This is a genomic window from Microbacterium sp. NPDC055599 (genome assembly GCF_053618975.1).
The window spans coordinates 76,661-132,846 of record NZ_JBSHIM010000001.1 but is presented as its reverse complement, the minus strand read 5'-3'; the positions used below and the strand labels follow the sequence as shown (position 1 = coordinate 132,846).

Here is a 56,186-nt window from a genome sequence, read left to right as displayed (position 1 = left end):
ACGCTCGTCGGCACGGTGTACGGCATGAACTTCGACGTGATGCCCGAGCTGCACTGGGCGTTCGGGTACCCGATGGCGATCGGGGCGATGGCGGCGTTCGCGGTGGGCCTGTACGGGGTGTTCAAGTACAAGAAGTGGCTGTGACCGCCCCTGGTGGAACGTCCGTGACGGCACGTACGATCCACGGGGACGCGCGAAGGAGATCGACATGACGCAGCACACCCTGGAACTGCCCGACGTGGATCTCGTGTACGACGTGCACGGCCCGTTGCCCACGGCCGACGGGCGGCGTCCGCTGGTCATGATCGGCCAGCCGATGGACGCCAGCGGGTTCCAGGCCCAGGTGGCGCTCTTCCCCGACCGCACCGTCATCACGTACGACCCGCGCGGCCTGGGGCGCAGCGTGCGGCACGACGGGGGCGTCACCAACGAGCCGGAGACGCAGGCGGAAGACGTGCACGCGCTGATCGAGGCGCTCGGCGCCGGACCGGTCGACCTGTTCGCGAGCAGCGGCGGCGCGGTGACGGCGCTCGCCCTGGTCACCGCCCACCCGCACGACGTGGCCACCCTGGTCGCGCACGAGCCGCCGATCGATGCGGTGCTGCCCGACGCCGAGGCCGCCCGCCGCGCCAGGGCCGCCTACACCCGCGCGTATCAGGACTGCGGCTGGGGCGCCGGCATGGCAGGCTTCCTGGCGATGACCTCGTGGGAGGGCGAGTTCACCGAGGAGTTCCTCGCGCAGCCGCTGCCCGACCCCGCCGCGTTCGGGATGCCCGCCGACGACGACGGATCCCGCGACGATCCGCTGCTGTCGGAGCGGTCGTGGGCGGTCGTCGACTACACGCCAGACATCGCGGCGCTACAGGCGGCACCGACGCGGATCGTGGTGGCGGTGGGCGAGGAGTCGCTGACGGGGTACACCGGACGGACCGCGCTCGCGCTGGCCGAACGGCTGGGCCAGCAGGCGACCGTCTTCCCCAGCCACCACGGCGGCTTCCTGGCCGGGGAGTCCGGCTATGCGGGCCAGCCCGAGGCGTTCGCCGCCACGCTCCGTGAGGTGCTCGACGCGGAATGACGGGGGCGCTCAGTCCTCGTCGGAGCGGCTGATCTCGTCGAGGAGGTCGTCGAGGGTGTCGAACTCCACCGTCTCGGAGCCGTCGAGCGCACGCACCTCGACGCCGTCGACCTCCAACTCCTCGTCGAGCTGCACCAGGATGCGCGACTCCGGGAACTGCTTCGGAGCGACGAACGCGAGCAGCACGGCATCGGCGAACACCACGACCGACGTGGCCTCCAGGTCGTCGCGCAGATCGATCTGCTCGACCACGGGCTCGTCGTCCACCGCGTCGTCGATGTCCGACGCGACCTCGTCGACGATCGCCCGCCACCGCGACTCGTTCACCGACAGCACGCGCTCCAGCGTGGCGACCAGCGCGTCATCGTCGACCTCGTCGTGCTCGTCGAGCTCCGGATCGACGTTCACCGAGACCGTGGCGCCCGCCGCGTCGATCCCGGCGCGGCCGTACACCAGGCCGTTCTCCGCGACGGGGTCGTCGAGCAGACCGGAGTCGGCGATGCGGGCGAGGAGACGGTCGAGCGCAGACGAGGTCATCCGTCCAGTCTCCCGCATCCGTGGTCGCCGTGGTCGGCCGATAGGCTCGGAGCCGTGCCGAACGCCGAATCCCCCGCCCCCGCTTCCGCCACCGCCGACCTCCAGCGCCTCACCGCCGCGCTGGCCGATCCGGCGCCGCTGAACTGGCTGATCACGGGCGACTCGATCACCCACGGGCTGGTGCACACGCAGGGCGGACGCAGCTACCCCGAGCACCTGCACGAGCTCATCCGCGGCGAGCTCGCCCGCGTGCGCGACATCGTGATCAACTCGGCGATCAGCGGCAACCGCATCGCCGACATCCTCGACGACTGGGACCGCCGCGTCGCCTCCTGGAACCCCGACGTGGTGACCCTCATGATCGGCACGAACGATGTGTCGACCGGCGGCGAGCGCCCCGTGCTCTCGGCCGCCGAGTATGCGGAGTCGCTGCGGGAGTTCGTGCGGCGTGCGCGCGACCTCGACGCAGTCGTGGTGCTGCAGACGCCGCCCGCGGTGGACGGCCTCAACGCCCCGGAGCGGTCGCGGATCGCCGAGTTCGCCGAGGCCGTGCGGCGCGTCGCCGCGGCGGAGGACGTGCTCCTGGTCGACCAGTACGCCCGCTACGCCGAGCTGGGGAACGGCGGGGTGCCGTGGGGCCTGATGGGCGACCCGTTCCACCCGAACGCGGCCGGGCACGCGGCGCTCGCACTCGAACTCGCGCGCGCCCTCGGCCTGACGCCCGCGGGCAGCCGCACCCTGCCGCTGCTCGAGGCGCAGGTCGGCGCCGCCCGCCTCAACGCCTGACCCCGCCGCGCGGAACCGCCTGAGCCACCGGAACCGCTGGCGCCCCGAGCTGCCCGAGCGCTGACCGCAACCGCGACTCAGCTCCGCGGCGGCAGCGGCTCGATCCAGATCGCGCCGGGCACCCGGGTCTCCGCGGCGACCTCGGCCGTGGGCACCCCGTCGCGCAGGCGCAGCGCCACGACCACGCCGTCGGCGGAGTGCACCGCCAGCAGGTGCCGGCCGGTGAGCACGAGATGTTCCGGCCGGGAGCCGCCGCCGGGCACCTCGGACACGCGCACCAGGCGGTCGCCGTCGATCCGGGCGGTCAGGATCGTGTCGGCGCCGCGGTTCGCGACGTGCACCAGGCCGCGCACGGGATCGTGCACCACCGTGCTGGGCGCGTTCGACCCGCCGGAGCCGTGCGCGGTCGCAGGCAGCACGTCGAGCACGCGGCGCTCGGTGACCGAGGCCAGCACGAGCGTCGAGCCCAGCTCGCCCGAGAGCGCGACCCGTCCGCCGCCGAGGTCGGCCACGTGCCGGGGTCCCGTGCCCGCGGGGAGCTCCAGCGGCGCCCGCTCGGCGAGGGTCGTCGGGTCGAGGATGCGCAGCACGTCCGCGCCGAGGTCGGTCACGCCGATGCCGGCGGCGAGCGCGAGGGCGTCGTGGGCGTGCGGGCCGTCCTGTCGTTCGGGGTCGGGCCCACCGCCGGTGAACGCGGCCACTCGGGCGGGCCCGGCGAAGCCGCCGTCCCGGTCGAGGTCGACCACCCCGAGCGCCCCGTTCCCGTACCCGGGGATCAGCAGGCGCCGCGAAGCCGCGTCGAACCGCACCCGGCACGGCAGCTCCACCCCCGGCAGGGCGAGGCTCTGCCGCACGACCCAGTCGGCCGCGCCGTCGCCGGGCCCGCGCGTGAGCCGATGCACTGCGCCCTCGGGGGTGAGGCCCGCGGCGTACAGGGAGCCGGACGGGTGTGCGGCGAGCGCGAACGGCCGGTCGAGCGCGACCGCGGCGTCGCGCGCCTCCCACCGTTCGGTCTCGGGATGCCAGACCAGCGTCCACAGCGCCGGGCGCTCGGACATCGCGCACACCGCGAACTCGCTCGATGCCACCGTGGGCCCTCCCGCCGTCGTCGACACGTCCCCTCCCACTATGGCGTGCGCCGACGGCCGCACCGTCCCTCACGTCGAGCGGGTGAGGAGTGCTGGACGCGCCGGGTCGCGCACCACTATGTTGACGCCTGAGAGCAGCCGTCGAACCGGGGGGTCACCGATGTCACATGTTGTCGCAACCGGAGCCGGGAAGGCCATGATGGAGCGCCGGAACGATCCGACGCACGACTACATCCTGAGACTCACCGGCAAGGACAGACCGCGGGTGCTGTTCGTCGGCACCGCGACGGGCGACGACACCGCCTACATCGTGAGCTTCTACTCCACGTACGACTCCGACCGGTGCGCGCCGCACCACCTGCCGCTGTTCCACCGTGCGGTCGACGACCTCGCCGGGTTCGTGAAGGGCTTCGACGTGATCCACGTGGGCGGCGGCAACACCGCCAACATGCTCGACGTGTGGAAGCGGCAGGGACTCGACGAGATCATGCGCGAGATGTGGGAGGACCCCGCGTCGAACGTGGTGTTCACCGGCGGCAGCGCGGGCGGGATCTGCTGGTTCGAGGGCGGCACGACCGACAGCTACGGCCCCACACTGCAGGTGCTGCCGGAGGGCCTGGGCTTCCTGCACGGCAGCTTCTGCCCGCACTACGACGCCGAGGACCAGCGCCGGCCGCTGTTCCACGCCTCCCTGCTCAGCGGGGAGCTGTCGACCGGCTACGCGGTGGGCAACCTCCAGTCGCTGCACTTCGAGAACTCCGAGTTCGTGACGGCGATCAGCCCGGTCGACGACCCCCTCGCCCTGCGGGTGGAAGCGGTGGACGGGCGGATCGTCGAGACCGAGCTGCCCGTGCAGGTGCTCACCGGTACCGGGCCCATCGCCACCGGACCCTCCTCCTGACCGGGCCATCCTGATGATCGGGGCATCGTCATGAACGACAACGTCTTCCTCCTCATCGCCCAGCTGATCGTCGTCGTCCTGGCGATCTTCATGGGCACCCGCACCAGCGGGATCGGCCTGGGCGTGTGGGGCCTCGTCGGCGTCGCCGTGCTGGTGTTCGTCTTCGGCGAGGCGCCGGGCAACGCCCCCGTCGACGCGGTGTTCATCGTCATCACCGTGATCACGGCCGCCTCGACCATGCAGGCCGCCGGAGGCATCGACTGGATGGTGTCCGTCGCGGCGAAGGTCATCCGCAAACGCCCCAAGTCGGTGGTGTTCCTCGCCCCCGCGATGTCGTTCCTGTTCACGGTCGGCGCGGGAACGGGCAACATCTTCTATCCGCTGCTGCCGGTGATCTACGACGTGTCGTACCAGCAGAAGATCCGTCCGGAGCGGGCGCTGGCGGTCTCGGCCGTGGCCTCGCAGGTCGGCATCCTGTGCTCCCCCGTGTCGGCTGCGACCGCCTCGATGGTGGTGCTGCTCGCGCCGCAGGGCGTGGACCTCGGCGGGCTGCTGCTCATCATGTGGCCGGCCTCCATCGCGGGACTCCTCGTCGCGGCGCTCGTGATGATGCGCCACGGCAAGGACCTGGAGGACGACCCGGAGTACCAGAAGCGCCTGGCGGACGGGCAGATCAAGCCGCCGGTCGTCGACGCGCACGAGAAGACGCTGCCGAAGACCGCGGTGCTCTCCGCATCGCTGTTCCTCGCGGGCGTCGCGGTGATCGTGTTCTTCGGCCTGTTCGAGAATCTGCGACCGGTGATCGGCACCGATGACGGTGGCGACCCCGTGCGTCTGAGCGTGACCGTCATCATCGAGGTCACCATGGGCATCATCGCCGCCCTCATCTTCGTGTTCTGCAAGGTGAAGGCGGCCGACGTGCCCAAGCAGCCCACGTTCCCCGCCGGCATCGTCGGCGCCATCGCCCTGTTCGGCATCGCGTGGCTGGCGAACACCTTCGTCGCCGCGAACCAGACGCTCATCGTCGACGGACTCGGCTCCGTGGTGTCGGGGTCGTCGGCGTTCCTGGGCGCGCTGCTGTTCGCGCTGGCGCTGTTCGCGGTCGCGATGCTCACCACGAGCCAGTCGAGCGCGACGAACGCGATCGTGCCGATCGGCATCACGATCGGGCTGCCCGCCCCGCTGCTGGTGGGCCTGTGGCCGGCGACCATGGGCATCTACACGCTGCCCGCCAACGGCAGTCAGGTCGCCACGGTCGCGTTCGACCAGACCGGCACGACCAAGATGGGCAAGTTCGTGGTCGACCACTCGTTCCAGCTGCCGAACCTGGTCTACGTCGGCACCGCGATCGTGGTCGGCGTCGCCCTGTCGTTCCTGTTCGCGTGACATGACCGCGGTGGGGTGACATGACCGACGTCGTCGACCGGTCGGCGCTGCGCCAGTTCCTGCTCGGGCTGGCGCAGGGGATGAACGCCTCGGCGGAGTCGGTCGACCGCATCCGCGACACGATCGCCGAGGTGGCGCGCGCGTCCGGCGGCGACGACACCGACTTCGTGGTGCTGCCGACGATCATCATCGTGGAGACGGGCGACGAGGAGGAGGAGCGCGTCGCCATCCGTTCCGCGACCAACGCGTCGTTCCGCTTCGACCAGATCGCGGCACTGTACGAGCTGATCGCGCAGGCCCGCACCGGCGCGGTCGCGCCGCGCGACGGCATCCGGCGGCTCAACGAGATCGGCGCGATGCGACCGCGTCTCGGCTGGTTCACGCGCACGCTCGGGCACGCGATCCTCACCACCGGGCTCGCCCTGCTGCTCGCCCCCACCTGGCAGGGCGCGACCGTCGCGTTCGTGCTCGGTTTCGGGATCGGGCTGCTCAAGCTCGTGCGCTCGCCCACGCTGCAGCTCATCATGCCGATCGCGGCGGCGTTCGTGTGCGCGACCGCGGTGTTCCTGCTCGCGGAGGCCGTGGAGGTCGGCGACCCGATCCGCGTGCTGATCGCCCCGCTGGTCACGTTCCTTCCGGGCGGGGTGCTGACCACCGCGACGGTCGAGCTCGCCGCCGGCCAGATGATCTCCGGGGCGTCGCGGCTGGTCTACGGGTTCGTGCAGCTCGCACTGCTGGCGTTCGGCATCCTCGCCGCGGGTGCCGTGGTGGGGGTGTCGTCCGACTCGTACGAGCCGCTCGACGCCTCCTCGTTCCTGCCGTGGTGGGTGCCGCTGCTGGGGATCCTCGTGTTCGCGCTGGGCAACTACCTCCATTTCTCGGCGCCGCCGTCGACCTTCGGATGGGTGCTGCTCGCGCTCGTGGTCGCCTACGTGGGCCAGTGGGCGGGCACCGAGTTCATCGATCCGGCCGTGGGCGGCTTCGTCGGCGCGCTCGCGGTGACCCCGGTGGTGTTCTGGATCGCGGGGCTGCGGCACGGGGCGCCCTCGCAGCTGACGTTCCTGCCGGCGTTCTGGCTGCTCGTGCCGGGGGCGGCCGGACTGGTCGGACTGACCGAGGCGTTCGCGACCGACAACGGCCTGGCCGACTTCGCCGCCGCCCTCGTGTCGGTCATGTCGATCGCGCTGGGCGTGCTGATCGGCACGGCCCTGTACCGCGTGGTGCACCACGGCGCCGAGGAGTTCGTGCAGTTCGCGGTGGCTCCGCCGCCCGCTCCCGACGACACCCCCGCCCCCACGCTGTGGCAGCGGCTCGCGCACCCGCTGCGACGTGTGGCGCGCCGCGTCGGGAGGGCCGAGCGGACTCCGCCGCGCCCGGATCAGCGATAGCCCTCGCGGCGATGTCCGGCGGCGGGAGAAGGGGTGAGCCCCGCGCCGCGCGAGGGCGACGCGGGGCTCTCGGCGTCAGAGGCTCGCGAGGATGTCCTTCATCTCCGCGATCTCGGCCGTCTGGGCGTCGACGATGTCCTGCGCGAGCGCCACGGCAGCGGCGTTCTCGCCGTCCGCGAGCTGCACCTCGGCCATCTCGACCGCGCCCTCGTGGTGCACGATCATCTGCTCCAGGAACAGCCGCGACGCCTCGGGCCCGGTCGCGGCCTCGAGCGCGGCGAGGTCGTCGTCGCTCATCATGCCGTCGCCGTGGTCCATGGCGCCGGCGTCGGCCGCGTCGACACCCCAGTCGTCGAGCCAGCCCTGGAGCTGCTCGATCTCGGGCCCCTGCGCGGCCGTGATGCGTTCGGCGAGGTCGACCACGCGCGGGTCGACGCCGTCCTTCGCGAGCACGATGTCGGACATCTCGACCGCCTGCTGGTGGTGCACGATCATCATCGACGCGAACATCGCATCCGCGTCGTTCGCCCCGGCGGCCGGGGCGTCACTCGGGGAGTGGTCCATGCCGGAGTGGTCGGCGGGGCCCGCGGGCTCGCTCGACGCGCAGCCGGCGAGCGCGAGCGACCCCGCGATCACGAGGGCGGCCGCGGTACGGGTGGTTCGATTCTTCATGGGTCTCTCTTCTCGGTCTTCTCGATCGGATGGGCGAGCGCGGTCGCGGTCGCCCCGGGCGCACGACGGCGCCTCAGGTCCGGCTGATGCAGAGCACGTGAAGAGACGGAGGTCGCGGGATCGGCAGGGTGCCGCGCGCGCGGAGGACGACCGTGGCCGCCGGTGCCGCGAGGGCCGGGGACGCCCGGTGGCGCAGGAGCAGGAGGAGCCCGCCGAGCAGGGCCAGCACACACGCGGCGGCGCCGTCCGCTCCGCCGGCCGACGGCGCGGCGAGGGCTGCGGCGAGGTCGTGCGACGGCGGGGTGCTGCCCTCGTGGGAGGCGAGCGGCGCGGCGCGGTCGCCGCGGTCGTGGGCCGCGGAGCCCGGGCGGTCGTGGGCGGCGTCGCCCTGGGACGCCGTCGCGACGACCGCGGCGTGACCGGGGCCGTGCGCCCCGGCGGTGCCGTGCAACCCGAGCGCGTGCATGCCGAGCAGCCCGAGCAGCACTCCGCCCGCGAGCACCACCGCGAGCAGTGCCCCGCGCAGCGCCCGTCGATCGGTCATGCCCCGATACTACCCGCAGGGGGTATAGGTATTCGGGGCATGTTCAGCGGACGACGCCCGCGCGGGCCAGCAGCCTCCGCACCGCGATCACGACCCCGGCGACCGCGACCTCCCCGACCACGCGCGCGGCCAGCGTCGCCACGAGCACGGCGGGCACCAGGTGCTCCGGCGAGAACACCGGCAGCGCGACCAGGAACAGCGCGATCCCCGCGACGGCCCCGGCCGCCACGATCCGCCCGGCGCCCACCCGAGCGTCGCGCCGCAGCGGAAGCACGAGGTCGAGCACCAGACCGCCGAGCAGGAGCGGGACCAGCCCGAGTGGTCCGATCGGCGACACCGCGACCGTGAGCGCCCCGGCCACGAACGCCGTCAGCGTGGCGGCGCCCGGCGTGCGCGTGACCACGCGCGCCAGGAACGGCAGGGCCGTGTGCACGGCGGCGACGAGGGCGTAGGCCGGGGGCGAGGCGGCCGCGAGCACTCCGGTGACGGGAACGACCGCGAGGAACACGAGCGCCTGGATCGCACCGAGCGCCGCACTCACCAGCAGGGCGCTGGTCGGCACGCGTCGCACCGTCTTCGCCCGCCCGTCCGTCACGTCTCCGAGCCTAGAGTCCACGGCGGCCGGCCGATCACCGACGTCGCCGCGGCGTCATGTCACCCGCCCGATCGTCATTTCGGAATATTGTGGAGGCGGGGACCTGGGGAGGGGACATGACGGATTCCGTCGCGCGTGAGAGCAGGCATCTGCCGCGCGTCTCGACGAACGTGATCGGGCGACCGCGGCTCAACGCAGCCCTCGAGACGGACACCCCGCTCACGCTGCTCCGCGGGGCATCGGGCTCGGGCAAGACCACCGCGGTGGTCGGCTGGGCGTTCGTCACCTCGTCCCGCGTGGTCTGGCTCACCGTGTCCCCCGGGCGTGAGAGCAGCTCCGACCTCGCGCTGGCCCTGCTGCGCGCCCTTCGCGAACAGGCGCCAGAGGGCAGGGCTTCCGCAGACCCCCCGACGGAGGCACCCGGAGAGCTGTGGGCCGCGGTCACCGAGCATCTGTGCCCGCTCACGGAGCCGCTGGTGATCGTGCTCGACGACGCCGCCGCGCTCGACCGCGAGAGCGTGTTCGACCTGTGTCGCACGATCGCCGCGCTCCCGCTCGTGCGACTCGTCGTCGCGACCAACCGGCCCAGTCCCTTCGACAGCGCCGGGCTTCGCCTGGTGATCGACACCGCGCTTCTCGGCCCGCAGGAGCTCATGTTCGACCACGACGAGATCCGCGCGATGCTCGACCCCGCCGTCGACGATGACACGGTCCAGGCGATCCAGGAGGCGACGGGCGGCTTCCCCGCGGCCGTCCGGGCGGCGGCCCTGCACGGGGGCGGGTCGGCCGTCGTCGAGGCGGCATCCGCGACGATCGAGGACTACCTCCGGGCTCGCATCGAGCGGGACGACTTCGCCGAGCGGACCCTGGACGATCTCGTCCGGCTCAGCATCACCGACGCCGTCGACACCCCCCTCGCTGCCGCACTGACGGGCAACCCCGACATCGTGCACGCCCTCGAGGAATCCGAGGTGTTCGGCTTCGGGCACTGGGAGCCCGGTGAGCCCCGCCTGTTCCGGCTGGCCCCGCACGCCCGCACCCTGCTGCGCCGCGAGCTCCGCCGCACACACCCGGCCGAGATCCCCCGGTTGCGGCGCCTCGCAGTGGAGGGCGCCGTGCGGCGGGGCGCTCCGTTCGAGGGGCTGCGTCTGGCCGTGGAAGAGGACGACCTCGCCCTCGCGGCACACGTGATCATGTCGGGATGGAGCCACCTGCTCGACCACGACGGCAGGGCGGTCGTGCGACTGCTCGGCGACCTCTCGATCGCACGCCTCAAGCAGGAGCCGCTCGTGGCGATGCTCCTCGGCATCTGCCTCAACGCCAACCGGCTGCGCCGCCTGCGCGGACTCCAGCTCCTGCGCCTGGCGGTCTCGGCAGCGAACGGGCGGAAGACCCGCCTCTCGGCGACCGAGCGCCTCTTCATCTGGACGGCCGAGAGCGCGGCCCTGCGGGTCATCGGCATGCCCGACCGGGCGGGACAGGTCGCGGCCCGTGCGCTCGCGCTGTTCACGGAGACCCCCGAGAGCGAGTGGCACCGCTACGCCCGGGAGATGCCGCTGCTGTGCACCCACCTCGCGCTGTCGCTGTACTACGGAGGCCGCCGCGAACAGGCGGTGGGGCTCTTGGAGGAGGCCGCGGCTCTCGCCGGTGCGCAGGGCACCGGCAACGGGTTCCACGCCATGAGCCTGCTCGCCGGGATCCACGCCAGGGCCGGAGACCTCCCCGAGGCACGGCACTTCGTCGGCCTCCTCCGCGACGGCGGTCACAGCCAGGAGCTGCTCGACGGCTACCGCGGCACGTTCTACCGCGTGGCCGAGGCGATGCTCGCGGTCGAGGACGGCGACCTCCACGCCGCGAAACAGCACGTGCGGGCGTTCCTCCCCCACCGGGCGACGAGCGAGCACTGGACGACCATGGCCGCCGTGGAGGCGTGGATCGCGCTGCACGACGGCGACGCCGCGGGCGGGCTCGAACGCCTGGAGTCCTTCGCCAGGATGCGGGGACGCGAGGGCGCAACACCCCACGCACGACAGGCCCTCAGCCGCCCGCGGATCCTGCTGCACCTCGCGCTCGGCGACGTCCGGGCCGCCCGCAGCATCAAGCAGCGCGACGCGCCGGGCGACCGCTTCGCGACGCTGCTGGAACGCGCCAGGGTGGCCCTGGTCGACGGTCGTGCGCCGGAGGCGGTGCGCATGCTGGCGCAGACGCGGCTCCAGCCGACCACGTCTCGCGAGCGCGCGGAGGCCGCGGCCGTGCAGAGCGCCGCCCTGCACCGCGTGACCCCGGCCGCCGCGCAGCCGACCACCGACGCGCTGGCCGCGCAGCTCGCCGACCGGGAGCTGCGGACCCCGATCGCCCTGCTCGGCGCCGAGGACTTCGCGGCCGTGCGCGCCGACCTGGCCCCCCTCGGCGGCGCGCCCCTGCCCACGCGTTCCGCGCTGCCGTCGTTCGCGACGCGGCCGCGACTGTCGTCCCGCGAGCAGGTCGTGCTGCACGCCCTCACCTCGGGGGCGGCGCTGCCGGACATCGCCGCCGAGCTGAGCGTGTCGCCGAACACCCTCAAGACACAGCTGCGCAGCATCTACCGCAAGCTCGACGCGGCCAATCGCACCGAGGCGCTGGAGCAGGCCGCCCGGCACGGACTGCTCCCCGACTGATCCCGAGGGCTCCCGGCCGCGCGTGGGGCGGCGGCCGGGAGCCGGCGGGGGGTCGTCAGGCCTGCATGCGACGCCGGCGCACGATCAGCAGCGCGGCTCCGGCGAGCAGCAGGGCGATCGCGAGCATCAGCACCCAGGGCGCCAGCTGTCCGCCGGTGACGGCGAGCGGCGTCAGCACCCGGTTCTCGGTCGTGCCGGCGGGCGGGGTGATCGTCTCCCCTCCGGGCGGCGTGGCCGAGGCGACGGCCACGTTCCGCAGCGAGGCACCTGCCGCGTCGGCGTGCACGGTCACGGCGTAGGTGATCACGACGCTCTCCCCCTCCGCGAGACTGCCCGTCCAGCGCAGCGCCGTCCCGTCGATCACGGGGGCGGCCACCTCGCGGTCACCCACCGTGGCCGTCGCCGTGCCGCGCAGGTCGGCGTGCCGCAGCACTCCGGCCAGGTCGTCCCGCACGACCACCTCGTCCAGCCCGGTCTCGCCGGTGTTGGTGCCGGTGAGCGTGTAGGTCACGACGCTTCCCGTCGCCACGGCCGTGCCCGAACCGGGGTCCGAGGTCTTCGCGAACGTGAAGCCGGGGGTGCCGACCGGGTTCTCCGTGGTCGTCGGCGGGGGCGTGATCACCGCGCCACCCGGAGGCGTCGCCGTGCCCTCGACCGTGTTGGCGATGGTCGCACCGCCCGCGTCTGCGTGCACGGTCACCGAGTAGGTGATGGTGACGCGCTGGCCGACCGCGAGGTCGCCCGTCCACGTCAGCTCGTCGCCGGCCACGACCGGGGCGGGCGCGACGCCGTCGACCACGGTGGCCGTCGCGTCGCCGTTGAAGTCGGCGTGCGCGAGCACGCCCGACAGGTCGTCGTCGATGCTCACGGGCGCCAGAGCCGTCTCACCCGTGTTCACGCCGGTCACGGTGTACGTGATGACGCTGCCCGGGTCGACGCGGGTGCCGTCCGCGGGGTCGGCGGTCTTGCGCAGCTCGAAGCCGGGCGCGTTGACCGGGTGCTCGGTCGTGGCGGGCGGCGTCTCGATCGGCGGCACGCCCCCGGGCGGGGTCGCGGAGCCGGAGGCCCGGTTCGCCAGCACGGTGCCGCCCGCGTCGGCCGCCACGGTCACGGAGTACGTGAGGGTGACGGTCGCACCCACCGGCAGTGCACCGCTCCACGACAACCGGTCGCCCGCCACGGTGGGAGCCGTGGCCGGGACGCCGTCGATCGTGGCGGTCGCATCGCCGTTGAACGCGGCGTGGGCGAGCACGTCGGACAGGTCGTCCGTGATCGCGACGGGGTCGAGCGCCGTCTCACCCGTGTTCACGCCGGTCACCGTGTAGGTGATGACCGCGCCGGGGTCGACCGCGGTGCCCGTCGCCGGGTCCGCGCTCTTCGACAGCGAGAAGCCCGGACGGTTCACCGGCGTGGTCGTGGTGCCGGGAGGCGGCGTGATGACGGAGCCGCCGGGCGGCGTGGCAGACGCGGTCGCCGCGTTCTCGATCACGGTGCCGACGCCTTCTGCGGTCACAGTCACGGAGTAGGTGACGGTCACGGTCTCCCCGACCGCGAGCGACCCGCTCCAGGCGAGTGTCGCGCCGTCCACGGTCACGGCACCCGCGGACGCGCCGCCGATGGTCGCGACAGCGTCGCCGTTGTACGCCGCCGAGGGCAGCACGCCGGACAGGTCGTCCGTGATCGCGATCGGGTCGAGCACGGTCTCGCCGGTGTTCGCGGCGGTCAGCGTGTAGGTCAGCACGGTGCCGGGGTCGACGGCGGTGCCCGTGGCGGGGTCGACCGTCTTCGCGAACGTGAAGCCGGGCTCGTTCACCGGGTGCTCCGTGGTGGCGGGCGGCGGCGTGATCGGCGTGCCAGGCGTGGTCGGGCTGCCGGGGTCGCTCGGATCCGTGGGGATGAGCGGGGTCGCGGCGCCGGTGGCGGTGTTGGCGATGAGCTCGCCGCCCGCGGTGGCGTCGACGGTGACCGAGTAGGTGATCACCACGTCCTGCCCCGGGAGCAGTCGGCCGCTCCAGTTCAGCGTTCCGTCGGCCACGCGGACGTTGCCGCGGGTCGCGGTCGCATCGTCGTTCGAGCTCGCGTGGGCCAGCACGTCGCGCAGGTCGTCCGTGATCGTCGCCGGGTCGAGCACGGTGTCGCCCGTGTTGGTGCCCGTGACGGTGTACGTGATCACGCTGCCCGGGTCGACGCGGGTGCCCGACGCGGGGTCGGCCGTTTTCGAGATCGTGAAGCCGGAGCCGAGCACGGGGTGCTCCGTGGTGGAGGTCGGCGGGACGATCGGCTCACCGGGCACCAGCGGTCCGGTCGGGTCGCCGGGGTCGGGCGTGACCGGGGTGCCGGAGCCCGCGGCGGTGTTGCGGAGGATCTCGCCCGAGGCGTCCTCTCCCACGGTCACGGAGTAGGTCACGGTCACGGTCTGCCCGGGCTGGAGGGCCCCGGTCCAGGCGAGAGTGCTGCCGGTGAGGGTCGCGCCGCCCGTGGTGAGGGTCGTGCCGTCGATCGCGGTCGCGAGGTCGTCGTTGTACGCGGCGTGGGCGAGCACGCCGGAGAGGTCATCCGTGAGCGAGGCGGGGTCGAGCGGAGTCGCGCCGGTGTTGGTGCCGGTCACGGTGTACTGGATGGTCTGGCCGGGCTCGACCGTGCTGCCCGAGGCTGGCGACGAGGTCTTGACGAGCTCGAAGCCGGCGACCGGGTGCTCGGTCGTGACGGCCGGGGGGACGATCGGGTCGAAGCCGCCGGGGGGCGTGCCCGACGCGGTGACGCTGTTGGCGATGCGCTCGCCCTCCGCGCCCTCGTCGACGATCACCGAGTAGGTCACGGTCAGCACCTGGCCGGGCTCGAGCGCACCGTTCCAGGCGAGCTCGTCGCCCGTGACGGTCGCGGCGCCCGAGGTCACCGGGTCGCCGTCGATCCCGGTCGCCACGTCGCCCTGGTAGGTCGCGACGGCGCGCACGCCGGACAGGTCGTCGCTCACGGTGACCGGGTCGAGGTGCGTGTTGCCGGTGTTCTCCGCCTCGACCGTGTAGGTGACGCGCTGCCCCGCGGTCACGGCGGTGCCGTTCGCGGGATCCGAGGTCTTGCGCAGGGCCAGGCCGGGTGCGAGGCGCAGGTTCGTGTACGTGCAGGTGACGTCGGTGCCCAGCGGACCGGATGGCTGGGTGACCTGGCCGTCGGCGGTCACCGCGACCGGGGTCGTCGAGCCGTCGGGGTTGACCTGCACGCAGACCAGGGACGCGTCGTAGCGGGCCGGGTCGGTCGTGCCGGCGGGCGACTCGGAGAGCTGGAAGGTGTCCCCCTGGTTGGTGAACACCGGACCCGCGTAGTCGGGCTGCAGGCCGGGCTGCGCGCCACGCGTCGTGGCATCGGTCTGCGGCACCTGGTAGCCGGTGGGCGACTGCACGCGCAGCGCGAACTGGTCGGTGTCGGCCTGGCGCCCGTTCGGGAGGTCCTTCTTGAGCGTGAGGGTGTTGGGGAACGTGCAGCTGGCCATGTCGGTGGGCCCGAAGTTCCCCAGCGACGTGGTGTTCACGGTCGCCCCACGGGGCAGGTCCACCTCGATGATGCGGTTGCCGCCGCCGGACACCGACACGAAGATGTGCCCGAGGTTGCCGAACGCGATGCCGTTGCCCTGCACGCCCGCGCCCATGTCGTGCACCTGCTTGGCGTCGATCGTGGCGGTGCTCGGCTGCAGCGTGCTCGGCAGGTCGGACGAGTAGATGTAGTTGTCGGCCACGAGCACGAGCTGACCGGAGGCGCTGAAGGCCATGTCGCCGTTGGCGCCGAACGCGCTGCTGCCGGTGGTCGGGCGCAGCGTGCCGACCTGCACGTAGGTCTGCGGGGTGACGTTCTCGTTCCACGCGTACAGGTTGATGGCGCCGTTGATCGTGCCGCTGGCGAAGTAGTACACGCCGGTGACGGGGTGCACGGCGCCGCGCAGGACCGAGGAGTTGAGCGAGAACGAGGTGCGCGTGGTGGTGTCGGTCACGCGGTCGTGCTTCGCGAGCATCTTGCTGCCGGCGGCGTTCGTGACGGTGTACGCGTAGCGTCCGTTGGACGAGAGACCGAGCGCGTTGTTGGAGTGGTTCGCGCCGAGGTTGATGCTGCTGAGCGTGCCGCCGTCGCCGGGGGCGCCGCCCTGCTCGTTCACCGCGAACTCGCGCACCTCGGAGGTGCTCTGCACGTACACCGCTCCCGGCGTGCAGAGGAACGGCTCGGCTGCTGCGGCCGGCGCCGCGGTGAGCGTGCCGCCCACCACGATCATCGACGAGGCGACGAGCGCGGTGCTCACCACACCGCCGATCAGCTTCCTGGTCCGGCTCCAGCGGCTCGGCCGCTGCTCACGGGCATCACGGAATCCCACGACTTCACTCCCCATCCATCGCTGTCCGCGGCGCGTGCGCGCACACGGAAGCCCCGCCCCCTCAGGCGACCGCCGAGCACCATCGGGTATGGCGTACTCGGTCCGGGCCTCCGCCAGACTGCCCGGGTGCGCAGCTCCGTCCCGGCCGGACCGGGAGAATTCACCCCGCCTTTTCACCCCACCCGGCGGGCGGATCCCCCTCGCCCGATGCGGACGGGGACGCCCGCCGCGCGGACGCCCCCGTCACACCGCACTACTCGCGCGAACCGATCTCCTCGATCGGCCGACGCCGCAGCGCCGCGCCCGTCGCGACGCGGAGGGCGACCAGCGCCAGCGCCCCCATGCCGCCGATGATCGCGAGCGAGCCGAGGACCGGCATCGCGGGGACCGGCTGTCCGGAGATGCCGTAGCTCATCCCCATCAGCGGCGGGATCGCCACGAGCACGCCGAACACCATCGAGATCGCGGCGACGAGGATCGCCTCGACTCGCATGGTGGCGCGCACCTGGCCGCGGGTCGCCCCGACCAGCTGCAGCAGCGCCAGCTCGCGCGAGCGCTCACCGGTCGCCATCACGAGGGTGTTCACCACGGCGATCGCGATGTACCCGAGGATCACCAGCAGCGCGACGAGGTTCACCCAGCCCTGCTGCGAGACGGCATCCGCCCCGCTGGCCTTCTGCCCGGACGCGGGTGCGACGAGCAGCCCGCCCGCCGCGAGGGCATCGGCCGTCTGTGCCGCGTCGCCCTCCACGGACACGAGGGCGAACGCGTCGAGCCCCGCGGAGGTGTGGGCGCGCACGTGCGCGGCGTCCATGGTGAGGGCGCCGAAGCCGAGGCCCCGCTCGTAGACCGCGACGACGGTGGCGTCCAGCGCCGTGCCGTCGCCCATCGTCCCGGTGACCGTGTCGCCCAGGCCGACCCCGAGGGTGTGTGCGGTGTCGACGCTCACGGCGATGGCACGGCCGCCGTCGAGTGCCGCCAGCGCCCCCTCCTGCACCTGCAGGTCGCGCAGCCCGTCCACGGTCGCGGGGTCGACGCCCTGCAGCACGTACTCGGTGCGCTCGAGCTGGCCCTCGATGTCGCGCGAGTCGATCACGGCCGCGCTGAGCGCCACGCCCGAGGCCCCGGTCACCCCCGGTGCCTCCCGCAGCGCCTCGACCGTCGCGGGCGAGAGTCCCGCGGGCGCGGACACCCGCAGTTCCGCGGTGACGCCGTCGCGGGCCTGCTGCGCCGCCTCGTCCGCGACGATCGCCGGTCCGCCGATCTGCACCAGTCCCAGCCCGATGCCGAGCGCGATGGGGAGGATCGCGGCCGCCAGCCGTCGACTGCCCGCCGCCGTGTTGGCGGCGGCGAGGAAGCCCGCCGCCGAGAGCCGACGCAGCAGCGGGCCGACCAGCCGCACGCAGACCGCGACCAGCCACGGGCCGAGCAGCCCCAGCGCGACGATCAGCATCAGGGCGGCACCCGCCGAGGCGCCGACGGCCGCATCCCCGCGCACCACCAGCGGCACGGTCGAGACCGAGACCCCGGCGGCGGCGAACACGATCCCGGCGATGATGCGCGGCAGGCCGATGGGGCCCGGCCCGGTCGACGACTCGCGCAGCGCCTCGATGGGGTCAAGGCGCGCGGGGCGCCGAGCCGCGATCCGCGCCGCACCCCACGCCGCGCCGAGCACCAGCAGCAGAGCACCGGCCGCGGGGATCGGGCTCACGGCGAGCGCAAAGTCGCCCGGGATCACCCCTCCGGCCACGAACGCGGTCTGCAGCACCGTCGAGAGCAGGTAGCCCGGAGCCAGGCCGAGCACCGCGGCGACCGCGGCGACCGCGAGCACCTCGCGGGCGATCAGCGCGTGCACCTGCTGCGGTGTCGCGCCCACCGCCCGGAGCAGCGCATACTCCCGCCGTCGCGCCTGCACCGACAGCGACAGCGTGCCCGCCACGATGAACAGCGCCACGAGGATGCACGTGCCGACGAAGGCGCTGCCGATCGCGACGAGCATCGTGCGGGCGGCGCCGGAGTCGAGGAACTCCACGTCGCCGCGGGCGTCGCCGGTGCGGGCGACCACCCCGGGCAGGGCCTCGCCGATGGCGGTCGCCACGGCCTCCGCGTCCTTGCCCTCCACGAACACGCCGAGCACCTGCGGGGCGCCGCCGTGCGGGTCGAGCTCGGCGATGCGGTCGCCCGTGAGGAACACGGCCGCCCCGCGCTCGGGCGGCGCGGGCGCGGTCACCACGCCCACGACGCGGTAGTCCGCCGGCTCACCGCCGTGCGCGAGCGAGAGGGTGTCGCCCACCGCGTGCCCGGAGTCCGCGGTGACCACGACCTCCTCAGCCTCGGCGGGCTCGCGGCCGTCGCTGAGCGTGAAGCCCGTGAGCGCCGACGCCGCCCAGGGGTGCGCCTCCACGACCGCCGTCGCATCCGGGGCTCCCGAGGCCGCGAGGGGTACGGTCACGTCGGCGACCACGGCCTCGACCCCGGGCAGCTCCGCGATCTCGCGGGCGGCGTCGGCGGGCAGCGGCGCGCGCTCGCGCAGTGCCACGGGCAGGTCCTCCGGCACGTCGACCTGCTGCACGGCGCCCACCACGACCTCGGCTGCCGTGTAGCGCTGCGGGGCGAGGCCGCCGCGGATGCCCGACTCCACGAGCACGCCGAGCCCGGTGACCAGGGCGCTCGCGACGAAGATCGCCACGAACACTCCGGCGAGGCTGCGCCGGTGGTGGCGCAGGTCGGCGCGGACGAGCCGTCCGAGGCCGAGCGACGCGGCGGCCATCACCACTCCCCGAGCGTGCTCATGCGGGCGGTGATCTCCTGCGCGGTGGCGCCGTCGAGGTGTCCCGCGAACGCGCCGTCGGCGAGGAAGACCACCCGGTCCGCGTGCGAGGCGACGACGGGGTCGTGCGTGACGACGACCACGGTCTGGTGCAGTTCCCGCGCGGTGTGGGCGAGCAGGTCGAGCACCTGGGCACCCGTGCGCGAGTCGAGCGCGCCGGTCGGCTCGTCGCCGAACACCACGTGCGGGCGGGTGATGAGCGCGCGGGCGATGGCCACCCGCTGCTGCTGGCCGCCGGAGAGCTCGGCGGGTCGGCGGTGGCGTCGGTCCGCGAGCCCCACCGCGTCGAGCAGTGTCTCGAGCCACCGGTGGTCGATGGCGCGTCCGCCCAGCCGCAGCGGGAGGGTGATGTTGTCCTCCACGGTCAGCGCGGGCAGCAGGTTGTACGCCTGGAACACGAAGCCGACGTGGTCGCGGCGGAACGTCGTGAGCTGGCGCGCCTTCAGGGCGGAGATCTCGGTGCCGCCGAGGTGGACGGTGCCGCTGGTCGGACGATCGAGCCCCGCTGCACTGTGCAGCAGCGTGCTCTTGCCCGAGCCGGACGGCCCCATGATCGCCGTGAAGGAGCCCTTCGCGATGGCCAGGTTCACGCCGCGGAGAGCGGTGACGCGCGCGGCGCCGGAGCCGTACGCCTTGACGAGTCCGGAGAGGCGGAGGGCCTCGGTGGGTGCCGCCTCGACGAGCGGCGCAGGGGGTGTGGTGGTCATGCTTCGACGCTAGGAACACCGAGCGGGCGGCCCCATCCCGCCCGGTCCCCGATCGATGGTGGAGCTGGCTATACCGTGCCGCGCACTCTGCTCCGGCAGACTGGCAGGGTGAAGGACGGATGGGGGCGCCGGTGGCTGCGCGACGCCGGGTATCTGGGGGTCGAGCTCGGGGCGTCGGTCGTCTCCCTCGGGCTGTTCTGCGTGATCCTGGTGCTGTTGCCGCTCATGCTCATCACGGGCGGTGTGCTGCTGATGCCGCAGGCCGTGCAGGTGCTGCACCGGTGGAGCGACGTGAACCGGCGGCGCATCGGGCGGCGGCGGGGTGAGGAGCTTCCGCCGCTCGCGCGCACGCTGCCCCGCGGCTCGACGATCGATGAGCGGCTGCGCTTCGCCTTCTCGCGCGCCACGGCCCGCGACGCCCTGTGGCTCACGGTGCACGCGTTCCCCGTGATGTGGCTGTCGCTGCTCACGCTCGCGCTTCCCGTCTCGGCCGTGAACACCCTCGCCGTCACGTGGTACTGGCAGTTCGCGCCGGCCGACGACCCGGTGGGTTCGCCGTATCCGGTCACGTCGTGGGAGCTCGCGTGGACGATGCCGCTGGTGGCCCTCGGCTACGCGATCGCCGCGGCGTTCCTGGTGCCGGCGGTCGCCCGCCTGGTGGCGTTCGTGTCGGCGAAGCTGCTGGCGACGCCCGCGCGGTCACGGCTGGCGGCCCGGGTGGACGCGCTGACGCTGAGCCGGGCGGCGGCGCTCGACGCGCACGCGGCCGAGCTGCGCCGCATCGAGCGCGACCTGCACGACGGGGCGCAGAACCGGCTGGTGAACGTGGTGATGATGCTGGGGATCGCGGAGCGTGCGCAGGAGACGGGCGGCGACGTCGGAGAACCGCTGCGGCGGGCGCAGGATGCCGCGGCCGACGCCCTCGCCGGTCTGCGGCGCACGGTGCACGACATCTACCCGCCGATCCTCGACGAGCTGGGCCTGGAGGGCGCGCTCGCGTCGCTCGCCGGGCGCAGCGTGGTGCCGTGCGCGCTGGAGACCGCCGGGGTGGGCCGGGTACCGGCGGCGGTGGAGTCGGCGAGCTACTTCGTCGTGGCGGAGGCGCTGACCAACGTGAACAAGTACGCCGCGGCGACGCGCGCCACGGTGCGGGTCGAGCGGGAGGGCGAGCTGCTGCTGATCGCGGTGGAGGACGACGGCGTCGGCGGGGCGGTCGAGCGGCCGGGCGGGGGTCTCGCCGGAATCCGTCGCCGGATCGAGGCCTTCGAGGGCACGCTCGACGTGACGAGCCCGGCCGGCGGGCCGACCGTGCTGAGGACGGAGCTGCCGTGCGGATCGTGATCGCGGAGGACGACACCCTGCTGCGGGAGGGGCTGGCGCTGCTGCTGCGCAGCGAGGGTTTCGACGTGATCGGTGCCGTGCCCGACGCCGAGGGCTTCCTCGCGCTGCTCGACGATGCCGATGCGGCGGTGCTCGACGTGCGGATGCCGCCGACCTTCACGAGCGAGGGCCTCAAGGCGGCCGCCGAGGCGCGGGCCCGCCGTCCCGGCTTCCCGGTGCTGGTGCTGTCCGCCTACGTGGAGGATCGCTACGCGGGGGAACTGCTCGCCGCGGGAGCCGACGGTCTGGGCTACCTGCTGAAGGAGCGGGTGGGCAAGGTCGCGGCGTTCGTCGACGCCCTGCGCCGCGTGGCCGCCGGGGGCACCGTGATGGACCCCGAGGTGATCTCGCAGCTGCTCAGCCGCCGTCGCGCCGACGACCCCGTACAGACCCTCACCCCGCGCGAGCGCGAGGTGCTGGGCCTCATGGCCGAGGGGCTCGACAACACCACGATCGCCGAGCGGCTGTTCGTCACGGAGACCGCCGTGAGCAAGCACATCGGCAACATCTTCGCCAAGCTCGGCCTCTCGTCGAGCGACAGCGGGCATCGCCGCGTCCTCGCCGTGCTCGCCTACCTGCGCAGCTGACGCCGTCGCACCTCTCCGAAGAAGTTCGGTATTCGGTGTTGCTAGGTACCGGTACTCAGTGTTACTTTGTACCGGTACCCAGCAACACTGAGTACTGAACCGAGAAGGAGAGGGGGACCACATGGGCAAGCAGATGACCGAGATGCTCAAGGGCACCCTGGAGGGCATCGTGCTGGCCCTCCTCGCCGAGCAGCCGGCCTACGGCTACGAGATCACCACGCGCCTGCGCGACCACGGCTTCACCGACACCGCCGAGGGCACCGTCTACGCCCTGCTGGTGCGCATCGAGCAGAAGAAGCTCGTCGACGTCGAGAAGGTGCCGAGCGAGAAGGGCCCGCCCCGCAAGGTGTACACCCTGAACGCCGCGGGCCGGCAGGAGCTGGAGGAGTTCTGGACCACCTGGAACTTCCTCACGACGCACATCGAACGACTGAACACCACTCACACGAACACCCCCAGCGAGGAGAACTGACATGGCCGCCAAGTGGATCGAAGCGCTCACCGGATCGCTCGAGCAGAAGAAACAGTACAAGCAGGCGAAGGCGCGGATCGAGGCTCTGCCCGAGCCGTACCGCACGGTCGCCAACGCCCAGCACCGCTACACGATGTACTACGGGGGGATCACCGACGGCGACACGCTCGTGCAGATCTTCCTCGACCTCGCCGACCTGTGGGAGCGCGCCGCGATCGACGGCACCCCGATCGACGACATCATCGGCGCCGACCCGGTCGAGTTCGCCGAGACCTACGCCGAGGCCTACGGGGGCACCCAGTGGGTCGACAAGGAGCGCGCCCGGCTGACCAAGGCCGTCGAGGACGCGAAGAAGAAGGAGCAGTCATGACGAACACCGCCCTCTCGGTGCGAGGCATCGAGAAGTCCTACAAAGACCTGCGCGTGCTGCGCGGCGTCGACTTCGAGGTGGAGCGGGGATCGATCTTCGCCCTCCTCGGGTCGAACGGTGCCGGCAAGACCACGATGGTGCGGATCCTCTCCACGCTGCTGAAGGCCGACGCCGGCACGGCGACCGTGCAGGGCGTCGACGTCGCCGCGAACCCCCTCGGCGTCCGCGAGAAGATCAGCCTCACCGGGCAGTTCGCCGCGGTCGACGAGATCCTCACCGGGCGCGAGAACCTCGTGCTGGTCGCGAAGCTGCGGCACCTGTCCGACCCGGGCGGGGTCGCCGACCGCCTGCTGGCGACCTTCCGCCTGACGGACGCCGGTGGCCGCAAGGTCGGCACCTACTCGGGCGGCATGCGGCGGCGGCTCGACATCGCGATGAGCCTGGTCGGCGACCCCGAGGTGATCTACCTCGACGAGCCGACCACGGGCCTCGACCCCGAGGCGCGCATCGAGGTGTGGGACGTCGTGAAGCAGCTCGCGCACAGCGGCACCACGGTGCTGCTCACCACGCAGTACCTCGACGAGGCGGAGCAGCTGGCCGACCGGATCGCGATCCTGCACGAGGGCCGCATCATCGCGAACGACACCCTCGCCGGGCTGAAGCAGCTGCTCCCGCCCGCGCAGGTCGAGTACGTCGAGAAGCAGCCCACCCTCGAGGAGATCTTCCTCACCCTGATCGGACCCTCACGAAAGGACGCAGCATGAGCACGCACTTCGCCGCCGACACGGCGACCCTCACCGGCCGCTCCATGCGGCACATCTTCCGCAGTCCCGACACGATCATCACCACCGCGGTCACCCCGATCGCGCTGATGCTCCTGTTCGTGTACGTCTTCGGCGGCGCGCTCCAGCAGAGCACCGGCACCGACAACTACGTGAACTACCTGCTGCCGGGCATCCTGCTCATCGCGATCGCGTCGGGCATCGCCTACACCGCGTTCCGGCTGTTCACCGACATGCAGAGCGGCATCTTCGAGCGGTTCCACTCCATGCCGATCGCCCGATCGAGCGTGCTGTGGGCCCACGTGCTGACGTCGCTCACGGCGAACGCGATCACCCTCGCGATCATCTTCGGCGTCGGCTTCCTGATGGGCTTCCGCACCGGGGCGAGCGTGTGGGCCTGGCTCGGAGTGATCGGCATCCTGATGCTGTTCACCCTCGCGCTGACGTGGCTGGCGATCATCGCCGGGCTGAACGCCAAGACGGTCGACGGGGCGAGCGCGTTCTCGTATCCGCTGATCTTCCTGCCGTTCATCAGCTCCGCCTTCGTGCCGACCGACACCATGCCCGCACCCGTGCAGTGGTTCGCCGACAACCAGCCGGTCACCTCGATCGTCAACACCATCCAGGCGCTGTTCGCCGAGCAGCCCGTCGGCGATGACATCTGGATCGCCCTCGCCTGGTGCGTCGGCATCCTGGTGGTCGCCTACGTGTTCGCGATCATCTCCTACCGGAAGAAGGTCAGCTGATCGTCGCCAAGCGGACCGGAACGCTCCGTCCGGGGTCTCGCACCCCGGCCGGGGCGTTTCGCTGCGCTCGGCCGCACGGTATGGCAGGCAGAGATCTCCTTCACATCATGGGGAAACCGGGTACGCGGAGACCATGAGCACGGACGCGACAGTGATCACGGCAAGACTCAGACCGATCGCCACACCACCGATCACATGCGGCGAGGCCCTCTTGATGAGTGCGATGACGAGCATGGCCACCTCGATGAGCGTGATCACGAGGAGAGCCGCCTTCGTGCCGTCGATCACGACGTTGGCGACATCGTCTCTGCATGAGAACGCGCACCCGTCCCCTCGCATCGCAGTGAGAAAGACGAGAAGCACGCCGCCGCCGGCAACCACGATCTGAGCCGCCGCCCAGAGTCCCGCAGCGACGTACCGTCGCCGTGGGACGCGCGGGAACCGCGCCTGACTGCGGGGCTCGGTCACGAGAAGTCCGTCATCATGTGTTGGACGAACGCTCGCGGATCGGACATGTAGCTCTTATAGGAGCTATGGATCCGGCTGTCAATCGGCGCCCCCGCCTGGCATCTGGCGGCTTCGCGACCAGCCCGTCGGCGAGGACATCTGAATCGCCCGACTCCGGCCGCGCGGTCTGCAGGATCTCGCGCCCGGAAGGAGCCGAGCGCGCCGACGCTCGTTCAGGGCGGGAGGTCTCCTTCACGCCCCCGGAACGCGCCGTCCTCAGCGCAGGCCGAGCGGACCGAGGATCACACGGCGACCGCTGCGCACCCACACGGCACCGTCGGCGCGATGCTCCGCGCGGGTCGCGAAACGGTACCGGTACGACACCGCTCGCACCCATCGCGGCCGTTCACCGTGGAACGGGTCGACGCGCAGCATCCGCAGGGTCGGGCCGTCGGCCTCGAGCAGTCGCAGCAGGAACACCGTGAACCAGTCGTCCAGCGAGTGCCCGAGCGGCAGGAACCACATCAGCCAGTCCAGCCGCAGGTGGTATGGGGCGAACTGCCGCGGCACGCGCCGCACGTCTCCTGGTTTGCCGCGGAACCCGTACTCGCGCCAGTGCACCCCCTCCTCGTCGTCCGACCCCTCCACCACGATCTCGATGCGTTCCCGCGTCACCGTGCCGAAGGCGCCGTAGGCGTTGGCGAGCTGCCACCGGTGGAAACTCGCGTTCATCAGCTGCCGCCGCGCGAACAGGTTCCGCACGGCCGGCACGCTCAGCACCACGAACAGCAGGCCGACGGCCGAGGTCACCACGACCCACCACAGCGGCATCCCCGACACGGTCCAGGGCAGCGCCGTCTCGGGTGACCGCTCGGCCGCGCCCACCCCCGGCAGCCCGATCGCCGAGAAGCCGAGCACGATCGTCGCCGCGTTCAGCCACGCGAAGTTGCCGGTGAGCACGAGCCACAGCTGGGTCGCGATCACGACACCGCCGGCGACCGCGCCGACGATCTGCGGCACCGGCCCCGGCACCCACAGCGACAAGACGGGAGCGAACAGGAAGAACGGCACGACCAGCTGCGCGACGTGGTTGCCGATGACCTCCAGCCTGTGGAACCACCGCGGCAGCAGGTGCGCCCGGCGGCTGAGCGGGCCCGGCATCGGCTGCGTCTCGTGGTGGAACGTCATGGCGGTGAGGTCGCGCCACTCGCGCCCGCCGCGGATCTTGATCATCCCGGCACCGAACTCCAGGCGGAACAGCAGCCACCAGAACAGCACGATCACCACGACCGGCGGCGGCTGGTCGTTCGACCCCAGGAACGCCGCCAGGAACCCGGCCTCGAGCAGCAGCATCTCCCACCCGAAGGAGTAGAACGTCTGCCCGATGCTCACGACCGACATGTACCCGAACCACAACGCGAGGAAGCAGACCATCGGCAGCCACGGCGGCCCGAGCTGCGGCACCCCCGCGACCAGCAGCACGCCCACCGCGATCCCGGTCCACGACAGCGCCACGAGCCGCCGGTCAGTGTAGCGCCAGCGCGTGAACAGCGTGGGGTGCAGCAGCTTCCGTCGCTCGCTCTTCTGCGCAACCCAGTCGAGCAGGGCCGGGGCGGGCAGCAGTCCGTGCTCGCCGAGCAGGGCGCGGAACTGGTTGAGCGTGGAGACGAACGCGACCACGTACAGCGCCGCGATGCCCCGCTGCAGGACCTCGCGGGCGAACCCGAAGTCGACCGCCGCGAACCCGTCCACGGCCACAGGCTACGCCGGCCGCCGCACGCCGGTCAGGGGGTTGCGTCCGTCGTTCGAGGGCTGCGCTCCCTGCTCAGGCGCCGGCCGCTGAGCGAGCGCATCGAGACGACGGGCCCGAGGCGCGTCAGTTCTGCATCGCGATCTGCTGCCCCTCGACGAGAGGGTGCACGGCGAGCGCGGTGCCGTCGAGGTCTTCACGGTGCATGTCGACCCCGGTGATCTGACTGTTCTCGTACGTCGTGTAGTAGTAGACGCCCCGGTCGGTGTTGCAGCAGGACGAGTAGATCGTGATCTCATACTTCTCCTCGTCGCCCACCTGCACGCACCCGCGCTGCTGGGCGACGGAGCCGAGGATCTGGAAGAACTGGCTCAGCGACTCCGACTCGGTGGTGCCGCAGACCGAGTTCATGCGGGTGAACACCGCCTTGATGAAGCGCGACGACGACGACAGGTCGCCGGGCAGCCCGACCCCGCCCATGCCGCGGCTGTACAGGTCGAGCGACTGATCCGGCGCGAACGTGTTGTCGGGCTGGCGGCGCGTGAGGTGCCGGTAGTCGTTCAGGCGGAAGCTCTGGATGTCGAACGTGGGGTTGTTCGTGAGCACGCCCCACGGGTTGTCGTACACCTTCAGTCCGTCACGCACGCTCTCCACCACGATCGAGGCGGTCCGGTCGGCGATGATCCAGTGCAGCGGCGACAGCGGGAACTCCGCGCTGAAGGAGATGTCGACGAGGCTCACGGATCGCAGCGCGTCCTTCACCTGGGCGACGGTCTCGAACTGCCCGAGCACCCAGGGGATGAACTCGAACGGGGTGATCTCCGTGCCGCCCGCTCCCTCCGCGGGGTAGAAGGCGTTGTCGGGGAAGTTGAGTCCGGCCATGCTCAGGCCCTTCTCGTTCGTGCCGTCGTAGTACAGCGGGTAGCCGTCGGAGACGGTCGCGATGCCGATGATCGCGTGGTGGGTCGACAGGGGCGGGATCCGTCGGAACTCGAAGGGGAAGTTCCGTGGTGTCACGGTGACGGTCTCGTGGTACGAGAACTCCAGATCGAGATTGCGCCCGAAGTAGTGGTCGGCGGTGGTGAAGCTCAGTCCTGTGCACATGGTTCCCTCTCCCGTTGCCGGGGCCCGGCCGGGTCCGCGAACGGTCATGGTCGCACCTTCCCCCGCGGAGCGTAAGGGGGGTGCCACCCGCGGCGGACGAGTGCTCTACGGTGTCGCGGTGCGCTCGTCGGCGCCGCGGATCACGAACGCGACGCCCACCAGCGCCACCACCACCGCGACGATCTCCAGCACAGGGCCCAGCCCGGCCAGCGGCCCTGCGGCGCCGTGCCCGACCGCGAAGGTCGAGAAGTCCCAGAACCCGTGCAGCACCATGGCCCAGATCAGGCTGCCGGTCACGCGGCGCAGGACGTAGAAGATGGTGCCGGCGCCGAAGGCGAGGAACACCTGCTGCAGCGTGGGGGCGAGGGGCTGCCCGCTGAGCGCGTTGATGAGGTGCATGAGTCCGAATAGCGCGGAGGTCAGCAGCCACACCCACACCTCGGACAGGCGGCTGCGCAGCCCGACGAGCAGCAGTCCGCGCGTGGTCAGCTCCTCGGTGAAGCCGACCAGCAGCAGGACGATCGACGCGGCGAAGAAGGCGCCGTCGTAGGAGGCCCAGTCGGTGGAGGCGAGGTTCACGCCCAGGGCCACCGCCATCAGCACCGGGGCGATGATCGGCCAGCGATGCGCAGCGCGCGTCCGCTCGAACAGGGCGGGACGCCACCACCCGAGCAGGCTCGTCGTGATCGCCAGGAGCACCGCTCCGACGATGAGGGACAGGCCGGCGCCCAGGAAGAGGTCGCGTCCGCTGTCGCCGAGGGACGTGTAGGGAATGCCGGTCGCCTGCTGCACGGTGAAGACGACAGCGACGTACGCCAGGTAGATGACGAGGCCGATCCAGATCCGCGGCCGGACGCGGAGGGGTGTGGTGCTCTCGGTGGCCATCTCGTCCTCGGGTGTCGCGTGCCGGGTGGGGTTCGGGTTCAGTGAAGCGCACGCCGACCCGCCACCGCAATCGCGAAGGCAAGCCCCGCCCGGGGGAGACGTCGAAGGGAGGGCCCCCGGACGGGAGCCCTCCCTTCGTGCAGAGACGGGTCAGCTCAGCTGACGGTCCAGTCGAACTGGTCGCCGTACTTCTCCAGCCACGCGTCGACCGCGTCGGCTTCCTTGCCCTCGCCGTACTCGTTGACCACGAGGTCTTCGAGCGCACCGTACTGCTCGTCGTCGAGCTTGATCTTCTCGATCAGCTCGGCCGCCTCCGGGAACTCCTCGGCGAAGCCCTTGGTGCCGAGGAAGTGCAGGCCCTCGGCCTCGCCCATCGCGCCCTTCGGGTCTTCGAGGTCCTTCACGGGGAAGGCGTCGTTGGCCCAGAACGGACGCCACAGCGTGACGACGATGTCCTCCTGCTTGTCGGTCGCGGTCTTCAGCTCGGTCAGCATCGCCGCGGTCGACGAGGTCACCAGCTCGTACTCGCCGTCGAGCCCGTACTCGGGCATCATCTTCTGCGTCTGCGCGGTGAGGCCGGCGCCCGGCTCGATGCCGTAGATCTCGCCGTCGAAGTCCGCCCCCTTGCCCGCCAGGTCTTCGATGGAGGTGAGATCGGAGTACTCCGGCACCGCGAGGGTGAGCTTGGCGTTGTCGTAGTACGCGCCGAGGTCTTCGATGTCGTCGCCGTACTTCTTCATGTACTCGGCGTGCGTGAGCTCGGGCCAGGCCGACGGATACATGTCGACGTCGCCCTGCGCGAGACCCGTGTAGAGGGGACCCGCCTCGGTGAGCGTCTTCATCTCGACCGTGTAACCGATCTTCTCCAGCTGGTCCTGCAGGAGGTACGCGGTGCTGAGGCCGTCGGTCCAGGAGGGCAGGAAGCCGAGCGTGATGGTGCCCTTGTCGTCGGCGTCGCCGCCGCCCGCGCTGGTGCCACCGGCTCCGTCGCCGCTGCATCCGGCGAGGGTGAGCGCTGCTGCGGCGCCCAGGGCGGTGAGGGTCAGGATCTTCTTCTTCATGTGCTTCTCTCTCTTGCGTTCCGTATGTGATTTCAGGAGTGCGGACGAGCCGCGGGACAGCGGGTGGGCGGCGTGCGGGATGGAGAACGGGCCGGAACCCGCCCCGATCGGGCCCCTTCCCACCCCGCACCCGCGCGTGGGCGGGGGCGGGGCGGGACGTCGCGGTGGGGTGGGGTCAGGCGCGAGTGAGCTCGGGCTCGACGGCGTCGGACGACGCGGGGGTCGCGGCGGTGGAGGTCGCGGCGGCGGCGGGCGCAGCGCCCGGTCCCGCGCCCGACCGGCGGCGCTTCCACAGGCCCCACAGCGACGAGCGGTTCTCGCCCGGGGCCCCCAGCGCGGCGGTGACCCGGTCGAGGAAGACCGCGATCAGCACGACGCCCAGACCGGCCTCGACGCCCTTCGGGATGTTGATCGTCGAGATCGCCTCGACCACCATCTTCCCGAGGCCGTCCGCTCCCGCCATACCGGCGATCACGGCCATCGACAGCGCGAGCATGATCACCTGGTTGACGCCGGCCATGATGGTCGGCATCGCCAGGGGCAGCTGGATGCCGCGGAGGATCTGGCCGGGGGTGGCGCCGAACGCATGCCCGGCCTCCACGGTCTCGGAGTCGACGCCGCGGATGCCCAGCTCGGTCAGGCGCACGCCGGGAGGCAGCGCGAAGATCACGGTCGCCACGAGTCCCGGCACCACGCCGATGCCGAAGAACACGATCGCGGGGATCAGGTACACGAACGCGGGCATGGTCTGCATGAAGTCGAGCACCGGCTTCAGGGCCGCCCGAACCGTGGCGTTGCGCGCCGACCAGATGCCCAGCGGCACCGCGATCAGCACCGCCACGATCGCCGCGACGAGCACCAGGGCGAGGGTCTGCATCGCGGGCACCCACAGGTCCATCGCCACGATCAGCAGGAACGACACGGCCGTGCCGATCGCGAGCTTCCACGACCGCACGACCCAGGCGAGCAGGGCGGCGATCACGATGATCACGGCGAAGTGCGGGGTGAGCAGCAGCCGGGTGAGGCCGTCCACGAGGAAGCTCACCACGAACGACACCACGTCGAGCAGACCGTCGAGGTTCGCGGTGATCCAGTCGACTCCGGCGGCGACCCAGTCGCCCAGGGGGATGCGGAATCCGTCCATCAGCGCACCTCCTCCGTCTCCGGTGTCGTGGGCAGCGGCTCGGCCGTCCACCCGTCGTCGAGCACCGCGTCGATCTCCGCCTGCGGCATGGGCGTCATCGGCAGCAGAATCTCCTCGGTCGAGCCGGGGCCGGGGCCGAGGGCGGCGAGCAGGGTCACGCGGGGGATCACGCCCGCCAGTCGCCCGTCGGCGTCGGTCACGGCCAGGGGCAGCGGCGACTCCACCGCGGGCACGAACAGGTTCATGAGCACGTCGTCCTCGCGCACGCTCTGCAGCACGGGCTTGATCACGGAGTCGAGTCGCGTCACCCCCTGCCGCACGAGCTTCACCGCATCGCGGTCGGTGACCACACCGAGCAGCTGGCGGTCCTTGCCGACCACGTAGGTGGCCGACATGTAGGCGTCGCGCATCTGGCGCAGGGCCGTGCGCGGGCCGGCGGTCTCGGCGACCACGGGGCGCGGGCGCTCCATGACGTTCGCGGCGGTGAGCACGCGGGCACGGTCCACATCCTGCACGAACTGCTCGACGTAGTCGTTCGCGGGGTCCATCAGGATGTCCTCCGGCGTGCCGATCTGCACGATGCGCCCGTCGCGCATCACGGCGATCCGGTCGCCGAGGAACATGGCCTCGTTGAGGTCGTGCGTGATGAAGACGATGGTCTTGTGCAGCTTCTGCTGGAGCTCCAGCAGCTGCTCCTGCATCTCGCGGCGGATCAGCGGGTCGAGCGCGCTGAACGCCTCGTCCATCAGCAGGATGTCGCTGTCGGCGGCGAGCGCGCGGGCGATGCCGACGCGCTGCTGCATGCCGCCGGAGAGCTCGGACGGCAGCTTGTCGCCCTGGCCCTCGAGGCCCACGAGCGCGAGGATCTCCTCGGCCTTCGCCTGCCGCTCGGCCGCCGCGACGCCCTTGAGCTCGAGCGGGTAGGCCACGTTCGCGGCCACCGTGCGGTGCGGCAGCAGGGCGAAGTGCTGGAAGACCATCGAGATGCGGTCGCGGCGGATCTCACGCAGACGACCCGCGGGGATGCCCGTGATGGTGTCGCCGCCGACCGTGACGGTGCCGTCGGTGATGTCGTGCAGGCCGTTGAGCATGCGGATGATGGTGGACTTGCCCGATCCGGACAGGCCCATGATGACGAAGATCTCACCGCGGTTCACGGTGAAGCTGGCGTCGATGACGGCGGCGGTGCCCGCGTCGGCGACGGCCGCGCGGCTCTCACCCGCCTTCAGTCGGCGGACGGCGGCGTTCGGATTCCTCCCGAACACCTTGTACAGATGGCGCGCTTCGAGTGCGATGTCGGACACGTTTCCCCTGCGGCTCGGCCTCGGGTGGCTGAGCCTGCTTCGGTCACGTCCGGGTGATCCTCACGAGGCCGTTCGACATCATCGCTGTGGCGGCGCGGGCGGTGGATTTCGGATCCGCCGCAGAGAGGACCGACCGTACGCCCACGCCTCTTCGCAGCACAGCTCATCGAAAGAAGGACGTGGTCGCGGACTGGTCTTCGGGCCGTCAGGCCCACAGACCAACGTAACGAAATGGCCGGTCAGGGACAAATCCTGGGCCGGGAACGGGCCCGGGTTTCCGGTGCTGACCGGGGGATAGTACGAGCGTCTAGCAATCTCGGCGACGGGGGTTCACGGGCGTCGCACACTGCGCGTCACGGTGAACTTCGGGGTGCGTCGGAGCTGCTCCGTCCGCCCGATCAGTCGCGTCAGCTCGGGGCGGTACGCGAGGCCGGAGTTGTACACCGTGAACAGCTCGCCGCCCGGCCGGAGCAGTCGCGCGGCGGCCTCGAACAGCCGGGTCGCGGCCCCCGTGTGCACGCTGCTGCCGAGGTGGAACGGCGGGTTCAGCAGCACCACGTCGAACGCCCCGTCGGGCAGGTCGGATCCGGCGTCGTCGTGGGTCACGGTGACGCGGTCGGCGACGCCGTTCGCGGCCGCGGTCGCCCGGGTCGAGGCCACGGCCGCGGCCGAGCGATCGGTCGCGGTCACCGCGTCCCCGGGGTGCGCGAGGGCCCAGGACACCGCGAGCGCGCCCGTGCCGCAGCCGAGGTCGAGCACACGGCGCGGATCCTCGGCGTTCACGACTCCGGAGAAACCCTCGTTCTCCGGCAGTTCCGGCGGGGATGCAGCCCCGGGGCGAGCGGTTCTCCGGCGTTGTGAACCGTCGAGCGCGAGCGCCTCGAGCAGCACGCGCGTGCCGATGTCGAGGCGGGGTCCGGCGAACGCGCCGCCGTGCGCGACCAGGGCGAGGCCGTCGTGCGCGGCCCGCACGGGGAAGGGCGGCTGCGCGGGGACGGCCAGCGGCTGCGACGCCACGAGCAGCCGCGACTTGCGCTCGGCCCGCTGCGGCTGCACCTCCCCGAAGCTCCGCCGCAGCACCTCGTTCTGCGCCAGGGTCATGTGCTTGACGCGACCCCCGGCCACGAGCACCGCGTCGGGCGCGGCCCAGCGGGCGACCGCATCCGCGATCTGCTCCAGTTCCGCGAGGACCTTGGGCAGCTGCAGCAGCACGAGCCGTGCCCCGCGCAGCAGCGTCTCGTCGAGCTCGTGCGTCGTGAAGCCGTCGAGTCCCAGCTCCTCCGCGTTGCGGGCGAGGGCGCGGCGCCCGGTCGCGAGGTCCTGGTGCACCCGGATCCCCCGGAGCCCGGACGCCACGAGCGGCAGGGTGATCGCGCCGTAGTCGTCCCCGATCACGGCGATCTCGGCACCGGTGATCCCGCTGTCGAGCGCCCGCGACGCGAGCAGCAGGTCGGTGGCGTCGTGCGCCTGGAGGTTCTCGGCCTCGACGTCGGGCCAGCGGCGCAGGCGGGCGTAGGGGAACTCCGGCACCAGCCCACTGTACGCGGGCGCCGTAAGGATTCCGCATGCGTCCGCTTCACCGGATTCACAAGTTCGTGAAGCGGGCGTACGCTCCCGCGCATGAGCACCGTGATCGCCACCCAGAGCCTCACCAAGCACTACGGGCACGTGCACGCCCTCGACGGTCTCGACCTGAGCGTCGAGTCCGGTCAGGTGCACGGATTCCTCGGGCCGAACGGCGCCGGCAAGTCCACCACGATCCGCATCCTCCTGGGCCTCGCCCGCCGCACCGGGGGCGCGGTGACCGTGTTCGGCGAGGACCCGTGGCGTCGGGCCGTCGAGCTGCACCGGCGCATCGCCTCCGTGCCGGGCGACGTGAGCCTGTGGCCCAACCTCTCCGGGGGCGAGGCCATCGACCTGCTCGCCCGGCTGCGCGGAGCCCGCACGCACGACGCCGCCTACCGGCGCGAGAAGGCCCGGTTGCTGGAGGCCTTCCAGTTCGACCCGCGGAAGAAGGGCCGCGCGTACTCGAAGGGCAACCGCCAGAAGGTGGCGCTGATCGCGGCCTTCGCCGTGCCGGCCGACCTGCTCATCCTCGACGAGCCGACCAGCGGGCTCGACCCCCTCATGGCGGTGATCTTCCAGCGCGAGGTCGCGCGGGCCCACGAGAACGGCGCGACCGTGCTGCTGTCGAGCCACATCATGAGCGAGGTCGAGCAGCTGTGCGACCGCGTGTCGATCATCCGCGCCGGGCGCATCGTCGAGACCGGCACGCTCGCCGACCTGCGGCACCTCACCCGCAGCGACGTGTCGTTCACGGCCCCGGGTGTCCCGCTCGACCGCGTCGCCGCGATCCCCGAGGTGCACGACGCCACGGTGCACGACGACCGCTTCCGCCTCACCGTCGACAGCGACCGCACCGCCGCGGTGCTGCCCGCCCTCGCCACGCTCGGGATCTCCGACCTCCGCGTGGCTCCGCCCTCGCTCGAGGAGCTGTTCCTGCGGCACTACGGCGACGACCTCGCGACGCTCGAGGCGGCGGAGGACGGCGGGTCCGACGGGGAGCCGTCCACCCGGCGCTCCCGCCACGCGAAGGGTCGTGCGTGATGGACCGCTTCGGGGTGCTGCTGCGCCAGCGCATCCGCCGCGACCGGGTGCAGGTGCCGCTGTGGATCCTCGGGACGGCGCTCATGGCGTTCGCGGGGTATGCGGGCGTCACGCAGTCGTACTCGACCCTGGCCGACCGGAAGAACATCCTGGCCGCGGCGCTCGCGAACCCGGTGATCCTGATGTTCCGCGGCCTGCCGTCCGGCACCTCGGAGGGCGCGTTCCTGGCCTTCGAGATCCTGCCGTGGCTGGCGATGCTGGCGGCCCTCATGAGCACGTTCCTCGCGGTGCGGCACACCCGGGGCGACGAGGAGTCGGGGCGCGCCGAGCTCGTGTGGGCGACACCCGCCGGACGACACCTTCCCACCGTCGCGACGATCGTGCACGGCCTCCTCGCCAACGTCGTGCTGGGTGCACTGACCGCGGTCGCCCTGCTCGCGACCGGGCTGCCCGTCGCCGGTTCGCTGCTCTCCGGCGCCGCGGCCGCCTCCTGCGGCGTCGCCTTCCTCGGGATCGCCCTGCTCGCGGCGCAGCTGCTGCGCACGTCGCGCGGCGCGAACTCCGCGGCTGTGTGGGTGCTCGTGGCCGCCTTCCTGCTCCGGGGCATCGGCAACGCCGCCGGGACCCCGAACGACGAGCTGACCGCGATCGCGAGCGCCTGGCCTGCGTGGCTGTCGCCGTTCGGCTGGGCGGAGCAGACGCGCCCGTACGACGTCGATGCGGCCTGGCCCGCGGTCCTGGGACTGGCGCTCGGCCTCGTCCTGGCCGCCGGGGCCCTGGCACTGCAGGGCCTGCGCGATGTGGACGCGGGCTTCGTGGCCGAACGCCCCGGCCGTTCCGCGGCGCGGCCCGCCCTCTCGTCGCCGCACGCGCTGGTGTGGCGACTCACCTCGGGCGCGGTCGTGGGGTGGGCGGTCGGCGGACTGCTCACCGGGCTGCTCGCCACGACCCTGGGCGGCGTGGTCGACCAGATCGCGGGCGAGAATCCCGCCGTGACCGACATCCTGGAGAAGATCGGCGGCGCGACCGGCGGGCTCGACGAGGTCGTGGTGACCGTGTTCTTCACGCTGCTGGGCATCCTCGCGGCCTGCTGCGCGGTGCAGACCGTGGTGCGCGCGCGGCAGGAGGAGGCGCGGAGCACGGTCGAGCTCGTGCTCTCGACCCCCACCGGACGGGTGCGGTGGCTGGCCGACCATGTGATCGTCGGCGTGGGCGCGGTGCTCATCGTGGTCGCCGCCGCCGTGCTGGGTGGCTGGCTCGGCGTGTGGTCGCGCGACGGCGACAGCGAGCTGTATCGCATCGTGGCCGTGGCGGGCGCGGGACAGGCGGTCGCGGCGGTGGTGTTCGTGGCGCTCACGGCCCTCGTGTTCGTGGTGCTGCCGCGCGCAACCATCCCCGTGGCGTGGATCCTGGTCCTGCTCGCGGCGCTGCTCGGCATGTTCGGCCCGCTGTTCGGGCTGCCGGACTGGACCGCGAACCTCTCCCCGTTCGCGGTGACCCCGGTGGTCGACGGCGACGGCGTCGACGTGCGCGGGCTGTGGTGGCTCGTGCTCGTGGTCGCCGGGGCCACGGCGGGCGCCCTGGCCCTCATGCGTCGGCGCGAGCTCGCGACGGGCGGGTAGTGCGATGACGCGGGCACCGGGCGGGGAGGCCGCGAACGCCGACGACGGGTCGGACGCGACGGCGGGCGATGCCGAGCAGCAGCGCGAGCACCGGGGCGTGGAACCGGCGGAGCAGGCGGCGGCGATGCTCACGGCGGCGGGGATGCCGCGGATGCCGGCGCGCGTGATGATGGCCCTGGTCGCGGCGCCCGAGGGCGGGTACACCGCGGCCGAGCTGGCCGAGCGGCTCGGCGTCTCCCCCGCGGCGGTGTCGGGGGCGGTGCGCTACCTGCAGCAGCTGCATTTCATCCAGCGGCGCCCGCGGCCGGGTGAGCGCCGTGACCGGTACGCGTTCGTGCACGATCCCTTCTACCGCTCGATCGTGGGCAACCTTCCCGTGTACGCGCGGCTCGCGGAGTACATCGACGACATCGCGGGCGCACACGGCGACGATCCCGACGCGCAGGCGCGGGCGGTCGAGCTGGCCGCGTTCTTCCGTTTCCTGTCCGCGCGCATGCGGCAGATCGTGGAGGAGTGGCACGAGTCGCGGCACGACCGGAGCTGATCGTCGCGATCCCGAGGGTTGACACGCGCGTGGGTTACACCTCCCGGACTCGACTCCAGCCTGGCCGTTGCACCGGTCAACACACCGTGCGCACTTCGAACCGAAAGGCGCTGGCATACGAAACCATGGTCCGGTGCGCAGTAGAGTGCCCTTCTTCGAGAACCCGCTAACGGGCGCAGTCATCGATCGCGTCTCAGAAGAGGACGCACCTCTTCTCTTGTACTGCGGCGCTGGCGTAACGATTGACAGAACGGGCCATAGCTGGAGCGCGCTTATCCAGTCTTGCTTCCCGGACCGACACTCCAAGAACTACGCAAATGGGCCAAGGCGGGCGGATATTGAAGCTCTTGATTCAATCGCGCCCGAACAACTTGCCTCGAGCCTTATTCACACACTCCGAATGGTCGCCGCTGGGTCAAAGCAATCACTGCAAGACACTCTTCGCAAACGGATAAAGCGATCGCTGTATGGAACCGCTGCTAGCTGGCAAGGCGGACGGCTCTCGCGGAACATTGTGCAGCTCGCAGTCTTTCGCTCGCTTCGCGACCGCCAAACCACGATCTTCACCACTAACTACGACGACTACATCGAGCAGCGCTATCGTGAGACTCGTGAGTCCATCGAGACTCTGACCGAGGTGGGAGTGCCCGGCCTCCGCGTGACGGGCCTCGGACGCGAGGACCCCATCTACGAGATTGAGCCGCTCCGTCTTGAGCGAGACGCTTCTGGCGCGTACATAACGCTTGTCTACCTCCATGGGCGCGTCCCCTCGGCAGGCCCAGTGAGTTGGCCGATTGTGCTTGACGAGAACAGCTATGCGGCGACAGCGACTGCTGTCGGCGCTTCACTCGTGCGTGGCTTCGAGACCCACCCGCTATCCCTCATCGTTGGCAGCAGCTTGCAGGATTTGCCTCTGGTTCGAGCCCTCAGTTCCACCCGTGGAAGTGGTGAGCGGCTGGCGGTTCTTACGAAAGGAAGCCATGCCTCCGACCTCACGGCTGACGGCGATTCCCTGAGCCTGGATCTTCTTCGCGACCGTGCCGCTGAGCTTGCTGTGACTCCCATCTTGGCCGACTTCCATGGCCAAGTCGCGCAGCTAACAGGCGAGATGACTTTGCGAACTGCATTCCGGAAGGGGCGAACCGACGAGCCCCTATCTTGGAGCTACATGGAGCGGCTCGACGGCTGGTGGCAAGAGTGGTCAGCTAACTATGGGCAAGACGACCTTCTGCCCGAGCGACTTCAGGATGCACTGCAAGGCATCCTGCCGCTCTTCGACATTGCGCCGAACACAGATCCGCTGCAAACAGAAGTCGAACGCTACCGACTCGAGATCTGGGTCCGAGCATTTCCGCTCGCCCCCGAGCGGCAACTGGTTCGGTGGGCGTCATCTGACGGACGCACACTCGACGGTGCTAAAGGCAAGTGCGGGCATCTCGGAACACAGAGCTACCTTGCGCCAGTTCGCGCATTCGTCGAAGGCCGTGCGGGCACGTACGACGTCGCAGACCTGGAGAAGGGACGCGAGTCCATCGACAGGTACACGTCCAAATCGTTCCTGGCAGTTCCGATTCGAGCGCGCGACTGCGTAGTCGGAGTACTCACTCTAGCTTCGAGCAATCGACTCGCGACGGCCCGCATGACGAGGTCAAGCGAGACCACCGAAAAAGCCGTTGCCTACCTGTTGGACCTAGGTCAGCGCCTTCTCGATGCGTAGTCAGTGACTGTTCGCGTACGCCACGAAGACCTCACGCAAGTGACTTTGATCTCGGACCCGGACCGATTCTCGGGCCTCGCGAACTCGTTGCTCAGCGACCGACCGAGCAGTGGCGCGAGTCGAGGATTCGGCGGCACGGGAACGAGCCGGAACTCGATCCTGATTGCTGGTCATGCCGATGCCTCCATGCGATAACTCTATCCGCCCACATGCTCGATGTCTTCATCCTGCCTGGAAAATCGGGCGTGTCTTCAGGTCCCTCGCCGGTGAAGTAATCGCTCACCGGGCACGACCGGAGCTGATCGTCGCGATCCGGAGGGTTGACATACGCGTGGGTTACATGGTTACTTAGTCGAGTAAGTAACCCACCAACCCAGCGGAGGACTCGTGATCGAAGAAGGCAAGCCGCTCTTCCTCCAGATCGCCGAGCAGATCGAGGACTCGATCCTCGACGGCTCACTCGCCGAGGAGGCGCAGGCCCCTTCCACGAACGAGCTCGCCGCGTTCTACCGCATCAACCCCGCCACGGCGGCGAAGGGAGTCGCGATGCTCACCGAAAAGGGAGTGCTCCACAAGCGCCGAGGCATCGGCATGTTCGTCTCGGAAGGCGCCAGGGACCTGCTCCTCGGCGAGCGCCGCGCGGCCTTCGCCGACCGCTACATCGACCCGCTCCTCGCGGAGGCCCGCACGCTGGGCCTCGGCGCGGAAGACCTCGCGGACCTGCTCCGGCAGCGCGCCGCACACACCCCCACCCCAGAAGGGAAGAACCCCGCATGACCGCCGTCATCGAGGTGCAGAACCTCACCAAGCGCTACAAGGAGAAGAGGGCGCTCGACAACGTCTCGCTCGCCCTCGAAGCGGGCTCGATCTACGGGCTCCTCGGCCGCAACGGTGCCGGGAAGACGACCCTCATGTCGATCCTCACGGCCCAGAACTTCGAATCGTCCGGCACCGTGAAGGTGTTCGGCGAGCACCCGTACGAGAACGCACACGTGCTCGGCCGCATCTGCTTCGTGCGCGAGAGCCAGAAGTACCCGGACGACGCCTACCCCAAGCACGCGTTCAAGGCCGCGAGCCTGTTCTTCCCGAACTGGGACCAGGCGTTCGCCGACGAGCTGATCGCGGAGTTCCAGCTGCCGATGAAGCAGACCATCAAGAAGCTGTCGCGTGGACAGCTCTCGGCGGTCGGCGTGATCATCGGACTCGCCTCGCGCGCCGAGATCACCTTCTTCGACGAGCCGTACCTCGGGCTCGACGCGGTCGCCCGGCAGATCTTCTACGACCGCCTAGTGGAGGACTATTCGGAGCACCCGCGCACCATCATCCTGTCCTCGCACCTGATCGACGAGGTGTCGAACCTCATCGAGAAGGTCATCGTGATCGACAACGGACGGATCCTGCTGAACGAGGACACCGATGCCGTGCGCGACCGCGCGGTGACCGTGGTGGGCGAGGCCGCGAAGGTCGACGCCTGGGCGGAGGGCCGCGAGATCCTGCACCGCGACGAGCTCGGCCGGGTGGCCTCGGTCACCGTCATGGGCCGGCTCTCGCCCGAGGAGCGCTCCGCGGTCGTCGCCGCGGGCCTCGACCTCACGCCGGTGTCGCTGCAGCAGCTCGTCGTCCGGCTCACCCAGAAGAACGACGCCGCCGCCGACAGAGCCGGTGCGGTGAAGGAGGAGGTCCGCTGATGCGCACGTTCAACGTCATCCGCCTGCAGCTGATCAACAAGGGCACCTTCATTTGGTACCCGCTCATGATCCTCGGCGCGGCCACGATCATCTCGATCCTGATCTACGCGATGATCCCCGTCGACACCCCCAAGTACGGCGGGGGCGGCCAGGCGCCGCTCTGGTACTTCTTCGCGGTGGGCATGTCGGCGATGACCCTCACGTTCCCGTTCTCGCAGGCGATGAGCATCACGCGCCGGGAGTTCTTCTTCGGCACGATGCTGACGGCCATCCTCGGCAGCGCGATCATGGGCGTGCTCTTCCTGATCGGCGGCGGCATCGAGATGCTCACCGACGGCTGGGGGGTCAACGGCTACCTGTTCTACCTGCCGTGGCTGTGGGACGCGGGACCCCTGGGCGCCTTCGTGGTGTTCTTCACGCTCGCCCTGTTCTTCTTCGTGGTCGGCTTCACCGGCGCGACGATCTACAAGAGCTGGGGTCAGCTGGTGCTGCTGATCGTGAGCATCGGCCTGGGGCTCATCCTGGTGGGGCTGGTGTTCCTCGCGACACGGCTCGACCTGTGGAACCACGTCGGCGCGACGATCATGGACCTCGGCGCCCTCGGCCTGGCCGTGTGGGGCCTGGTGATCACCGCCGTCCTGACCGGCGTCTCGTTCCTCGCCTTCCGGCGGACCATCCCCTGATCGGACCACCCGGCACGAGGGATGCCGCGGCCGCGCACTCGGTGCGGGCCGCGGCATCCGTGCGTCCGGGCACTACCCGCAGACCGCAGCGGAGGCAACCCCACTCCTCCGCCGTCCGTTCGCGCGTAACGTCCAGGAGCAGAACCCGCCCGTCCGAGGAGAGAGCATGCCGTGACGCCCGAGGAACGCCGCCTCCGCGACCACCCGCGCCTGCGCCTGCGCGAACGCCGGTCGTACCTCTCGCGCACCCTGCGCGACGCCGTGCGACCGCCGCGGCTGCTGCTCGTGGCGAAGACGGCGCTCGCGGTCGGGCTCGCGTGGGCCGTCGCGCCGCACATGCCGGGCGTCACCGACGAGTATCCGTACTACGCGCCGCTCGGTGCTCTGGTGAGCATGTACCCGACGCTGATGGGCTCGATGCGCTCGAGCCTGCAGACGCTGTTCGGGCTCGCCGCGGGCATCGGCCTGGCTGCCCTGATCGTGCTCACCGTCGGTCCGACGTGGTGGACCATCCCGCTCGTGGTGGGTCTGGGCGTGCTGCTGTCGGGCACGGGGTGGTTCGGCGCCGGGCGCGAGTACGTGCCGATGGCCGCGCTGTTCGTGCTGATCATCGGGGGACAGAACGCCGACGACTACTCGGTGGGGTACCTGGCGCAGATGGCCGTCGGCGTGGTGATCGGGCTCCTGGTGAACCTGCTGATCGCGCCCGCACCGCTCGCCGCGGCGGCTGCGTCGAGGGTGGAGTCCTTCCGCACGCAGCTGGGCGAGCACCTGCACGACATCGGGTACGCGGTGTCGGAGTCGTGGCCGCCGGAGACCGCGCAGTGGGCGGAGGACGCGGCGTCCCTCGCCGAGACCACCGCCGATCTGCGGGCGGCGCTGGCCGAGGCCGACGAGAGCGTGCGGTACAACCCACGCGCGCGACGCCGGCACGTGGGGACAGCGCACATCCACGAGGACCTCTCGACGCTCGACCGGATCGCCCACCTGATCCGCGACATCGCCGATGCGACCGCCGACACCATCTGGGACCGGCCCGCCGCCATCCCGCTCGACCCCGCGCTGCCCGAGCCCCTGTCGGCGGCCTGTCACGCGGTGGCCGACGTGATCGCCGAATCCGATCCCGGCTCCAGCGAGGCGCACCGCCGGCGGGGTGAGGCCGCGCGGGCGATCCGCCTGCTGCTGGAGCGTGTGGACGACCGCACGTTCGACGCGCGCAGCACGATGGGTCCCGGCGTGCTGACGGCGATGCACCTGCGGAGGATCCTGATCCTCAGCGGCGAGCGCCCGGACGGCGACGCGTGAGTCACGGCGATGCGTGAGCCAGGGCGACGGGTGAGTCAGGGCGACGGGTGAGTCAGATGGTGTCGTCGGCGACGACGATGTCGAGCTGCCAGTAGCGACCGTCGGGGTCTGTGGCGTCGTGCGCGTCGTCGGCCGCCGACAGCACGTCGTTGACCTGGCGCATCACGTCTTCGAACTCGGCCTCGGTCAGGCGGATCGTGCGCTGCACGAACGACGCGTGCACCTCGGTCGTGCGGCCGGCGACGTACTCGGGGCTCCAGGCGAGTACGCGGCGCACCAGCTCGCCGTGCTCCTCCGCCAGGGCGGCGACCACCGCGCCGCCGAGCGCCTCATCGGCCACCGGGTTCTGCGGGTCGCCGAGGTTGAGGGCGCGCTTGCGTCCGGTCCAGACCCGGTCGCGGCGGTCGCGCGCGCGGTCGGGAGCCTCCTCGATGAGTCCGGCGTCGGCGAGCACCCGGAGGTGGAAGCTCGCGCTGTTCGCGGGAACGCCGAGCTCGGCGGCGATGTCGGCGGCCCGCAGGTGCTCGCGGCGCGCGATGAGGCGCAGGATCCGGCGGCGCAGCGGATGCGAGTAGGCCTTCAGCATCGCCGAGGTCATGAAGACGGCGTCGTCGCCCGCGCTCGTCCCCGCGTCGTCGGCCATGCCCCGATCCTACCGGCCGCGGTGACCGCCTGGATGCTGCGGCGCCAGACGCGACGGGCGGGGATCGCCGACACCGGAGCCGAGGACGACGACGTGCCGGCGGACGAGCCGGCCCTGCGTCCCCACGCGGGGCGCGAGCTGCGGGAAGGCTTCACGTGGCTGCTCTCCCGCCGCGACCTCGGTGGCGTGATGATCATCCTCACCATCGTGAACCTCGGGTTCAACGCGGCCATCACGACCGTCGTCTACGCGCTGCAGCAGGCGGGGCACTCCGAGCTGCTGATCGGCACCCTGAGCGCGGTGATCGGCGCGGTCATGCTGGTCGGGGCCGTGCTGGCGCCGCTGCTCGTGCCGCGCGTCCCCGCGGGCATCCTCACGGTGGGCGGCCTCGCCGTCGTCGCGCTCGGCGCCGTCGCCCTGACCACGGTGCGCGAGCCCTGGGCGATCGCGGTGGTGCTCGGCGCGTCGGTCCTGCTGCTCCCCGCCCTGAACGCCGCCCTCCTCGGCTACTTCATGGTCGCGACACCCTCGCGGCTGCTCGGCCGCGCGAACAGTGCCATCGGGGTGCTCGCGATGGGAGCGATGCCCCTGGCCCCGCTGATCGCCGGGTTCGGGCTCTCCTGGCTCGGCCGCGAGGGCACGATCCTCGTCTGCGCCGGCCTGTGCCTGGTCGCGGCCGCGCTCGCGCTCGGCAATCGCGCGCTGCGTGCCCTCCCGGTCGAGGCGCGGTGGGCCGAGCACGCGGCCACCTTCGCGGCCGAGTAGCGCGAGGGCGGGCGGGAGTCAGGCGCCGATCAGTCGACTGACGGCCAAGCGGTTGAGCGACACGTGCTGCTCCGCCGCGTCGATCGCCAGCCGACGGTGCGCCTCCGGTGTAAGCCGAACCAGGAACTTGCCGGAGTAGGAGCGGTCGGAGATGGCCACCGGCGGCTCCTCCCCGTTCGCCGTCATGTCGTCGAGCACATCGGCGACGAGCTGTCGGATACCCCGGAACGCGTCGCCCTGGTCCTCAGACACCCAGGACAGCGAAGGCAACTCGGCAACCGTGCCGACATACGCGGCGTCCTCCGGGGACCATCGAACGCGGTATGCGTAGTGGTCAGGCTTCACCGTCGGCATGTCCCGCTCCCTTCAGTCTGTCGATCGCCGCCAAGACCTGCCGGGCCTGGTAGGCCTTCGCCGCTCCGTGATCGCTCTGGATGTTCACCCGCGGGTCTCCTGCCCAAGGCATTCGATACACGCGATGGGAGGTGCCGCGCTGCCGCGGCTCTCCGAAGTGATGATCGCAAACGCTCACAAGGGTCGGCGAATCGCACGCCTTTCGGTTGCGCCCGCATGCGTGCAACGACGTCTTCCATAGAGCCCATGATCGTGGATGGTATCAATAACGATACCATCCACGATCCGCCTGTGGAAAGCCCGCCCTCATGTATCACCGGGCTCTTGCCGTGCTCCTGGTAGGTGTGATCACAATGGGCTTCATGATCGACGGTGCCTCCGGCGCCGCCCCCCTCGATCCTGCATCCGACGACGGCCGGGCACGGTGGGAACGTGCCGCTGACCTGTTCGGCGCATGGCGCGAAGGCGACGGCCGCGCGATGGATGAGCTCGTGCGACTGCTGTCGCCCGTGCTCTGGCACGTCGTCCGCGCCTACGGGCTCGAACGCACCCTCGCGGAAGACGTGGTGCAGACCACGTGGCTGCGGCTCGTCCGCGGTCACGGCTCGATCGCCGACCCGCGCGCCGTGTCGGCCTGGCTCACCACGACCGCCCGCCGCGAGGCGTGGAAGGCCGCGAAGGCCAACGGCCGCATCGACACGACCGAGGCCGACGACCTCGACACCCTCCTGCCCGAACAGGCCTCGGCCGAGGACCACGCGACGCTCGGCGACGAGAACCGCCGACTCTGGCTCGCCGTGCGCCGCCTGACCGAGCGGTGCCAGCGCCTGCTCCGCGTGATCGCCTTCGACGACCGCCCCGACTACGCCCGCCTCGCGACCGACCTCGGCATGCCCGTCGGCAGCATCGGGCCGACCCGCAGCCGGTGCCTCGCCAAGCTGCGCGACCTGCTCGACGCCCCGGCGCCGCACACCGGAGGGGGACGCTCATGAGCGATCACGACGACGCCCGCCTGTTCGCGCGCCTGCGCACCGTGTGGGACGAGATCGACCCGGTGCCGGCCGGACTGATCGACCGCATGGTCGCCGCGGTCGCCGCCGACGGGCTCAACCGCGAGTACGCGCTGCTGACCCTCGTGGAGGGGCAGCTCGGCGCCGTGCGGGGAGACGCCGACGCGCTCACGCTGCAGTTCAGCGACGGCACCACGAGCATCCTGCTGCACGTGACCACCACCGCGTCCGGACGGCGCCGCGTCGACGGCTGGGTCGACACCACCGCCGCGCGGATCGTGCTGGCCCAGGGCGACCGCACGCGCACCACGACGCCCGCGGAGACCGGGCGCTTCCAGTTCGACGACGTCCCGCCCGGGCTCAGCCGCGTGCGGCTGACCACGCTCGACGGCGACGAGGAACGCACGCTGGAGACCCCGCAGTTCGAGCTGTGACGGCGGGCGAGGGAGCCCGCACGGAGAGGATGACCGATGGAGCAGCCCCAGGGATGGACGTGGCAGGACCGCGCGGAAGGATCGATCCGCCGCGGCACCGCTCTCGACCCGAGCACGGAACCCGTGGACGGCATCCGCGCCTTCCCCACCGCGTACCTGCCCGAACGCCTGCTGATCACGCGCACCGTCGGTGACCAGGAGGCATACGACCGCGAGGTGCGCACGCTGCGCGACGCCGCCGACACCTTCGGCTGGCGGCTCGAGATCGAATCGGCGGAGCGCGAGGTCGGCGGCGACGAGCTGGTACCGGGCGTCGCCGGGTTCCTGCGCGCGCGCCTGACCACGCCCGATGAGCCGACCAGGGGCGAGTCGCCCGTGGCACCGGACGCCTGGCGGGTGCTGCAGCGGGCACGGCGCCTGTCGCGGTCGACCATGCCGCGCACGAGCCTCGAGCACGTGCTGTCGATCGACCCCGTCGGCCTCAACCCCTTCACGCGCACGAACCCGTTCACACGCACCAACCCGTTCACCCGCACCAACCCCGTGCGCGGCGCCGGTGCGGGCACCGGCGGCAGCGACGACTACCTGGAGCCGGGCCGCGGGGCGCGGCAGCCCGTCTCGTGGCTGGGGCCCGCCCCGGTGCGCGCCGCGGCGCCGAAGAGCGGACGACGCCCGGTCGTCGCGGTGCTCGACACGGGCTGCGGCGAGCACGCCTGGCTGCCGTCCGACATCGTCACGCGGCACATCGAGCTCGACGGCGTCCCGGTCGGGCTCACCGACGACGCCGACCCCGAACGCTACCCCGACCTGTACGGGCAGCTCGACGGCGAGATCGACGCGGTGGCCGGGCACGGCACGTTCATCTCCGGGATCGTGCGGCAGACCGCACCCGACGCCGACATCCTGTCGATCCGGGTGGCCGGCGCGCTCGGAGTGGTCGACGAGAGCACCCTGCTGGAGACCGTGGCGCAGGTGGTGGAGCTGCTGCGCCGGCACCGGGAGGACCCGAAGACGGGCTTCCCCATCGACGTGCTCAACCTGTCGCTCAGCTACTACCACGAGACCCCGACCGACGGGCTGTTCAGCCGCACGCTGTACGAGCTGCTGGCGAAGGCGCGCGAGCTCGGCTGCGTGGTCGTGTGCTCGGCCGGCAACGACGCGATCGACCGGCCGTCCTTCCCGGCGTCGCTGTGGCCGTGGCCGGGAGCCGACAACGGGCTGCCCGCCGACAAGGGCGCCCCGCACGTGGCCGTCGGCGCGCTCAACCCGTCGTCGCGCTCGGTCGCGCTGTTCTCCAACGTCGGGCCCTGGGTGCACGTGTACGCCCCGGGCGCGGCGGTCGTCAGCACCTCGCCCGCGTTCGTCGGCGGTGCCCAGGCGGCGACCAGGGCCGACGTCGACGGCCTGGTGCGCGAGACACTCGACCCCGACGACTACGGGGGCGGCTTCGCGGTCTGGAGCGGCACGTCGTTCGCAGCGCCGTACCTCGCCGGTCGCATCGCGGCGGAGCTCGGGGCCGTCCCGGTGGCGGGCGCGACCGCGGCCGCGGCGGCGAAGGCCGTGTCCGCCGTGCTCGCCGAGCTCCCCGACCCGCACGACCGCGGCTGACCCGCACTCTTCCCCACCGGGGTCGCGGCACGGCATCCTGGACGGATGCCCCTGTCCGCGAGCGAGTTGCATCGACGCGGCGTCGACGCGGCGAACACGCGACGGTTCGCGCAGGCCCGCCGTGCCCTCGACGCCGCAGCCGCGCGCACCGACGACCCCGAGTTGCGCGCCCGGATCGACGGCACCCGCGCCTACGTGCTGACGCAGACCGGTGACCCCGCGGCCGCCGAGGAACTGTGCCGGGCGGCCCTCGCGCGCGCGGGACTGCAGCCCGAGACGGTGGCGCTGCTCGGCGGCCAGCTCGGCACCCTGCTCATGCACCGCGGACGACTGCCCGAGGCCGAGGCCGAGCTCTCCCGCGCCATCGACGCGCTCTCCGCCGCGGAGGCCGAGAGCACCGAGCTCGCGAACTGCCTGATGAACCGCTCGGTCGTGCGCATGCAGCGCCACGAGCTCGACGCGTGCGTCGCCGACCTCCGCCGCGCCCTCGCCGTGTATCAGGCGCATGACGCCCGCGGCCCGGTCGCCGAGGCCACGCACAACCTGGGCTATGCGGCGCTGCTGGGCGGCGACCTCGTGGGCGCCCTCGCGCTCATGACCCGCTCCCGCCCCGCCCTGGCGGAGGCGAGCGACCTGGCCGCCGCGATCGCCGACCTCGATCGGGCCGAGGTGCTCCGCGACGCGGGCCTGACGACCGAGGCGGAGGTGCTGCTCGGGCGGGTGGCCGTGCAGTTCGGGGCGCAGCGCATGCGGCAGGCGCGCGGCGAGGCGGAGTTCCACCTGGCGCGGTCACTGCTGCGCCATGATCCCGCGGCCGCCGAACGCGCGGCACGTCTGGCCGCCCGACGGTTCACCGCCCTCGCGACACCGGGGTGGACGGCGCGGGCCGAGGCCGTGCGACTGGAGGCACGGCAGCGCGCCCACCCCGACCGGGCGATCCCGGCCGAGGAGTTCGAGCGTGTCGCCCGTGACCTCGACCGCAGCGGATTCCGCACCGAGGCGACGGCGCTGCGCCTGGCCGCACGGCGCGACGGAGCCGGGCGGCTGCCCCGCATCGCCGCGTCCGCCCCCACGCCCCTGCGGCTGCGCGTCCACGAGGTGCGGGCGGCGAGGGCCCTGCACCGAGGCCGTGACCGGGCGGCGCTGCGGGCCGCGGGCGAGGGCCTCGACCTGCTGTCGTCGTGGCAGCAGTCGTTCGGCGCGCTCGACCTGCAGGCCTCGGTCGCGATGCACGCGAGCGACCTCGTGTTCACCGGGCTCACGGCGGCGGCGCGCCTCGGCGACCCGGAGACCCTGTTCGAGTGGTCGGAGCGGGCGCGTCACCTCAGCCAGCAGGTCGCGCCGGTGCGGCCCCCGCACGACGCGGACCTGGCGGCGGACCTGGCGGAGCTGCGGATGCTGCGGGCAGAGCTCGCGGGTGCCGACTGGACGACCGACGCGCGGGTGCGGATGCTGCGCGACCGGGTGCGCGAGAGGCAGTGGACGGCGACCGGCTCCGGCGCCGCGCGCGAGCGGCTCGGCCTGGCGGCGGCGTCTGCACTCCTCCCGCACGACACCGCGGTGTTCTCCTACGTCTTCACCGGCTCCGAGCTGCACGCCGTGGCGGTGACCGAGGGCCGGGCGCGCATCGTGGAGCTGGACTGGCCGCGGGTGCGGGCGGCGCTCGACGGGCTGCGGGCCGACCTCGACATGGCCGCTCTCACCCGCGGCGGTGCGATGGGTGCGGTCACGCAGCGGTCCCTCGTCGCGCGGCTGGAGCTGCTCGACGCGGGGCTGCTCGCACCGCTGCGGCGGGCCGTGCCGCGGGCGTCGCGCGTGGCGATCACGGTGCCCGGCATCCTCGGGGGCGTGCCGTGGGCCATGCTGCCCGGCATGCGCGGGTTGCCGTTCACGCTCGTCACGTCGGTGTCGCGGTGGCTCGGAGCCGAGCGGGCACCGCGCGCCGCGTCGCCCGTCGTGGGCTTCGCCGCCGGTCCTCGCGTGCGCCGCTCGGGCGAGGAGGTGCAGCGTGCGGCCTCGGCCTGGACGGACCGTGCCTCGACGCGCGTGTACGAGGGTGCGGAGGCGACGGTGGGTGCGGTGACGGCCCTCGCGGGCGACGCGGAGCTGCTGCACATCGCGGCGCACGGACGGCACGCGGTCGACAACCCCCTGTTCTCCGGGTTCGAGCTGAGCGACGGCACGCTGTTCGGCTACGACGTGGACCTGATCCCGCGGGCGCCGCGCACCGTGATCCTGTCGGCGTGTGAGCTGGGGCGCTCGTCGGTGCGCTGGGGGGAGGAGGCGCTGGGCATGACGCGGGTGTGGTTGCACGCGGGCACCGAGTGCGTGATCGCGGCACCCGTCGCGGTGCCCGACGACGATGCGTGCGAGCTGCTGGCGACCGTGCACGCCGGGCTGACCGAGGGCGCTGCACCGGCGGACGCCCTGGCCTCCGCGGCCGTCACGACGGGCGTGATCGCGCCGTTCCAGTGCCACGGCGACGGATTCTGACCTTTTTCTCCAATCGGTGTATCAGAACCGCAGGCGGTGACTCCTGTTCTTCGGAAGGTGTCGCAGGCGAAGGGCCTCGAAGGAGGAGGCGCGAGGGAGGCGCCGTCGGATCTGGGGAAACAGCGCACTGGGGAGCGCGCACGACAGGGACACCAACTGCTCTGGGGAGCCGCGGATGCAGCCGCGACACCTCACAGGGCCTCGGCGATCTGGGGACGCCGGGGCCCTGGGGGTGCGCCCGCGCGGGCTCAGGCGAGGAGCACCGTCACAGGTCGAGGAAGTCTCCCAGCCACAGCCGGACGGAGGCGAGACAGTCCGCGGACACCCTCCCCGCGACGCCCGTGATCCGTTCCCGCGTGAGCGTGCGCGGCTGCTCGGTCATGACCCAGGACGGACGGTCCAGTCCGCTCGGCCCGTCGATGCGGATGTGATTGGGCCACCCACGGTCGGTCGTGGTGATCGGCAAGCCGATCACCAGGGTGGTGACGGCGTCCAGATACCCGGCGGAGGCGACGAGGAGGACGGGTCGGTGTCCGCCCTGTTCGCGGCCGCGCACCGGTTCCAACGACACCCAGACGATCACTCCGGGGGCGAGATCAGGGTCTGCCATCAGGAGGCGTCTGCCGATTCGACCCGCTCCCACGCCGCCGTCTCGGCCGCATGCGAAGCGGCGTCCTCGGGAGAGGAGAGGGCGACCGCCGTGCGCAGCGACTCGAGGCGTCGGCGGCGATCCTCGGCGTCGGCGAGATGGGCGAGGTGAGCGCCCAGTGTCAGCCCGTCGCGAGCCGCCTGATCCTTCAGCCGATCGCGGAGCTCGTCACTCACCTTGATCGTCGTGGTCATACTTTCAGTATACCGAGCCCTCGCTGCGCGGACTCAGGCGAGGAGCACGACGTACCCGGCGGTGCGCAGCGCCTCGACCAGCGCGGGCTCGGCCCCGCGGTCGGTGATGACGGTGTGGAACAGCTCGGGTCCGCCCACCGCGGAGAACGCCTCGACGCCGAGCTTGCTGCCGTCGGTCACCACGACCGCGCGCCGGGCACGCTCGGCCATCATGCGGTTCACGGCGGCCTCGCGCTCGTCCTGCGTGGTGGCACCCGCCGCGGCGTCCATGCCGTTCACGCCCAGGAACGCGATGTCGAGCCGCACCCCGCGCAGCAGCTGTTCCACGAACGGCCCCACGAGCTCGTACGTGCGGGAGTGGATGACGCCGCCGGTGACCACGACCTTGATGTCGGGCCGCGTAGCGAGCTGTGCCGCGATGTTGACCGCGTTCGTGACGACCGTGACCCCGCCGTCGGCGGCCAGGTCCTCCCTGGCGGCGAGGGCGGCCGCGATCGCGGTCGTCGTGGTGCCCCCGGAGAGACCCACCACCATGCCGGGCGACACCAGGTCGGCCGCGGCCTGGGCGATGCTCGCCTTCTCGTGCGTGCGCAGGTGGCTTTTGTAGCGGATGGGCAGCTCGTAGGCGACCGTCTGCGCCACCGCACCGCCGTGCGTGCGCGTGAGCAGGCGCTGCTCGGCCAGGGTGTCGAGGTCGCGGCGGGTGGTGGCCGGCGAGGCGCCGAACCGGTCGACGAGCTCGTCCACCGTGACCTCACCGCTGGCGGCGAGCAGGTCGAGGATCGCGTTCAGCCGTGCCGCCCGCTTCACCGCGTGCTCCCGGAGGAGTGCTGCGGCGGGAACCCGCGACCTCCGTGGTGACGGCCGACCGCGAGCGCCTGCGGCCCTGTCGCCGCCACGCTCATCCCTCGGCCGCCGTGTCGGTCTGCAGCGCGAACAGCCGCAGCATCCGCGCCGCCTCCTGCGCCAGCGCGTCGCGGGCGGGTGCGAGGTACTTGCGGGAGTCGACCAGCCGCTCGTCGCGGTCCAGCACATCGCGCACGGCCCGCGTGAAGAAGCCGTTCAGATGGGTCGAGACGTTGATCTTGGTCATGCCCGCCCGCACCGCGTCGGCGATCACGGCGTCGGCCACCCCGGAGGATCCGTGCAGCACGAGGGGGACGTCCGCCCCGGCCGCCCCGGCGCCGCGCAGTGCCGCCCGCAGCCGCGCGATGAGGTCGAGGTCGAGCGACGCCGTGCGGTCGGTCATGGCGTGCGACGAGCCGACCGCCACCGCGAGGGCGTCCACCCCGGTCGCGGCCACGAAGGCCCTGGCCTCGTCGGGGTCGGTGCGCACTCCGGGTGCGTGCGCGCCGTCCTTGCCGCCCACCTCGCCCAGCTCGCCCTCCACGAACACGCCAGCCCGGTGTGCGCGCGCGGCGACCTCGGCCGTCAGCGCGACGTTCTCGTCGTAGGGCAGCGCGCCGCCGTCGAACATGACGGAGCCGAACCCGAGTGCGACCGCCTCGTCGACCAGCTCCGGTCGTTCGGCGTGGTCGAGATGCACCGCGACCGGTGTCTCCGCCCGGCGGGCCAGCGCGAGCGAGGCGAGCGCGATGGGCTCCAGGCCGCCGTGATAGTCGGCGCAGTTCTGCGAGATCTGAAGGATCACCGGGAGTCCCGCGAGGGCGGCGGCGCGCACCAGGCCCTCCGCGGTCTCGAGGTGGATCACGTTGAACGCGCCGATGCCGGTTCCGGCGTCCGAGGCGGCGGTGACGAGTTCTCTGGCGGAGACGAGGGTCACGAGGGGTCCTTTCGAAACAGGGCGGGGTCGGGGCGGGTCACGCGCAGGTGCTGCGCGAGCGCGGTCCAGCGGGGCGAGATGTCGCCGGCGAGCGGCATGAGCACGGCCGCCGCCGACCAGGCCGTCGCGCGGCGGAGCACCGTCTCGGGGTCGCGCTCGCCCTCGGCGTACAGCACGGCGCAGGCGGCGACCCCGGCGTCGCCCGCACCGGTCGGGTTCCCCGCGAGGGGCTCGTCGAGTCGCGCGTGCACGAGCTCGTCGTCGGTCACCGCGAGCATGCCGTCGGCGCCCAGCGAGAGCAGCACGAGCTCGGCACCACGCTCCAGCAGGGTGCGGGCGGCGTGCACCGGGTCGTCGATGCCGGTGGCTTCCGCGAGCTCGGCGGCGTTGGGCTTGAGCACGGTGGCCCCGGCGTCGGCGGCCCGCAGCAGCGCGGGGCCCGAGGTGTCGACGATCACGGGCACGCCGGCGTCACGCGCCACGGCGATCAGCATCGGCAGCAGCGCCTCGGGGGTGCCCGGCGGCACGCTGCCCGAGATCACGAGCACGCCCGCCGCGGGGAGCCGCTCGACCACCTCGGCCAGCACCGCCCCCCATTCCGCGTCGGAGGGGCTGACGCCGCGCTCGTTCACGATGGTGGTGTCGCCCGCGGACTCGTCGACGAGGGCGATGCTGCGCCGGGTCTCCGCCGCGACGGGCACGAGCACGTACGGGACGCCGCTGGCGCTCAGCTCGTCCGCGAACTCGGCGCCCACGCGGCCGCCCGCGGTCGTGACGGCGAGCACGGGTGCGCCCTGCGCATGCGCGACCCTGGCCACGTTGAGGCCCTTGCCGCCCGCGCGCGCGGCCCCCGCGTCGGCGCGGTGCGTGCCGCCCTCCACGAGCCGGTCGACGCGCCAGGTCAGGTCGAGCGCGGGGTTGGGCGTGACGGTGAGGATCACGTCAGCTCCCTGGCCCGCAGGGCCGCACCGATCAGACCCGCGTTGCCGGAGAGCTCGGCGGGCACGAGCACCGGCAGCCGGTGGAAGCTGAGCCGCGCGGCCAGGCGGCGCCGCAGCTCGTCGAACAGTGCTCCTCCGGCGCGCGAGAGCCCGCCGCCGATCACCACGGCCTCGGGGGCGACCACCGCGGTGAGCTGCGCGAGCGACATCGTGAGCGCGTCGAGCGCGGAGTCCCAGATCGCGGCGGCGACCTCGTCACCCGCGGCCGCCCTGGCGATCACGTCTTTCGCGCCGTCGGGCACGACCCCGGTGGCCTCCCGATAGCGCCGGGCGATCGCACCGGCCGAGGCGACGGCCTCCAGGCAGCCGCGCGCGCCGCACGGGCAGGCCGGGCCGTCGGCGATGGGCGAGTGGCCGATCTCGCCGGCGTAACCGCCCGCGGTGTACGGCCGTCCGCCCACCAGGAGGGCGCCCGCGATGCCCGTGCCGATGACGAGGATCACGGCGTCGTCGTAGGCGCGTGCTCCGCCGAGGCGGTGCTCGGCCCAGCTGGCCGCGCGCACGTCGTGGTCGAACGCGACGGGCAGACCGAGGCGTTCGCGGGCGAGGTCCCGCAGCGGGGCGTCGCGCCAGCCCATGTTGCTGGCGAACACCCCGACGCCCGCGTCGGCGTCGACGATGCCGGGCACCACGAGGCCGACCGCCTGCGGCACGACCTCGGGGTGTGCGTCGCGGAGCTCGGCGGCGAGCGCGTCCAGCCGGTCGAGGATCGCGTGCGTGCGGTCGCCGGCGACGACGGGCGTCGGGGTGCGCCGCAGCCCGAGCGCCGTGCCGTCGGCGTCGAAGAGGGCCGACTTGATGTCGGTGCCGCCCACGTCGAACGCGAGCGCCGGGGCACCGGGGCCGAGCGAGCGCACCGCGGCGAGGATCTCGCCGGAGGCGTCCTTCTCGACGTCGGGGATCGCGTCCACTCCGTCGATCGGGGTCATCGTTCGGCTCCGGTGCGTGCGCGGGTCATGCATCCAGGATGACGGATCGCGTGAGGTTGCGCGGCTGATCGGGGTCGAGTCCCCGCGCGAGGGCACGGTCGAGGGCCGTGCGGTGCAGGCGCACGAGGTCGGCGAGGGGGTCGATGGCGCGGTGCTCGAAGCGGGCGCCCGTGGCACGCACGTCGTCGGCGAGCCCGTCGGGGGCGTCGCCGAACTGCCAGGTGACGCGGCCGGGGGCGGCGATCGCGATCGGGCCGTGGCGGTAGTCCATCGACGGGTAGGCCTCGGTCCACGACTGCGACGACTCGCGCAGCTTGAGGGCGGCCTCGTGCGCGAGCCCGATGGTCCAGCCCCGTCCGAGGAACGTGTACTGCTCCGCGTCACGCAGCTCGGCGTCGACCTCGGGCTCGGCGAGCACGGCGGTCGCGTCGGCGATCGCCCCGCTCAGGTCTTCCCCGAGCGAGGCGCGGAAGAGGGCGAGGGCCGTGGTGGCGAAGCGGGTCTGCACGACCGACTGCTCGTCGGCGAACGGCAGCAGCACGGCGTCGTCGACGAGCGAGACCAGCGGGGAGTCGGGGTCGCCGATGACGCCCACGGTGCGCACGCGTCCGCGCACGCGCTCGACCAGGTCGAGGACCTCGCTCGTGGTGCCGGACCGCGTGAGGGCGACGATGGCGTCATAGCCGCGGTCGACGAAGGCCTCGGAGGCGGCGAACGCGTCGGTCTCCCCGTGTCCCGAGGACTCGCGCAGCGCGGCGTAGGACTGCGCCATGAACCAGGAGGTGCCGCATCCGACGACCGCGACCCTGGCCCCGCGGGCGGGCAGCCGCCCCTGCTCGGCGGTGAGATCGGCGGCGCGCTGCCACATCTCCGGCTGCGAGAGGAGTTCTTCGCGCATGTGCGCGCCGGGCAGGTTTTCGGTCATCGGTCGACCCTTTCAGACGAGTAGTTGCGTATTTGTGATTCTTTCGGGTGCTTTTCGATCATAGTATGTCACCACCATCGAGCAAGATCGGGCGAACGCTTGATTTTGTTTGTTTGCCTGACAAATAATCTGTACGTTCCACCCAAGCTTCGGCTTGACCCGAGAGGTCGCCCTCACCGCGATCGATCACCACGCACCGTCGCGTGAAGAGTGTTCTGCGACTGTGCACCACCCCCGCTCCGTCGGACGGCGGCTCGCCCGCCCACCGACCACGGCACACACAGTGAGGAATGCAATGCCCATGAAGAAATCACTGCGGTTCGGGGCGGCTGCCGTCGCGGCCGTCGCCACGCTGTCGCTCGCCTCGTGCGGATTCGGCGGTTCGGGCGGCGACAGCGGCGGGGACGCCGACGGCAAGACCACGCTCGACCTGCTCGTCCCCAGCTACTCCGACGCGACGAAGGGGCTGTGGGAAGACGTGATCGACGGGTTCGAGAAGGAGAACCCCGACATCGACGTGAAGCTCGAAGTGCAGTCGTGGGACAACCTCGAGAAGGTCATCTCCACCAAGATCCAGGCGGGCGAGGCTCCCGACATCTACAACGGCGGGCCGTTCGCCGGGTTCGTCGGCGACGAGCTGCTCTACCCGGTCAAGGACGTCGTGTCGGACGAGGTCTACTCCGACTTCCAGGACTCCTTCATCAAGAACGCCGAGATCGACGGCACGGCCTACGCCCTGCCGCTCATCGCCTCCGCGCGCGCCCTCTTCGTCAACAACACCCTGCTGCAGCAGGCGGGGGTCGAGGCGCCCACCAACTGGGACGAGCTGCTCGACGCGGCCACCAAGGTCTCCGCGCTCGGCGGCGGGGTCGCCGGATACGGCATGCCCCTCGGCTCGGAAGAGGCACAGGCCGAGGCGGCCGTGTGGCTGTGGGGCGGCGGCGGCTCGTTCGGTGACGCGTCCGAGATCACGATCGACACCCCCGAGAACCTCGTCGGTGCCGAGCAGATCAAGAAGATGATCGACGCCGGTGCGACCCAGGCCGACCCGGGCTCCACGCAGCGCTCCCCGCTGATGGACATCTTCATCCAGGGCAAGATCGGCATGCAGGTCGGCCTGCCGCCCACGGTCGGGCAGATCGCCGACAGCAACCCCGAGCTGGACTACTCGATCGTCCCGATCCCGACCAAGGACGGCTCGCCGTTCACGCTCGGCGTCATGGACCAGCTGATGGCGTTCCAGAACGACGACGACAAGAAGGACGCGATCACCAAGTTCTTCGACTACTACTACGCTCCCGACGTGTACGTGCCGTGGGTGCAGGCCGAGGGCTTCCTGCCCGTCACCAAGTCCGGCGCCGAGAAGCTGTCCGGCGAGGAGGCGCTCAAGCCGTTCCTCGACGTGCTGCCCGACGCGCAGTTCTACCCGTCGACGAACCCGAAGTGGTCGGCCGCCGACGGTGCGTTCAAGTCGCTGTTCGGTCAGCTCCAGTCGAAGCCGGCACAGGACGTGCTGACCGAGATCCAGGCGCAGGTCGACGCGGGCTGACCCGCAGAACGGAGAGGTTCGGGTATCCCATGAGCCAGACCACAGAATCCTCGAACCTCGCGGGGGCGGCGACCCGGCCGATGGCGGGGGCCTCGGCGGACGGCGTTGACCCGGATGCCCTCGTC

General features: G+C 71.8%; 52 protein-coding genes (1 of these 52 cut by a window edge). 27 read left to right on the top strand and 25 right to left on the bottom strand.

The window, feature by feature from the left end:
- Together ACWGQ1_RS00655 and ACWGQ1_RS00650 are read left to right on the top strand one after the other, a co-directional pair.
- A protein-coding gene (locus tag ACWGQ1_RS00655; protein ID WP_136030501.1) for a magnesium and cobalt transport protein CorA crosses the window boundary here: on the top strand, window positions 1–144 show its final stretch. Its footprint begins 861 nt before the window's first position; the window shows 144 of its 1,005 coding nt (coding positions 862–1,005); its start codon lies off the left edge, out of view; it ends in the stop codon at window positions 142–144.
- Between the two features lie 64 nt (window positions 145–208).
- On the top strand, window positions 209–1,075 hold the full coding sequence (locus ACWGQ1_RS00650) for an alpha/beta fold hydrolase (RefSeq protein ID WP_452312142.1): 867 nt from the start codon (window positions 209–211) through the stop codon (window positions 1,073–1,075).
- A gap of 9 nt (window positions 1,076–1,084) precedes the next feature.
- Here ACWGQ1_RS00650 and ACWGQ1_RS00645 read toward each other — a convergent pair whose 3' ends face one another.
- Window positions 1,085–1,612, bottom strand: coding sequence for a hypothetical protein (locus ACWGQ1_RS00645; protein ID WP_206252051.1), 528 nt, complete (start codon window positions 1,610–1,612; stop codon window positions 1,085–1,087).
- A 54-nt stretch (window positions 1,613–1,666) separates the two neighbouring features.
- On the opposite strand from ACWGQ1_RS00645, the gene ACWGQ1_RS00640 reads away from it, so the two are divergent.
- Window positions 1,667–2,398 (top strand): SGNH/GDSL hydrolase family protein, encoded by a 732-nt coding sequence (locus tag ACWGQ1_RS00640; RefSeq protein WP_366627330.1) that lies wholly within the window; start codon window positions 1,667–1,669, stop codon window positions 2,396–2,398.
- Window positions 2,399–2,475: 77 nt separating this feature from the next.
- Here ACWGQ1_RS00640 and ACWGQ1_RS00635 read toward each other — a convergent pair whose 3' ends face one another.
- Complete coding sequence (locus ACWGQ1_RS00635) at window positions 2,476–3,513, bottom strand: beta-propeller fold lactonase family protein (RefSeq protein ID WP_452312141.1); 1,038 nt, start codon at window positions 3,511–3,513, stop codon at window positions 2,476–2,478.
- Window positions 3,514–3,646: 133 nt separating this feature from the next.
- Here ACWGQ1_RS00635 and ACWGQ1_RS00630 point away from each other — a divergent pair, with 133 nt between their 5' ends.
- Genes ACWGQ1_RS00630 through ACWGQ1_RS00620 form a run of 3 tightly spaced genes read left to right on the top strand, consistent with a single transcriptional unit; the run spans window position 3,647 to window position 7,161 of the window.
- Window positions 3,647–4,387, top strand: coding sequence for a Type 1 glutamine amidotransferase-like domain-containing protein (locus ACWGQ1_RS00630; protein ID WP_136037204.1), 741 nt, complete (start codon window positions 3,647–3,649; stop codon window positions 4,385–4,387).
- Window positions 4,388–4,417: 30 nt separating this feature from the next.
- Window positions 4,418–5,773, top strand: a complete 1,356-nt coding sequence (locus tag ACWGQ1_RS00625) for an anaerobic C4-dicarboxylate transporter family protein (RefSeq protein WP_136030513.1) — start codon at window positions 4,418–4,420, stop codon at window positions 5,771–5,773.
- A 20-nt stretch (window positions 5,774–5,793) separates the two neighbouring features.
- Entirely contained in the window at window positions 5,794–7,161 is a 1,368-nt protein-coding gene (locus tag ACWGQ1_RS00620) for a threonine/serine exporter family protein (protein WP_136030515.1), read from the top strand.
- A gap of 75 nt (window positions 7,162–7,236) precedes the next feature.
- Here ACWGQ1_RS00620 and ACWGQ1_RS00615 read toward each other — a convergent pair whose 3' ends face one another.
- The 3 genes from ACWGQ1_RS00615 to ACWGQ1_RS00605 form a co-directional block, all read right to left on the bottom strand.
- Window positions 7,237–7,833, bottom strand: a complete 597-nt coding sequence (locus ACWGQ1_RS00615; RefSeq protein WP_378822306.1) for a DUF305 domain-containing protein — start codon at window positions 7,831–7,833, stop codon at window positions 7,237–7,239.
- Between the two features lie 73 nt (window positions 7,834–7,906).
- Window positions 7,907–8,377, bottom strand: a complete 471-nt coding sequence (locus ACWGQ1_RS00610; RefSeq protein WP_247638104.1) for a hypothetical protein — start codon at window positions 8,375–8,377, stop codon at window positions 7,907–7,909.
- A gap of 43 nt (window positions 8,378–8,420) precedes the next feature.
- Window positions 8,421–8,972, bottom strand: coding sequence for an ECF transporter S component (locus ACWGQ1_RS00605; protein WP_452312140.1), 552 nt, complete (start codon window positions 8,970–8,972; stop codon window positions 8,421–8,423).
- Window positions 8,973–9,088: 116 nt separating this feature from the next.
- On the opposite strand from ACWGQ1_RS00605, the gene ACWGQ1_RS00600 reads away from it, so the two are divergent.
- Window positions 9,089–11,629, top strand: a complete 2,541-nt coding sequence (locus tag ACWGQ1_RS00600; protein ID WP_452312139.1) for a LuxR C-terminal-related transcriptional regulator — start codon at window positions 9,089–9,091, stop codon at window positions 11,627–11,629.
- Window positions 11,630–11,684: 55 nt separating this feature from the next.
- Here ACWGQ1_RS00600 and ACWGQ1_RS00595 read toward each other — a convergent pair whose 3' ends face one another.
- The 3 genes from ACWGQ1_RS00595 to ACWGQ1_RS00585 form a co-directional block, all read right to left on the bottom strand.
- Window positions 11,685–15,989: a DUF7927 domain-containing protein gene (locus ACWGQ1_RS00595; protein WP_452312138.1), complete on the bottom strand. Its 4,305-nt coding sequence runs from the start codon at window positions 15,987–15,989 to the stop codon at window positions 11,685–11,687.
- Between the two features lie 253 nt (window positions 15,990–16,242).
- Window positions 16,243–18,759 (bottom strand): FtsX-like permease family protein, encoded by a 2,517-nt coding sequence (locus ACWGQ1_RS00590; protein ID WP_452312137.1) that lies wholly within the window; start codon window positions 18,757–18,759, stop codon window positions 16,243–16,245.
- Window positions 18,759–19,526 (bottom strand): ABC transporter ATP-binding protein, encoded by a 768-nt coding sequence (locus tag ACWGQ1_RS00585; RefSeq protein WP_136036776.1) that lies wholly within the window; start codon window positions 19,524–19,526, stop codon window positions 18,759–18,761. Before ACWGQ1_RS00585 ends, ACWGQ1_RS00590 begins: the two co-directional genes overlap by 1 nt.
- A gap of 108 nt (window positions 19,527–19,634) precedes the next feature.
- On the opposite strand from ACWGQ1_RS00585, the gene ACWGQ1_RS00580 reads away from it, so the two are divergent.
- The 6 genes from ACWGQ1_RS00580 to ACWGQ1_RS00555 all read left to right on the top strand — a co-directional run bounded on the left by ACWGQ1_RS00580 (window position 19,635) and on the right by ACWGQ1_RS00555 (window position 23,863).
- On the top strand, window positions 19,635–20,867 hold the full coding sequence (locus tag ACWGQ1_RS00580) for a sensor histidine kinase (protein WP_247982555.1): 1,233 nt from the start codon (window positions 19,635–19,637) through the stop codon (window positions 20,865–20,867).
- Complete coding sequence (locus ACWGQ1_RS00575; protein WP_136032203.1) at window positions 20,855–21,493, top strand: LuxR C-terminal-related transcriptional regulator; 639 nt, start codon at window positions 20,855–20,857, stop codon at window positions 21,491–21,493. The genes ACWGQ1_RS00580 and ACWGQ1_RS00575 overlap by 13 nt, the downstream gene beginning before the upstream one ends.
- Before the next feature lie 121 nt (window positions 21,494–21,614).
- Window positions 21,615–21,965 (top strand): PadR family transcriptional regulator, encoded by a 351-nt coding sequence (locus ACWGQ1_RS00570; protein ID WP_136032205.1) that lies wholly within the window; start codon window positions 21,615–21,617, stop codon window positions 21,963–21,965.
- A 1-nt stretch (window position 21,966) separates the two neighbouring features.
- On the top strand, window positions 21,967–22,335 hold the full coding sequence (locus tag ACWGQ1_RS00565) for a DUF1048 domain-containing protein (RefSeq protein WP_136032206.1): 369 nt from the start codon (window positions 21,967–21,969) through the stop codon (window positions 22,333–22,335).
- Window positions 22,332–23,099 carry an ATP-binding cassette domain-containing protein gene (locus ACWGQ1_RS00560; protein WP_452312136.1) on the top strand — a complete coding sequence of 256 codons (768 nt, stop codon included), beginning with the start codon at window positions 22,332–22,334 and terminating at the stop codon, window positions 23,097–23,099. The genes ACWGQ1_RS00565 and ACWGQ1_RS00560 overlap by 4 nt, the downstream gene beginning before the upstream one ends.
- Window positions 23,096–23,863, top strand: a complete 768-nt coding sequence (locus tag ACWGQ1_RS00555) for an ABC transporter permease (RefSeq protein ID WP_136032210.1) — start codon at window positions 23,096–23,098, stop codon at window positions 23,861–23,863. The genes ACWGQ1_RS00560 and ACWGQ1_RS00555 overlap by 4 nt, the downstream gene beginning before the upstream one ends.
- 105 nt (window positions 23,864–23,968) lie before the next feature.
- Here the strand turns inward: ACWGQ1_RS00555 and ACWGQ1_RS00550 are convergent, their stop codons facing one another.
- The 8 genes from ACWGQ1_RS00550 to ACWGQ1_RS00515 all read right to left on the bottom strand — a co-directional run bounded on the left by ACWGQ1_RS00550 (window position 23,969) and on the right by ACWGQ1_RS00515 (window position 33,088).
- The gene (locus ACWGQ1_RS00550; protein WP_136035321.1) at window positions 23,969–24,331 is read right to left on the bottom strand and encodes a hypothetical protein; all 363 of its coding nucleotides are present in this window, start codon (window positions 24,329–24,331) and stop codon (window positions 23,969–23,971) included.
- 255 nt (window positions 24,332–24,586) lie between these two features.
- Entirely contained in the window at window positions 24,587–26,062 is a 1,476-nt protein-coding gene (locus ACWGQ1_RS00545; RefSeq protein WP_452312135.1) for a lipase maturation factor family protein, read from the bottom strand.
- 124 nt (window positions 26,063–26,186) lie between these two features.
- Entirely contained in the window at window positions 26,187–27,164 is a 978-nt protein-coding gene (gene bsh / locus ACWGQ1_RS00540; RefSeq protein ID WP_452312134.1) for a choloylglycine hydrolase, read from the bottom strand.
- A gap of 105 nt (window positions 27,165–27,269) precedes the next feature.
- Window positions 27,270–28,049 carry a CPBP family intramembrane glutamic endopeptidase gene (locus tag ACWGQ1_RS00535; RefSeq protein ID WP_136045055.1) on the bottom strand — a complete coding sequence of 260 codons (780 nt, stop codon included), beginning with the start codon at window positions 28,047–28,049 and terminating at the stop codon, window positions 27,270–27,272.
- Between the two features lie 155 nt (window positions 28,050–28,204).
- On the bottom strand, window positions 28,205–29,110 hold the full coding sequence (locus tag ACWGQ1_RS00530) for a glycine betaine ABC transporter substrate-binding protein (protein ID WP_452312133.1): 906 nt from the start codon (window positions 29,108–29,110) through the stop codon (window positions 28,205–28,207).
- A gap of 175 nt (window positions 29,111–29,285) precedes the next feature.
- Window positions 29,286–30,254 carry an ABC transporter permease gene (locus tag ACWGQ1_RS00525; RefSeq protein ID WP_206252067.1) on the bottom strand — a complete coding sequence of 323 codons (969 nt, stop codon included), beginning with the start codon at window positions 30,252–30,254 and terminating at the stop codon, window positions 29,286–29,288.
- Complete coding sequence (locus ACWGQ1_RS00520) at window positions 30,254–31,558, bottom strand: quaternary amine ABC transporter ATP-binding protein (protein ID WP_136032223.1); 1,305 nt, start codon at window positions 31,556–31,558, stop codon at window positions 30,254–30,256. The genes ACWGQ1_RS00525 and ACWGQ1_RS00520 overlap by 1 nt, the downstream gene beginning before the upstream one ends.
- 330 nt (window positions 31,559–31,888) lie before the next feature.
- Complete coding sequence (locus ACWGQ1_RS00515) at window positions 31,889–33,088, bottom strand: class I SAM-dependent methyltransferase (protein ID WP_378803148.1); 1,200 nt, start codon at window positions 33,086–33,088, stop codon at window positions 31,889–31,891.
- 90 nt (window positions 33,089–33,178) lie between these two features.
- On the opposite strand from ACWGQ1_RS00515, the gene ACWGQ1_RS00510 reads away from it, so the two are divergent.
- The 8 genes from ACWGQ1_RS00510 (at window position 33,179) to ACWGQ1_RS00475 (ending at window position 41,724) form a co-directional block, all read left to right on the top strand.
- A complete protein-coding gene (locus tag ACWGQ1_RS00510; protein WP_136032225.1) occupies window positions 33,179–34,165 on the top strand; it encodes an ABC transporter ATP-binding protein in 987 nt (328 codons plus the stop codon).
- Window positions 34,165–35,787 (top strand): ABC transporter permease, encoded by a 1,623-nt coding sequence (locus ACWGQ1_RS00505; RefSeq protein WP_452312224.1) that lies wholly within the window; start codon window positions 34,165–34,167, stop codon window positions 35,785–35,787. The genes ACWGQ1_RS00510 and ACWGQ1_RS00505 overlap by 1 nt, the downstream gene beginning before the upstream one ends.
- A 4-nt stretch (window positions 35,788–35,791) precedes the next feature.
- Window positions 35,792–36,331 (top strand): GbsR/MarR family transcriptional regulator, encoded by a 540-nt coding sequence (locus ACWGQ1_RS00500; protein WP_378803147.1) that lies wholly within the window; start codon window positions 35,792–35,794, stop codon window positions 36,329–36,331.
- A gap of 514 nt (window positions 36,332–36,845) precedes the next feature.
- Window positions 36,846–38,048: an SIR2 family protein gene (locus ACWGQ1_RS00495; protein ID WP_452312132.1), complete on the top strand. Its 1,203-nt coding sequence runs from the start codon at window positions 36,846–36,848 to the stop codon at window positions 38,046–38,048.
- A gap of 387 nt (window positions 38,049–38,435) precedes the next feature.
- A complete protein-coding gene (locus tag ACWGQ1_RS00490) occupies window positions 38,436–38,825 on the top strand; it encodes a GntR family transcriptional regulator (protein WP_136032229.1) in 390 nt (129 codons plus the stop codon).
- Window positions 38,822–39,736 carry an ABC transporter ATP-binding protein gene (locus tag ACWGQ1_RS00485; RefSeq protein WP_136036255.1) on the top strand — a complete coding sequence of 305 codons (915 nt, stop codon included), beginning with the start codon at window positions 38,822–38,824 and terminating at the stop codon, window positions 39,734–39,736. The genes ACWGQ1_RS00490 and ACWGQ1_RS00485 overlap by 4 nt, the downstream gene beginning before the upstream one ends.
- Complete coding sequence (locus tag ACWGQ1_RS00480; RefSeq protein ID WP_136036254.1) at window positions 39,736–40,419, top strand: hypothetical protein; 684 nt, start codon at window positions 39,736–39,738, stop codon at window positions 40,417–40,419. Before ACWGQ1_RS00485 ends, ACWGQ1_RS00480 begins: the two co-directional genes overlap by 1 nt.
- 171 nt (window positions 40,420–40,590) lie before the next feature.
- Window positions 40,591–41,724, top strand: a complete 1,134-nt coding sequence (locus ACWGQ1_RS00475) for an FUSC family protein (RefSeq protein WP_240745343.1) — start codon at window positions 40,591–40,593, stop codon at window positions 41,722–41,724.
- Window positions 41,725–41,776: 52 nt separating this feature from the next.
- On the opposite strand, the gene ACWGQ1_RS00470 is transcribed toward ACWGQ1_RS00475, so the two are convergent.
- Entirely contained in the window at window positions 41,777–42,367 is a 591-nt protein-coding gene (locus ACWGQ1_RS00470) for a winged helix-turn-helix domain-containing protein (protein ID WP_136036253.1), read from the bottom strand.
- Window positions 42,368–42,388: 21 nt separating this feature from the next.
- Between ACWGQ1_RS00470 and ACWGQ1_RS00465 the strand changes: the two genes are divergently transcribed.
- Entirely contained in the window at window positions 42,389–43,132 is a 744-nt protein-coding gene (locus ACWGQ1_RS00465; RefSeq protein ID WP_452312131.1) for a hypothetical protein, read from the top strand.
- An 18-nt stretch (window positions 43,133–43,150) separates the two neighbouring features.
- Here the strand turns inward: ACWGQ1_RS00465 and ACWGQ1_RS00460 are convergent, their stop codons facing one another.
- The gene (locus tag ACWGQ1_RS00460) at window positions 43,151–43,384 is read right to left on the bottom strand and encodes a type II toxin-antitoxin system HicB family antitoxin (RefSeq protein WP_247982543.1); all 234 of its coding nucleotides are present in this window, start codon (window positions 43,382–43,384) and stop codon (window positions 43,151–43,153) included.
- A 464-nt stretch (window positions 43,385–43,848) separates the two neighbouring features.
- Here ACWGQ1_RS00460 and ACWGQ1_RS00455 point away from each other — a divergent pair, with 464 nt between their 5' ends.
- From ACWGQ1_RS00455 to ACWGQ1_RS00440, 4 genes are read left to right on the top strand one after another with little or no spacing between them, the layout of a single operon-like run.
- Entirely contained in the window at window positions 43,849–44,478 is a 630-nt protein-coding gene (locus tag ACWGQ1_RS00455) for an RNA polymerase sigma factor (protein ID WP_240744591.1), read from the top strand.
- Complete coding sequence (locus ACWGQ1_RS00450) at window positions 44,475–44,930, top strand: hypothetical protein (protein ID WP_136032244.1); 456 nt, start codon at window positions 44,475–44,477, stop codon at window positions 44,928–44,930. Before ACWGQ1_RS00455 ends, ACWGQ1_RS00450 begins: the two co-directional genes overlap by 4 nt.
- A 36-nt stretch (window positions 44,931–44,966) precedes the next feature.
- Window positions 44,967–46,538 (top strand): S8 family serine peptidase, encoded by a 1,572-nt coding sequence (locus ACWGQ1_RS00445; protein ID WP_452312130.1) that lies wholly within the window; start codon window positions 44,967–44,969, stop codon window positions 46,536–46,538.
- 45 nt (window positions 46,539–46,583) lie between these two features.
- Window positions 46,584–49,031, top strand: coding sequence for a CHAT domain-containing protein (locus ACWGQ1_RS00440; protein ID WP_452312129.1), 2,448 nt, complete (start codon window positions 46,584–46,586; stop codon window positions 49,029–49,031).
- Window positions 49,032–49,296: 265 nt separating this feature from the next.
- On the opposite strand, the gene ACWGQ1_RS00435 is transcribed toward ACWGQ1_RS00440, so the two are convergent.
- The 7 genes from ACWGQ1_RS00435 to ACWGQ1_RS00405 all read right to left on the bottom strand — a co-directional run bounded on the left by ACWGQ1_RS00435 (window position 49,297) and on the right by ACWGQ1_RS00405 (window position 54,512).
- Entirely contained in the window at window positions 49,297–49,641 is a 345-nt protein-coding gene (locus tag ACWGQ1_RS00435; RefSeq protein WP_136032251.1) for a type II toxin-antitoxin system PemK/MazF family toxin, read from the bottom strand.
- Entirely contained in the window at window positions 49,641–49,874 is a 234-nt protein-coding gene (locus ACWGQ1_RS00430) for a ribbon-helix-helix protein (RefSeq protein WP_136032253.1), read from the bottom strand. Before ACWGQ1_RS00430 ends, ACWGQ1_RS00435 begins: the two co-directional genes overlap by 1 nt.
- A 33-nt stretch (window positions 49,875–49,907) precedes the next feature.
- A complete protein-coding gene (locus ACWGQ1_RS00425; RefSeq protein WP_136032255.1) occupies window positions 49,908–50,684 on the bottom strand; it encodes a DeoR/GlpR family DNA-binding transcription regulator in 777 nt (258 codons plus the stop codon).
- Window positions 50,685–50,775: 91 nt separating this feature from the next.
- On the bottom strand, window positions 50,776–51,657 hold the full coding sequence (locus tag ACWGQ1_RS00420) for a ketose-bisphosphate aldolase (protein ID WP_452312128.1): 882 nt from the start codon (window positions 51,655–51,657) through the stop codon (window positions 50,776–50,778).
- Window positions 51,654–52,598 (bottom strand): hexose kinase, encoded by a 945-nt coding sequence (locus ACWGQ1_RS00415; protein ID WP_452312127.1) that lies wholly within the window; start codon window positions 52,596–52,598, stop codon window positions 51,654–51,656. Before ACWGQ1_RS00415 ends, ACWGQ1_RS00420 begins: the two co-directional genes overlap by 4 nt.
- The gene (locus ACWGQ1_RS00410) at window positions 52,595–53,587 is read right to left on the bottom strand and encodes an ROK family protein (RefSeq protein WP_452312126.1); all 993 of its coding nucleotides are present in this window, start codon (window positions 53,585–53,587) and stop codon (window positions 52,595–52,597) included. The genes ACWGQ1_RS00415 and ACWGQ1_RS00410 overlap by 4 nt, the downstream gene beginning before the upstream one ends.
- 25 nt (window positions 53,588–53,612) lie before the next feature.
- Window positions 53,613–54,512 carry an SIS domain-containing protein gene (locus tag ACWGQ1_RS00405; RefSeq protein WP_452312125.1) on the bottom strand — a complete coding sequence of 300 codons (900 nt, stop codon included), beginning with the start codon at window positions 54,510–54,512 and terminating at the stop codon, window positions 53,613–53,615.
- A gap of 301 nt (window positions 54,513–54,813) precedes the next feature.
- Here ACWGQ1_RS00405 and ACWGQ1_RS00400 point away from each other — a divergent pair, with 301 nt between their 5' ends.
- The gene (locus tag ACWGQ1_RS00400) at window positions 54,814–56,061 is read left to right on the top strand and encodes an extracellular solute-binding protein (protein ID WP_136033332.1); all 1,248 of its coding nucleotides are present in this window, start codon (window positions 54,814–54,816) and stop codon (window positions 56,059–56,061) included.
- The last annotated feature ends 125 nt before the right edge of the window (window positions 56,062–56,186 follow it).

Excerpts from the sequence above, each read along its gene's own strand:
- ACWGQ1_RS00650 (WP_452312142.1), top strand. The coding sequence starts at position 209 with ATGACGCAGCACACCCTGGAACTGCCCGACGTGGATCTCGTGTACGAC.
- ACWGQ1_RS00645 (WP_206252051.1), bottom strand. The coding sequence starts at position 1,612 with ATGACCTCGTCTGCGCTCGACCGTCTCCTCGCCCGCATCGCCGACTCC.
- ACWGQ1_RS00630 (WP_136037204.1), top strand. The coding sequence starts at position 3,647 with ATGTCACATGTTGTCGCAACCGGAGCCGGGAAGGCCATGATGGAGCGC.
- ACWGQ1_RS00625 (WP_136030513.1), top strand. The coding sequence starts at position 4,418 with ATGAACGACAACGTCTTCCTCCTCATCGCCCAGCTGATCGTCGTCGTC.
- ACWGQ1_RS00620 (WP_136030515.1), top strand. The coding sequence starts at position 5,794 with ATGACCGACGTCGTCGACCGGTCGGCGCTGCGCCAGTTCCTGCTCGGG.
- ACWGQ1_RS00615 (WP_378822306.1), bottom strand. The coding sequence starts at position 7,833 with ATGAAGAATCGAACCACCCGTACCGCGGCCGCCCTCGTGATCGCGGGG.
- ACWGQ1_RS00610 (WP_247638104.1), bottom strand. The coding sequence starts at position 8,377 with ATGACCGATCGACGGGCGCTGCGCGGGGCACTGCTCGCGGTGGTGCTC.
- ACWGQ1_RS00600 (WP_452312139.1), top strand. The coding sequence starts at position 9,089 with ATGACGGATTCCGTCGCGCGTGAGAGCAGGCATCTGCCGCGCGTCTCG.
- ACWGQ1_RS00590 (WP_452312137.1), bottom strand. The coding sequence starts at position 18,759 with ATGGCCGCCGCGTCGCTCGGCCTCGGACGGCTCGTCCGCGCCGACCTG.
- ACWGQ1_RS00585 (WP_136036776.1), bottom strand. The coding sequence starts at position 19,526 with ATGACCACCACACCCCCTGCGCCGCTCGTCGAGGCGGCACCCACCGAG.
- ACWGQ1_RS00570 (WP_136032205.1), top strand. The coding sequence starts at position 21,615 with ATGGGCAAGCAGATGACCGAGATGCTCAAGGGCACCCTGGAGGGCATC.
- ACWGQ1_RS00565 (WP_136032206.1), top strand. The coding sequence starts at position 21,967 with ATGGCCGCCAAGTGGATCGAAGCGCTCACCGGATCGCTCGAGCAGAAG.
- ACWGQ1_RS00560 (WP_452312136.1), top strand. The coding sequence starts at position 22,332 with ATGACGAACACCGCCCTCTCGGTGCGAGGCATCGAGAAGTCCTACAAA.
- ACWGQ1_RS00555 (WP_136032210.1), top strand. The coding sequence starts at position 23,096 with ATGAGCACGCACTTCGCCGCCGACACGGCGACCCTCACCGGCCGCTCC.
- bsh (WP_452312134.1), bottom strand. The coding sequence starts at position 27,164 with ATGTGCACAGGACTGAGCTTCACCACCGCCGACCACTACTTCGGGCGC.
- ACWGQ1_RS00535 (WP_136045055.1), bottom strand. The coding sequence starts at position 28,049 with ATGGCCACCGAGAGCACCACACCCCTCCGCGTCCGGCCGCGGATCTGG.
- ACWGQ1_RS00530 (WP_452312133.1), bottom strand. The coding sequence starts at position 29,110 with ATGAAGAAGAAGATCCTGACCCTCACCGCCCTGGGCGCCGCAGCAGCG.
- ACWGQ1_RS00525 (WP_206252067.1), bottom strand. The coding sequence starts at position 30,254 with ATGGACGGATTCCGCATCCCCCTGGGCGACTGGGTCGCCGCCGGAGTC.
- ACWGQ1_RS00510 (WP_136032225.1), top strand. The coding sequence starts at position 33,179 with ATGAGCACCGTGATCGCCACCCAGAGCCTCACCAAGCACTACGGGCAC.
- ACWGQ1_RS00505 (WP_452312224.1), top strand. The coding sequence starts at position 34,165 with ATGGACCGCTTCGGGGTGCTGCTGCGCCAGCGCATCCGCCGCGACCGG.
- ACWGQ1_RS00500 (WP_378803147.1), top strand. The coding sequence starts at position 35,792 with ATGACGCGGGCACCGGGCGGGGAGGCCGCGAACGCCGACGACGGGTCG.
- ACWGQ1_RS00485 (WP_136036255.1), top strand. The coding sequence starts at position 38,822 with ATGACCGCCGTCATCGAGGTGCAGAACCTCACCAAGCGCTACAAGGAG.
- ACWGQ1_RS00480 (WP_136036254.1), top strand. The coding sequence starts at position 39,736 with ATGCGCACGTTCAACGTCATCCGCCTGCAGCTGATCAACAAGGGCACC.
- ACWGQ1_RS00470 (WP_136036253.1), bottom strand. The coding sequence starts at position 42,367 with ATGGCCGACGACGCGGGGACGAGCGCGGGCGACGACGCCGTCTTCATG.
- ACWGQ1_RS00455 (WP_240744591.1), top strand. The coding sequence starts at position 43,849 with ATGATCGACGGTGCCTCCGGCGCCGCCCCCCTCGATCCTGCATCCGAC.
- ACWGQ1_RS00450 (WP_136032244.1), top strand. The coding sequence starts at position 44,475 with ATGAGCGATCACGACGACGCCCGCCTGTTCGCGCGCCTGCGCACCGTG.
- ACWGQ1_RS00445 (WP_452312130.1), top strand. The coding sequence starts at position 44,967 with ATGGAGCAGCCCCAGGGATGGACGTGGCAGGACCGCGCGGAAGGATCG.
- ACWGQ1_RS00440 (WP_452312129.1), top strand. The coding sequence starts at position 46,584 with ATGCCCCTGTCCGCGAGCGAGTTGCATCGACGCGGCGTCGACGCGGCG.
- ACWGQ1_RS00435 (WP_136032251.1), bottom strand. The coding sequence starts at position 49,641 with ATGGCAGACCCTGATCTCGCCCCCGGAGTGATCGTCTGGGTGTCGTTG.
- ACWGQ1_RS00430 (WP_136032253.1), bottom strand. The coding sequence starts at position 49,874 with ATGACCACGACGATCAAGGTGAGTGACGAGCTCCGCGATCGGCTGAAG.
- ACWGQ1_RS00410 (WP_452312126.1), bottom strand. The coding sequence starts at position 53,587 with ATGACCCCGATCGACGGAGTGGACGCGATCCCCGACGTCGAGAAGGAC.
- ACWGQ1_RS00405 (WP_452312125.1), bottom strand. The coding sequence starts at position 54,512 with ATGACCGAAAACCTGCCCGGCGCGCACATGCGCGAAGAACTCCTCTCG.
- ACWGQ1_RS00400 (WP_136033332.1), top strand. The coding sequence starts at position 54,814 with ATGAAGAAATCACTGCGGTTCGGGGCGGCTGCCGTCGCGGCCGTCGCC.